Annotated in this window: 28 protein-coding genes, 1 tRNA gene and 1 pseudogene; 18 read left to right on the forward strand and 12 right to left on the reverse strand. The window is 67.7% G+C overall.

The window, feature by feature from the left end:
• The 3 genes from L2I40_RS01955 to trxA form a co-directional block, all read left to right on the forward strand.
• A partial coding sequence (locus tag L2I40_RS01955) for an NAD(P)/FAD-dependent oxidoreductase (protein ID WP_237213174.1) occupies positions 1–1,238 on the forward strand: 1,238 nt, incomplete at its 5' end.
• 31 nt (positions 1,239–1,269) lie between these two features.
• Positions 1,270–1,674: a DUF5368 domain-containing protein gene (locus L2I40_RS01960; RefSeq protein ID WP_237213175.1), complete on the forward strand. Its 405-nt coding sequence runs from the start codon at positions 1,270–1,272 to the stop codon at positions 1,672–1,674.
• A gap of 7 nt (positions 1,675–1,681) precedes the next feature.
• The gene (gene trxA, locus L2I40_RS01965) at positions 1,682–2,113 is read left to right on the forward strand and encodes a thioredoxin (protein WP_237213176.1); all 432 of its coding nucleotides are present in this window, start codon (positions 1,682–1,684) and stop codon (positions 2,111–2,113) included.
• Between the two features lie 128 nt (positions 2,114–2,241).
• Here the strand turns inward: trxA and rpoH are convergent, their stop codons facing one another.
• Together rpoH and L2I40_RS01975 are read right to left on the reverse strand one after the other, a co-directional pair.
• Positions 2,242–3,126, reverse strand: a complete 885-nt coding sequence (gene rpoH, locus L2I40_RS01970; RefSeq protein ID WP_237213177.1) for an RNA polymerase sigma factor RpoH — start codon at positions 3,124–3,126, stop codon at positions 2,242–2,244.
• Positions 3,127–3,426: 300 nt separating this feature from the next.
• A complete protein-coding gene (locus L2I40_RS01975) occupies positions 3,427–4,431 on the reverse strand; it encodes an RluA family pseudouridine synthase (RefSeq protein WP_372490981.1) in 1,005 nt (334 codons plus the stop codon).
• On the opposite strand from L2I40_RS01975, the gene L2I40_RS01980 reads away from it, so the two are divergent.
• The 3 genes from L2I40_RS01980 (at position 4,418) to L2I40_RS01990 (ending at position 5,022) form a co-directional block, all read left to right on the forward strand.
• The gene (locus L2I40_RS01980) at positions 4,418–4,696 is read left to right on the forward strand and encodes a DUF6476 family protein (RefSeq protein ID WP_237213178.1); all 279 of its coding nucleotides are present in this window, start codon (positions 4,418–4,420) and stop codon (positions 4,694–4,696) included. The two genes, L2I40_RS01975 and L2I40_RS01980, sit on opposite strands and share 14 nt — an antisense overlap.
• 3 nt (positions 4,697–4,699) lie before the next feature.
• A complete protein-coding gene (locus tag L2I40_RS01985; RefSeq protein ID WP_237213179.1) occupies positions 4,700–4,903 on the forward strand; it encodes a DUF2256 domain-containing protein in 204 nt (67 codons plus the stop codon).
• Positions 4,904–4,946: 43 nt separating this feature from the next.
• A tRNA-Glu gene (locus tag L2I40_RS01990) sits at positions 4,947–5,022 on the forward strand.
• A gap of 525 nt (positions 5,023–5,547) precedes the next feature.
• Here the strand turns inward: L2I40_RS01990 and L2I40_RS24550 are convergent.
• Positions 5,548–6,633, reverse strand: a pseudogene (locus tag L2I40_RS24550) (recombinase family protein); the annotation flags it as partial.
• Between the two features lie 666 nt (positions 6,634–7,299).
• Here L2I40_RS24550 and L2I40_RS02000 point away from each other — a divergent pair.
• Both L2I40_RS02000 and L2I40_RS02005 read left to right on the forward strand, forming a co-directional pair.
• Positions 7,300–9,597, forward strand: a complete 2,298-nt coding sequence (locus L2I40_RS02000) for an ATP-dependent nuclease (protein WP_237213181.1) — start codon at positions 7,300–7,302, stop codon at positions 9,595–9,597.
• Positions 9,590–11,524, forward strand: a complete 1,935-nt coding sequence (locus L2I40_RS02005; protein WP_237213182.1) for a UvrD-helicase domain-containing protein — start codon at positions 9,590–9,592, stop codon at positions 11,522–11,524. The genes L2I40_RS02000 and L2I40_RS02005 overlap by 8 nt, the downstream gene beginning before the upstream one ends.
• A 376-nt stretch (positions 11,525–11,900) precedes the next feature.
• Here the strand turns inward: L2I40_RS02005 and L2I40_RS02010 are convergent, their stop codons facing one another.
• Both L2I40_RS02010 and L2I40_RS02015 read right to left on the reverse strand, forming a co-directional pair.
• Positions 11,901–12,842 (reverse strand): tyrosine-type recombinase/integrase, encoded by a 942-nt coding sequence (locus L2I40_RS02010; RefSeq protein ID WP_237213183.1) that lies wholly within the window; start codon positions 12,840–12,842, stop codon positions 11,901–11,903.
• 173 nt (positions 12,843–13,015) lie between these two features.
• The gene (locus tag L2I40_RS02015) at positions 13,016–14,758 is read right to left on the reverse strand and encodes a site-specific integrase (RefSeq protein ID WP_237213184.1); all 1,743 of its coding nucleotides are present in this window, start codon (positions 14,756–14,758) and stop codon (positions 13,016–13,018) included.
• Positions 14,759–15,463: 705 nt separating this feature from the next.
• Here L2I40_RS02015 and L2I40_RS02020 point away from each other — a divergent pair.
• Positions 15,464–17,071 (forward strand): hypothetical protein, encoded by a 1,608-nt coding sequence (locus L2I40_RS02020; RefSeq protein ID WP_237213185.1) that lies wholly within the window; start codon positions 15,464–15,466, stop codon positions 17,069–17,071.
• Positions 17,072–17,190: 119 nt separating this feature from the next.
• Here the strand turns inward: L2I40_RS02020 and L2I40_RS02025 are convergent, their stop codons facing one another.
• A complete protein-coding gene (locus L2I40_RS02025; RefSeq protein ID WP_237213186.1) occupies positions 17,191–17,502 on the reverse strand; it encodes a helix-turn-helix domain-containing protein in 312 nt (103 codons plus the stop codon).
• 156 nt (positions 17,503–17,658) lie between these two features.
• Here L2I40_RS02025 and L2I40_RS02030 point away from each other — a divergent pair, with 156 nt between their 5' ends.
• Positions 17,659–18,717 carry a replication initiation factor domain-containing protein gene (locus L2I40_RS02030; protein WP_237213187.1) on the forward strand — a complete coding sequence of 353 codons (1,059 nt, stop codon included), beginning with the start codon at positions 17,659–17,661 and terminating at the stop codon, positions 18,715–18,717.
• Positions 18,718–18,786: 69 nt separating this feature from the next.
• Here the strand turns inward: L2I40_RS02030 and L2I40_RS02035 are convergent, their stop codons facing one another.
• The 3 genes from L2I40_RS02035 to L2I40_RS02045 form a co-directional block, all read right to left on the reverse strand.
• Positions 18,787–19,299, reverse strand: coding sequence for a hypothetical protein (locus L2I40_RS02035; protein ID WP_237213188.1), 513 nt, complete (start codon positions 19,297–19,299; stop codon positions 18,787–18,789).
• Between the two features lie 132 nt (positions 19,300–19,431).
• Positions 19,432–20,025: a hypothetical protein gene (locus L2I40_RS02040; protein WP_237213189.1), complete on the reverse strand. Its 594-nt coding sequence runs from the start codon at positions 20,023–20,025 to the stop codon at positions 19,432–19,434.
• Positions 20,022–20,315, reverse strand: coding sequence for a hypothetical protein (locus L2I40_RS02045; RefSeq protein ID WP_237213190.1), 294 nt, complete (start codon positions 20,313–20,315; stop codon positions 20,022–20,024). The genes L2I40_RS02040 and L2I40_RS02045 overlap by 4 nt, the downstream gene beginning before the upstream one ends.
• A gap of 939 nt (positions 20,316–21,254) precedes the next feature.
• On the opposite strand from L2I40_RS02045, the gene L2I40_RS02050 reads away from it, so the two are divergent.
• The 8 genes from L2I40_RS02050 to L2I40_RS02085 are packed head-to-tail and all read left to right on the forward strand — an operon-like array spanning position 21,255 to position 38,271.
• Entirely contained in the window at positions 21,255–22,445 is a 1,191-nt protein-coding gene (locus tag L2I40_RS02050) for a cysteine desulfurase family protein (protein ID WP_237213191.1), read from the forward strand.
• Positions 22,442–23,371: a DUF4007 family protein gene (locus tag L2I40_RS02055; RefSeq protein ID WP_237213192.1), complete on the forward strand. Its 930-nt coding sequence runs from the start codon at positions 22,442–22,444 to the stop codon at positions 23,369–23,371. Before L2I40_RS02050 ends, L2I40_RS02055 begins: the two co-directional genes overlap by 4 nt.
• Positions 23,368–26,559: a hypothetical protein gene (locus L2I40_RS02060; protein WP_237213193.1), complete on the forward strand. Its 3,192-nt coding sequence runs from the start codon at positions 23,368–23,370 to the stop codon at positions 26,557–26,559. The genes L2I40_RS02055 and L2I40_RS02060 overlap by 4 nt, the downstream gene beginning before the upstream one ends.
• Complete coding sequence (locus L2I40_RS02065) at positions 26,556–27,368, forward strand: phosphoadenosine phosphosulfate reductase domain-containing protein (protein ID WP_237213194.1); 813 nt, start codon at positions 26,556–26,558, stop codon at positions 27,366–27,368. Before L2I40_RS02060 ends, L2I40_RS02065 begins: the two co-directional genes overlap by 4 nt.
• 14 nt (positions 27,369–27,382) lie before the next feature.
• The gene (locus L2I40_RS02070; protein WP_237213195.1) at positions 27,383–29,251 is read left to right on the forward strand and encodes a hypothetical protein; all 1,869 of its coding nucleotides are present in this window, start codon (positions 27,383–27,385) and stop codon (positions 29,249–29,251) included.
• Between the two features lie 2 nt (positions 29,252–29,253).
• A complete protein-coding gene (locus L2I40_RS02075) occupies positions 29,254–30,909 on the forward strand; it encodes a hypothetical protein (protein ID WP_237213196.1) in 1,656 nt (551 codons plus the stop codon).
• Positions 30,896–36,247, forward strand: a complete 5,352-nt coding sequence (locus L2I40_RS02080) for an FtsK/SpoIIIE domain-containing protein (RefSeq protein ID WP_237213197.1) — start codon at positions 30,896–30,898, stop codon at positions 36,245–36,247. The genes L2I40_RS02075 and L2I40_RS02080 overlap by 14 nt, the downstream gene beginning before the upstream one ends.
• 2 nt (positions 36,248–36,249) lie before the next feature.
• Positions 36,250–38,271: a DNA phosphorothioation-associated putative methyltransferase gene (locus L2I40_RS02085; protein ID WP_237213198.1), complete on the forward strand. Its 2,022-nt coding sequence runs from the start codon at positions 36,250–36,252 to the stop codon at positions 38,269–38,271.
• A gap of 1,249 nt (positions 38,272–39,520) precedes the next feature.
• Here L2I40_RS02085 and L2I40_RS02090 read toward each other — a convergent pair.
• The 3 genes from L2I40_RS02090 to L2I40_RS02100 all read right to left on the reverse strand — a co-directional run.
• The gene (locus L2I40_RS02090) at positions 39,521–39,691 is read right to left on the reverse strand and encodes a hypothetical protein (RefSeq protein WP_237213199.1); all 171 of its coding nucleotides are present in this window, start codon (positions 39,689–39,691) and stop codon (positions 39,521–39,523) included.
• Between the two features lie 497 nt (positions 39,692–40,188).
• Entirely contained in the window at positions 40,189–40,440 is a 252-nt protein-coding gene (locus tag L2I40_RS02095; RefSeq protein ID WP_237213200.1) for a hypothetical protein, read from the reverse strand.
• Between the two features lie 671 nt (positions 40,441–41,111).
• Positions 41,112–41,527 (reverse strand): FG-GAP repeat domain-containing protein (locus L2I40_RS02100; protein WP_237213201.1); only part of this gene is annotated, 416 nt, incomplete at its 5' end.

The raw sequence follows: 41,527 nt of genomic DNA on the forward strand, positions 1-41,527 counted from the left end.
CGCCGAGCGGCCAGGCGCAGCCTGTCGCCACCCGCGCGCGCATCGTCATCGTGGGCGCCGGCGCGGCCGGCCTCACCGCCGCGTCGCGGCTCGCGCAGCGGCTCTCGGGCGCCGAGATCACGCTGGTGGACCGGCGGCGCGAGCATCTCTACCAGCCCGGCTTCACCCTGGTTGCGGCGGGCCTGCGGGGACCGGACTACGTCCTGTCCACCACCGCCGAATACGTCGCGCGCGGCGTCCGGCTGGTCGAGGAACGCGCGGCGGAGATCGACCCCGTCGCCAAGGTCGTCACGACCGAAGGCGGGCAGCGGCTGCCCTATGACTGGCTGATCGTCGCGACGGGGCTGCAGCTCGACTACGACGCGATCGAGGGGATGGACGTCGCCCGCATCGGCCAGGACGGGCTCGGTTCGATCTATGCCGGCCCGCAGCAGGCCGAGGCCACCTGGCGCGCGATGGCGGCCTTCGCCGAGCGCGGCGGCGTCGGCGTCTTCGGCCGCCCTGAGACCGAGATGAAATGCGCGGGCGCGCCGCTGAAATACGCCTTCCTCACCGACGACCGGCTGCGCCGCGCGGGTACGCGGGGCAGGGCTGAGCTGATCTACCACGCGCAGAACCGCGTGCTGTTCAGCGTGCCCATCGTGTCGGAGAAGGTGCGCATGCTGTTCGGCGAGCGCGACATCAAGGTGAACTACGCGCATGTGCTGAAGGGCATCGACCTCGGCCGCAAGGTGGCGGTGTTCGAGACGCCCGAGGGCCGCAAGGAGCAGCGCTACGACTTCATCAACGTCGTGCCGCCGATGCGCGCGCCGGCGATCGTGCGCAACTCTCCGCTGCGCTGGCAGACCGGGCCCTGGGCCGGCGACGGCTGGGCGGAGGTGCACCGGCACAACCTTCGCCATGTCCGCTTCCCGGAGGTGTTCTGCGTCGGCGACGTCGCGGGCGTGCCGAAGGGCAAGACGGCGGCGAGCGTGAAGTGGCAGGTGCCCGTGGCGGTCGATCACCTTGTCGCCGCGATCCAGGGGCGCGAGAGCGCGGAGCGCTACAACGGCTACACCTCATGCCCACTGATCACGCGCATCGGCCGGGCGATGCTGGTGGAGTTCGATTACAACGACAATCTCGTCCCCTCCTTCCCCGGCATCGTCGCACCGCTCGAGGAGCTGTGGATCTCCTGGATCATGAAGGAGGTCGGGCTGAAGCCGACCTATCTCGCGATGCTGCGCGGCCGCGCGTGACCGGGTCACTGGAGAGGAAGGAGAAAAGCCGATGAAGGAACTCGAGCTCTGGGTCTTCGTGGCCGTGTTCGAGGAGATGCTCGGTCTCGGGCTCTGGGTGACGGTCGGCGCGGGCGCGCTGGCGCTGCTCGCCTTCGTCTACGTGCTGTTGCGCGATCGCGGCATCCATCCGCGTCGCCTGGTCTGGTCGGAGGTGGCCGCCGTCTTCGGCGGAGCGACGGCGGTGCTGGTGATGCAGCAGGTGACCCATTCGGGGTTTCGCGACATCGGCGGGCCGATCGACTGGGTGCTCGGCCTGGCGATCTTCGCCGGCGGTGCGGCTGCGACGCTGGTGGCGGTCTATGCGCTGCTCGGGCTGATCGGGCGCCGCTTCGCGCCGTCCCTGGTGGAGCCTTCCCGCGGGCCGCGCCGTGGATGGCAGCCTGCGGCGGAGTGATGCCGGAATGAGCGACGCCACGCTGGTTGTCTGCCCGCATTGCGACGCGGCGGTGCGGGTGGCGGCAGCACGGCTTGGCGACCGGCCGCGCTGCGGCGCCTGCCACCGTCCGCTCTTCGAGGCGAAGCCGGTGGGACTCGACGAGGTGCGGGCGCGCAGGCACCTGCGCCTGTCGGGGCTGCCGGTGCTGGTCGATTTCTGGGCGTCCTGGTGCGGCCCGTGCCGCGTGATGGCGCCGGCCTTCGACGCGGCGGCGAGGGAGCTCGAGCCGCGGATGCGGCTCGTCAAGGTCTCGACCGAGGAGGCGCCGGCGCTGGCCGCGGAGCTCGGCATCTCCTCCATCCCGACGCTGGCGCTGTTCCGCGACGGGCGGGAGGTCGCGCGGCGCGCCGGTGCGATGCCGCTGCGCGAGATCGTGCAGTGGGCGCGGGCCGCCTGACGCGAAAAGGGCCGGCAGCGCGGCCGCCGGCCCCTATTCGAATATCACGTCAGCGGGAAATCAGCCGACCGCGCGCCTGCGCCGTCAGCTGACCGCGAGCCTGCGCTCAGCTGACTGCGAGCCTCCGCTCAGCTGACCGCGAGCCTGCGCTCGACGATCTGCTGCTTCATGCTCTTCTGCAGCTTCTCGAAGGCGCGGACCTCGATCTGGCGCACGCGCTCGCGGCTGATGTTGTACTGCTGCGAAAGCTCCTCGAGCGTGGTCGGCTCGTCCTTCAGGCGCCGCTCGATCAGGATGTGGCGCTCGCGGTCGTTGAGGGTCTTCAGCGCCTCGCCGAGCAGTTGCCGGCGGTTCGACATGTCCTGCCGCTCCGCCAGCTCCTCCTCCTGGCTTTCGCTCTCGTCGACCAGCCAGTCCTGCCACTCGCCCTCGCTGTCGGCGCGGACGGGCGCGTTCAGGCTGTTGTCGGGCGAGGCGAGGCGGCGGTTCATGCTGACCACGTCGGCCTCGGGCACCTGCAGCGCCTTGGCGATCTTCTCGACCTGCTCGGGCTTGAGGTCGCCTTCCTCCAGCGCGCTCATCTGGCCCTTCAGCCGGCGCAGGTTGAAGAACAGCTTCTTCTGCGCGGCGGTCGTGCCCATCTTCACGAGCGACCAGCTGTGCAGGATGTATTCCTGGATGGCGGCGCGGATCCACCACATCGCGTAGGTGGCCAGGCGGAAGCCGCGGTCCGGGTCGAACCGCTTCACCGCCTGCATCATGCCGACATTGCCTTCGGAGATCAGCTCGCCCACCGGCAGGCCGTAGCCGCGGTAGCCCATGGCGATCTTGGCGACGAGGCGCAGATGCGAGGTGACGAGCTTGTGCGCGGCCTGCTCGTCGCCGGCTTCCTTCCACCGCTTGGCGAGGTTGTACTCCTCCTCCGCGGTGAGCATCGGAAACTTCCGGATCTCCTGGAGGTAGCGAGAGAGATTGCCCTCCGGGGCGATCGGGATCGAAAGGCTGGACGCCATAGCGGGTTCTGCCTCCTGCGCTGCCCTTCACCCCCCGTGACGGCGGGGCCCTGAACAGCCTGCGGGCCTTTCGGCCCCATGATCCGCCAACGTCATCCGGGCCCTCCCGTACAACCCCTCATCCGGTCACGACGGGGAGAGGAAGTGCGGGGACACCTTGTCCGCAGGACCGTTCCGGTTCCGCGCGCGACAGGCGCAGCGGCACCCGTCTGTCGTTGACGAAACGCATATAGCTGATTCGGGGAGCGGGGTCCAGGAAAACCCGACCGTCACACTCGGTTTAGGTCCTGTAACCTTCCGTCACAGACCCGCACCGAGCAGGTCGACCAGGGCCGCCATGTCGGACGGCATCGGCGTCTGGAAGGACAGCGCCTGGCCGGTCACCGGGTGGCGGAACCCGAGGGAGGCAGCATGCAGCGCCTGGCGCGGGAAAGCCAGCAGCGCGTCGCGCAGCGACTCCGGCAGCAGGCGGGCGGCGGCCGGCGTCCGGCGGAGATAGACCGGGTCGCCCACCAGAGGATGGCCGGCATGGGCCAGGTGGACGCGGATCTGATGCGTCCGGCCCGTCGCCAGCCGGCAGCGCAGCAGCGCCGCGGCGGTGCCGAAGGCGCGCTCCAGCCGCCATCGCGTCAGCGCCGGCTTGCCGCCGCGCGTCACCACCGCCATCCGCTTCCGATCGGTAGGGTGGCGGCCGATCGGCGCCTCGATCTCGCCCGCGGCGGCGGCCGGCAGGCCCCAGACCAGCGCGAGATACTCGCGGTCCAGGTCGCGACTGGCGAAGGCGGCGGAGAGCGCGGTGTGGGCGCGCTCCGACTTCGCCACGACCATGACGCCCGAGGTGTCCTTGTCGAGGCGATGGACGATGCCGGGCCGCGCCTCCCCGCCGATGCCGGAGAGGTCCTCGCCGGCATGGGCGAGCACGGCGTTGACCAGCGTGCCCGCCTGATTGCCGGGCGCCGGATGCACGACCAGGCCGGCCGGCTTGTCGAGCACGATGAGGTCGCGGTCCTCGAACAGTATGGCGAGCGGGATCGCTTCGGGCTTCGGCGCGGCCGGCGCGGCGGGCGGCACCGTGAGGGCGTAGCGGGCACCGGCCCGCACCGTCTCGGACGGGTCGGTGATCGGGCGGCCGTCGCATCGGGCATGGCCGGCCTCGATCAGCGCCTTGACCCGGGAGCGGGAAAGGCCCTCTACCGCGCCGGCGAGGAAACGGTCGGCGCGGGTGCCGGCGGCCTCGGGCGGCGCGACGGCCTCCAGCAGGCGCGGTGCAGCAGGATCGGCGGGGGGTGGCGTGGCGGCGCTCAAGTGGCTTGTCGGTGTGATGGGGGTGCTGATCGTAGCGGGCACCGTGACGCTCGTGGTGCTGATCGTCCAGCGGGCCGGCGGCGATCGCGGTGCGGCCGTGTCCGGCGCGCAGCATCTGGGTCAGCCGGCGGGGACGCGGATCCTGTCGGTCGCGGAGACGGAAGGCCGGCTGGTCGTGCTGGTCGCGCGGCCCGATGGCGAGCGCATCCTGTTCGTGGAGCCGCGGCGGGGTCGCGTGATCGCCGAGCTCCGCGCGGCGGAGTAGGGCGTGGCTGGCCGCGGCGGCCACCGCAAGCCGCATCTGCCGGAGAAGCCGTGCCTGGCCTGCGGGCGTCCCTTCGCGTGGCGGCGCAAATGGGCGCGCGACTGGGATGCGGTGCGGTATTGCTCCGATGCATGTCGCAGCGGCCGGCGCGATCGCGCGCTGGCGGCAGGTGGACAGCCGCTTGATCCGGCCGGCAAGCGGGTCTAGACAGCCGGCCTCGCCGCGGTTCGCCGGCCGGCGAAGGCCATGGGTCCCATTCGTCTAGAGGCCTAGGACACCGCCCTCTCACGGCGGCAACAGGGGTTCGAATCCCCTATGGGACGCCATCGCCTACGAAACTGAGTACTCAGATCCTTTGGGTCGGCGTTCTCCGCAGCCTGGGCGGCGCGAGCCAGAGCGGACGTAGGCCCGCTGATCTGCACCTCCTTGTCACCGACGACGACCTTTCCGACGAAGAGCCGGAGGTACGCCCGCCTGAATTCCGGTGGGCCAGACTGCAGCGCCTGGTGGATTGTCGCCCCCAGTTTTGCGACCTTCGCCGCAGTGATCGCCGTGGGAGCGACCGCGTTTGCCGCCGCCTCGAGGCGCGCGATCTCCTCCTCCGCCGCACAACGGCGAGCCTCTGCTGAGCGGAGTTGCTCTGCGAGGTCGCGATCGTCGGCCTGCAGTACTCCTGCCGCAACAAGGCCGAGGAGGTTGCTCTTCGCCCCCGCCGCGTCGGTGAGTGCCTTGCGAGCGCGCGCCAAGCGCTCCTTTCGCGCGCCGTCCGCCTCTGCTCCGCGGGAGATGTAGGCGGCCAGCAGTGCTTCCAGGCGTTCGGGCCGAAGTACCCGCTCGGCCAGGGCGTCGGTGACGAGGCCATCAAGCTGCTGCATCGGAACCGACCTGCCGGCGCAGACCGACTTGCCTCGGTGCGCCTGCCCGGCGCAGGTGTAGTAGCGGTACCTGCCGCCCTTGCCCGTTCGCAGCGTCATGCCGGCCCCGCAGGTTTCGCAGACTGCAAGACTGGTGAGTAGGACCGGGCTCGACACGGCCCTGGGTGGCGTCCTGCTGGGGGCACGGGCCGCAAGACTTTCCTGCACCCGTTCGAAGTCTTCGGCCGAGACGATCGCGGGTACGGCGACCTCGATCCACTCGTCGCGCGGCTTCGCCTTACCGGACCGAGCCTCCACGCGGTTGAAGACGTGCCGGCCCGCGTAGGTCGTAGCGGTGAGGATCCGGTGGACGTTGGAGATGCTGAAGGGCTTTCCGCGAAGCGTGACGCCCGCATCGTTGAGGCGGGCAGCGATGGCCTTCACGCCCGTCGGTGCGCCTTCGGCCCCCAGGTGCAAGGCGAAAACTCGACGGACGACCTCGGCCTCGTCCTCGTTGACGGCGAGCACCTTCTTCACCCGCGCGCCGCGCTGTCCCGCTTCGACCGCCTTGTAGCCGTAGGGCGGACGGCTGCCGTTCCAGTAACCCTGGCGAGCGTTCTCGCGCATCGCCCGGAGCGTGTGTTTCGCGTTCTCCTGCGAGTGGTGTTCGTCGATTGCGGCGATGATCCGACGCATCAACATGCCGTTCGCATCGTCACTCATCTCCTGCGTCATGGAGACGAGCCTGACGCCGACTTTGTCAAGCCGCCTCGTGGCGAGTTCGACTGCCACGAGATCGCGTGCGAACCGACTCAGCGAATGGACGAGCACGACATCGAACGGTCGGGCGCTGCCTGTCGCCTCTTCTATGAGGCGTTGGAAAGCGGGGCGCTGGTCATCAGTGCCGGAGGCACCGGGCTCGATGAACTCCGCGGCCACGGTCCACCCGTGGCGCTCACAGTAGGCGCGGGCCGAGGCGAGCTGGTCGGGGATCGAGAGATCGGCCTCAGCCTGCTTGGCCGTCGAGACGCGGGCATACACGGCCACACGTTGTGAATGCGGAGCAGGGGGGGCTGCGGTCATGTGTCGGTTTCGAGGATGCGGGCGAGTTCGGTGCCAAGATAGCGCATGAGGAGGCTGACCTCACCCGCCTCCGGATGCGTGGGAGTCTGAACGCTGGTGAGGATAGCAACCTGCGGCGTGCCAGCGCGAATACGCCGCGGCGCGCTCGGAGGCGCGTGCTCGGTTTCGGTCGGGTTCGGCAGAGGCCGCGCGTTGTCCACGGCCGAACCAGCTACATCGTCAGACCGGGACGCGCGCCACCTATTTCTTGCCCTGGTCTAGAACTGAGTCCGGCTGCGCGCGCCGCGACACCTCGACTACGCGGTCAACGGCGAGCGCGCCGTCACAGGGGAGGCAGACCAGTGTACGTTCGGCGCGCGACCACAGGGGCCCCTGCCGTGCACTCGAGTGCACGGTGTGCAGCTCCGGCTGATGTGCTGCTGTGCGCGAGCATCTTGGGACCTCGCACTCGGTCAGCGACTGGGGGCTTGCGCGTTAACGGTCAGCTCTCGACCCTTCTCAGACATTCAGCCGCGGCGGTTCGGGTCCTGACAGCGAACGCCACGAGCCGTATCGGGAACCGAAAACACTCGGGAAGAGACCGCCTCCTCAGATTCAGCCGCCAAAATGGGTTCGAGGTTCCCTCGCGCGTCGTTAGGCAGTAGCATCAATCCTGGGGGCGACACGATGCATCTGCATTCTTATCGACTGCGGAATTTTCGGCGGCTTCGAGACGTGCATGTCGAACTTGCATCCGACATCTCTATTTTTGTTGGCGCGAATAACAGCGGAAAAACATCTGCTACGCAGGCGATGCAGATGTTCCTCAACGGCGGCAAAAATGCCTTTAGCCTGTATGATTTCAGCTCCCATGTATGGCCGTTGTTGGATGAGATCGGCGAAAGAAACGGCGAGATCGCCGAGGCGGAGTTTCCAACCGTCGCGCTCGACCTTTGGTTCGAGGTAGGAGCGGAAGACCTCTATCTCGTTATCCCCATCCTGCCATCGACCGCTTGGGCCGGAACGCTAGTGGGCATCCGCGTAGAACTTGCGCCGAAGAACATCTCCGACCTAATTCAGCGATACCGCGCCGCTCGTGACGAGGGCCGGGCCAAGGCGGAAGCGCTGGTCGGTGGCGCAGGCGATTACGTGCCTTGGCCGAAGTCGCTGTCGGCTTACCTGCTCGAGGAGCTGAGACGCGAGTACGAGCTGCGGTACTTCGTCCTGGATCACACGCAGTTTGACTCGAAGTTTCGCGCGGTCGAAGGATATCTGCCGCTGCCGCTGGGCAACGACCCAGGTGGCGACGCCGTGCTGAAATCGCTCGTCAAGGTCGATTTCCTGAATGCCCAGCGGCACCTCGCTGATCCATCAGCGACGTCCGTCGGTGGTGGCCGGTCGGAGGATCTGTCGAAGCGCTTGAGCCGCTTCTATCAGCGCAATCTCGATCAGCGTCAGGACGACCATCAGGCGCTCAAGGCGCTGTTCGAGTCTGAGGTGGGCCTCGACAAGCATCTTGCGGAAGTTTTTAAAGATACTTTGGAGCGATTGGGGCGATTGGGCTACCCAGGCCTCAACAATCCAAGGCTCGAAATCAAGTCAGCCCTGAACCCGGCGTCTATCATGAGCCAGGATGCGCGCGTCCACTACATCGTGGGCGAAGGCACACAGGCGATAATGCTGCCTGACACTTACAACGGGCTTGGCTTCAAAAACCTGATATATATGGTAGTGGAAGTGCTCGATCTACAGGAGCGCTGGAAGGCTGAACAGGAGGAGCGCGCGCCCCTCCATCTCATTTTCATCGAGGAGCCCGAGGCGCACCTTCACGCGCAACTTCAGCAGGTGTTCATTCGCAACATTCTTGACTTGCTGGTCATCCCGGGTGACGCAGGCGGGTCGTTCGCCAGCCAGGTGGTGATTACGACCCACTCGCCACACATTCTATACGAGCGCGGCTTTCAACCAATCCGCTATTTCCGGCGCGATCTGGTCGGAAGCGACCAGGTAACCGAAGTGCTCAACCTGTCCTCATTCTACGCGCAGGAGGCCGAGCATCGCGATTTTCTGCAACGGTATCTGAAACTCGCCCACTGCGATTTGTTTTTCTCGGATGCCGCCGTGCTCGTGGAGGGCAACGTCGAACGATTGCTGCTCCCGATCATGATATCGAAAGCGGCGACATCACTGCGATCATCCTGCATATGTATTCTGGAGGTTGGCGGCGCCTTCGGTCACCAGTTTAAGTCGCTGATCGAGTTCCTCGGGATCGTCACGTTAGTTATCACCGACTTGGACAGTGTTACGCTCTTGCCCGCCGACCATGACGGCGAAGATGACGACGATGTAGAGCTTGAGATCGAAGCCGAGGTCGCAGAAGCGGAAGGCGTTGATAACACCGAGTCGTTGGTGGGCAGCGACGGTCCATCGGTATCGGCTTGCGGGGCCGCCGACCGTGCGCCTGCCCGTCGCTACGGTAAGAAGTGCCTGCCGGGCGTAGCCGGCGCGGTCACTTCCAATCAGACTCTCGTCAAGTGGCTTCCGGGAAAGCTTTCGATCCACGATCTCTTCGCCGCGACGGAGCAGGAAAAGGAAACCCCAGCCGACGGCACGACACGCGTCCGGGTGGCCTATCAAACGCCCGCGCCGGTTGTGTGGAATGGCCATAGCGCCGAGTTGGCCGGGCGGACCTTGGAAGAAGCTTTCGGACTCGAGAACGCTGAGTGGTGCCAGAGCGCACAACAGCGGAGATTGGGTCTGCGCTTACGCGGTGCATTGGCTGATCCTGCCGCCCTGGCAGCGGGCCTGCACAAGCGGGTCAGTGGCGACAAGTTCGACAAGACTAAGTTCGCCCTTGGGGTGCTTACAGCCCGACCGGAAGAGTGGCAAGTTCCGAGGTACATTCACGACGGTCTCATTTGGCTTAAGGCCCAGGTCGATCTCGAAGTAGAAGCCGAAGTCGGCGGGGCCGGGGTAGGTGAGTAGCCGCGCGCAACAGCCCGATACGCAGGCCGACGTAGATCTTCGTCACTGTCTGGAAGCGCGGCCGCCGACCAGCTTTAACATGGTTGCTGGGGCGGGTTCTGGCAAAACCACGTCGCTGATTAAGGGGCTCGCCTCGACGCTCGCCATGCACGGCGAGCGTTTGCGGTTGCGCAGGCAGCGCGTGGCTTGCATCACCTACACCGAGATCGCCGCAAAGGAGATTTGGGCGGACGTAGGGAACAATCCGCTCGTTCATGTCTCTACGATTCATAGTTTCCTTTGGTTGATTGGGCGCGCCTTTCAGCAAGACATCGCCGCTTGGGTGGCGAACAGGATCAACGAGCGGATTGTAGAACTGCAGAGTGATGCGTCCAAGTTTAGCCCTCGCGTTCAGCAGAAAACGCGGGACAAGAACGCTCGTGATATCGTGCGCTACGAGCAGCAGCGTGAGGCTATCGCTAAGGTTCGAACCTTCGCTTATGGAACCGGGAGTGACTACGCCACGGGTATTCTAGGACACGATGACATCATCAAGATGGCTACGCGGTTGATGATGGATCGCCCGCTTTTCCGATCTCTGGTAGCGCAGCAATTTCCGTTCATTTTTGTGGACGAAAGCCAAGACACCTTTCCTGTCGTTGTCGAAGCGTTGATGGCGATTCAGCAGCAGGAGCAGGCCCGCTTTTGCCTCGGGTTCTTCGGAGACCCGATGCAGCGCATTTATCCTACCGGGATCGGCACGGTTCCCCAACTCGACGGTTGGCGGGCGATCTCCAAACCGCAGAACTTCCGTTCGTCAACCACGGTATTGAACCTCGCGAACGCCATACGGCGTGACGGCGATGGTCTGGTTCAGGTCGGTGGCCGGAAGAAGGAGGAGGGCAACGCGAAGGTTCCGGTCGTAGGTACAGCGCGTTTGTTTGTCCTGCCAACCGATGCCCGTCGCGACGAACGCGTGGCCGAAGTTAGAGCATGGATCGCCAAAGCAAACAGTGACGAGACGTGGCTCCCCGCCGGCGAGAACGATCCGGTAAAAATGCTAGTGATCGTGCATCGCATGGCGGCAAAGCGATTGGGGTTTGGAGACCTCTACGCAGCGCTCAACGACAAGGCACCGGACGCTTTCAAGAATGGATTTCTGGATGCGACGGCTTGGCCACTGCGACCGTTCGTTTCGTTTCTACTCCCCCTTGCGGATGCTGTTCGCGACGGACGAAACTTCGATAGGATGCGACTGCTTCGCCTTCATTCACCGTTGCTCGAGAAGGCCAATCTGAAAGGCGTAAATGTCGCCGAGCGCCTCAACCAACTTCAGGCTTTGAGCAATCAGATCAGTGAACTGATGGCGCCGGCATCGCATGCGTCCATTCGTGACGTGTTGATGCTTGCCAAGGAAAGTCGCTTGGTCGCGCTTGACCCTCGGTTGTCTGCTTACCTTGAAGATTTCGCGGCCAATGAACCCAAAGCTAACGAGAGCGAACATGACGGAGCGGAGGGCGACGAAAATCAGTCAAATGAGATCAATTCGATGGCGGCGTTCCTAAATTGTGCAGCACATCAGCTCCGGCCTTATCAAAAATACGTACACGAGGAGTCGCCTTTCTCTACGCAGCAAGGCGTGAAGGGGGCTGAATATGATCGCGTGCTTGTTGTGCTCGACGACGATGAGGGCACACATTTTCAATTTTCGTACGAAAAATACTTCGGTCTTAAAGAGCTTTCAACTCGGGACAAAAAGACACTGGTGGAAGGCGGTGAAACCGCCGTCGAGCGAACGAGGCGGCTCTTCTACGTTTGCTGCACACGCGCTCGGCAAGACCTAGCGGTGGTTCTTTTCGTTGCCGATCCGGCACAGGCGATAGCGCATATTCGCGGGCTCGGGCTCTTCCCGGAAGCGGATATTCTCTCGCGGGAAGCGCTCGCTTAGCTGCCGTCGCGGCGCTATCGGCCGCTTTCCGATTCCGACCGTCCGAAAGCAGCCTTTCCGCTGTCGGCCAGACCACGCCATGACATACAGACACACGCGTGCTGCATTGATGTCCGTTCACCGAGGCGGAGCCGGCGAGCCCGCGAAACAAGCGAACGTCTGCAATGCGCCCATTCCAGTCCTTTCACACCTGGCTCGTATCCGAGGAGGTCGCTCCAGACCGGCTCCGGCTCGTGACGAACCACGGAGCCTTCGTCGCTGGCTGAGCATGAGGCTGTGCCGATTCCGTCATTGAGCTCTCGGCCCCCCGCCGTTCCCTTCGGGGTGGACCGGCCCGCTTGTGCACTTGAGTGCACGGCTACGGCTCGGCCGATTCTTAGCGTGGCAAGTCGTCCGGATGCGGATCCGCCTCCTCTTGATCGCGCTGGCGACGGAAGCGCTCGAGAAAAGCCTGCATCTGCCGGATCGAGAGCTGACGCGATGAGCGGACGTAGTGCCGCTCGGTCGTCCGGAAGCCTGCGTGCCCGAGCAGCGCCGCCGCTTCGCGCGGCCGCTCCGGGTGGTCCACCACGAAAGCAGTCGCAGCCGAGTGCCGAAAGCTGTGCGGCGAGATTGCTCGGCCGAGTTGGCGCTCGGTCACTTCCTTGATCCGCTGCCTGACGCCCTGGTGCTCGAGCGGCTGACCGACAGCCCCGACCCAGAGGCGCGCATGGCCGGCCGGCCGACGGGCGCGGGTGAGCATTACGGGGCGCCCCTCTTCGAGGAAGTACTCGAGATCGCCTCGAAGGCCTTCTGGTACCGGCCAGATGTCCCGCCGGCGCGTCTTGGTCCGCTCCGCGTCCAGTCGGATGTGCCAGCCACCCTCGCTAAGTCGCAGGTCGCGGCCGAGTTCGAGCGAGGCGAAGTTCCCGATCCGCACCGGTGCCGCCGCAAGCAGGGCCACCATCAGGCCTGCCTGGTAGCGGTTCGCATCGGCGATGCGACCGTCAGGACCGAGGGCCGCGTCCATCTCGGCGAAGCCTGCCAGGTAGAGATCCTCCGGCCGAGCGATCTCGCGCGGGCTCCGGCGCTCGCGCGTGGCGCGCCCCTCGAGCCCCTCGACGACGGTCCAGAGCGCGCGGAGATGCTCCGGCGGTGGCTCCGGCCCGATTGCGCGCGCGACACCGATCGCATTCCCGATGGCTGTGGCGATGGAGCTTGCCTTCAGTCCCCGTGCGAGCTCGTGATTGGCAAAGTCGGCCAGTGTCTTGGGCGTCGTCGCGGCGATGAGCGACGGGTTCCCGACGGCGGCCGGTTCGTGTGCGGCGAGCCAGGCCACGTAGCGACCTGCATCGTAGGTCGCCTGGCGCTGCCGCCTGGGCGACCAGTTCGCCGCGCCGCCCCGTTCGTCGAGAAAGCCCGGCGGCTGGCAGGCCCGTTCCCAGCCGCGCCGCCACGGCTCCGGCCATTCGGACAGCGGCAGGCCCAGCCGCTTCGGATTAGGCTTGCCCATCACCGCCCACCCCGCACGAAGGCGTCGAGCGTGCACTGGTGCCGCTGGCGTGCGCGGGCCGGCAGCCGGCGCGCGTAGTGGGCTTCGGTTGTGGCGATGCTCTTGTGGCCGAGGACGTCGCGCCCGAGGGCGAGCGCCCCCGGGTGCATCCTCTCCAAGATCTCGAGGATGAGCGACCTTACGAGGTGAGGGTTGACGGCGACCCCCAGGACCTTTCCCGTGACGTCCTGCAGCGTCGTGTTCGCCGCCATGGTCGTCCAGTTGCTTCCGTCCTCGCGCGGGAAGAGCCAGGACGTTACGGCCTTGCCGGCGTGCACGCAGCGATACCGGTCGACGTAGACCTGGAGCATGCGGACCGTCTCGGGCCGGAGATCGGCGACGACCTCCTGCCCGTTCTTGAGCTCGGCGCCGCTGATCATGACCGTGAGCCCGCCCGCCGTGGTCCGGACGACATGCCGCTCAAGGTCCAGGCCGACGACGTTGCCGGACCGCAGGCCGGTGTCGAGGAGGATCTGCAGGTACAGCGCACAGCGGACGAGGCGGGCCGAGCGGATGTCGACCTCCCCCCTGCGCTCCGCCTCCCGCATGAGGCGGGCGGGCAGGTTGATCAGAGCCCTGAGGGTGTGGTCATCGCTCATGGCGGTGAGCCGCTGATGCGTGCGCTCGCCCATCTGGCGCTTCGCACGGACCTGCTTTTCGAGATGGGCGAGCCGCCGGAGGTCCTCGTCCGCGAGCTTGGCCGCACGCCCGGCACAGAGAAGCACGACGGCCATCTGGCCGATGCTCGATCCCTGCCGCTGGTTCAGGCGCTTGCCGACGCGCTCGAGCACCTCCCTGACGCGATCGGGGCGGCAGAGGTCGGCGAGACCCTTCAGCTGATCTGCGGGAACGCCCGCCGCGACGAATTCGCCGGCGGCCCGGCGCAATGTCCCGAGGTAGTTGGCGCGCGTCTTGGGGCTGAGCTCTTCCACTGGCCTCACGTCGTCGTCGTCGAGGGAGAGCCAGCTGTCCGTGCCGGTGCCGCGCTCGACGAAGGCCTGCGCCTCTGCCTCGAGCGAGGCAGGGTAGGCTGACCAAGCGGGCGAACTCACGGCGCGGCCTGGCGCCGGCATCGTGAGGGTCTGGCTCGGCCAGCCCGGGATCTTCGCCTGGGCCGACAGCCATCCAGCGACGAGCTTGCGCCGCGCCTTGTCCGCATGCTGCTTCAGCGACGTGTCCCGGACGAGCTGCAGGAAGCGCTCGACGTGCCCGTCCGTGACGTCGGTGGGCGCGTGTCCGTGCTCGGATGCCCAATGCGCGAAGCGGCTGACAGCGGGCCAGAGCGCACTCGGACCGGCCCGCTCGCGAAGCTCGGCCCAGGCCGGCGAGAGCGGCTTGCGCGACTTCCCCGGCATCACCTCGATGCCGGCCGTTCGCAGCGCACGGCGAAAGTTGCTCATCATCGAGGACAGGCTCTTCGGGGAGCTGAAGCCGAGCGTGGCCGGGGTCACTTTCCGGAACCGCTTCTCGATGCGCGCGATGTCGACCGCCCCGGCGAGGCCGGCCGCTCCCATCTGCCGCGCGACCAGGTCGACAGCGCGGAGGATGTTGACCCGCGTGCCGCGCGGGAGATCGGGCGCGGCGGCGACGGCGTCCTTGAGGTCAGCGAAGGTCACCGGCTTCGTGCGCGATGATCCCTCACTTCCGATCTGCGCCGGATTCGGCTTCTCGGGCTTGCTGCTCTTGTACGACGTCATGGTCATTCACGTCCTTTCCTGGAAAGGGCCGGACAAAGGCGTCCGGCAACGAATGGGGTGGGTTGGTTTTGACTTGTTGAAGGGAGGTGATGGGTTCGTGGCGGGGTGGACATGGACGGACAGACCACGCCAGGTGCTGCCAACGAGAGGTGCAAGTGCAGATCCGTTCTGCGACGAAGTGCTCGGCGACGCTGTGCACTCGAGTGCACAGAAACATGATGGGACGCGCCCGACCCTCCGCGGGAGCGCAGAGGGGATTTCGCCTTGGGACGGGGGCGGGCCGGCGTCTGGTGCTTGAGGAAGAGCATTTCGATTGTGGCGTAGCAGGCGCCTTAGCCAACCGACCGGAGCAGCACGAAGCTGGGCACGCGCTCGCGCCAGGATTCGCCTGCTGCACAGCCGGACAGCGCTGGAGGACCCAGCCCCTTGAGTTCGGTTCGGTGCAGTACCAAATCGCTGGAGCCCGTGAGGGTGGGGCCTTGGGCCTAGAGCCCTCCGAAGAGCGAACACGCCCCTGAGTCAGAAGTGCGTCGTGCCGCCGCACCCCCGTTGGTGCGGTGAACGGCGCCCCTTGTCTCACCGCGTTCGCGAGGCTCGAATGGTCAGCAACGAATTCCGCCATCACCGGCGGCATCCCCGCGGCCCGCATGCTGTACGGGTGCGTGGTTCTCTCCTCCCCGGCGCAGCTGCTGCGATCCACGGGAGGTCAGCATGATGGACATGGATGGAGGCCTTGGCGGGCCCGCTCCCGACGCCTTCACTACGGGCTCTAAGGATGGCGGCCCTGGATCGGGGGAGTGCAGTCCTCCGCCGAAGATCGTCGTCAACGACGACGACCCGAGCGAGACGCTCAGCGACATCTCGGCCGCACTCCGCTGGGGTCGCGAGGTCTTCGAGCGCATGGGTATCGTCAGGGTCGGCTGCACCTCGTCAGGCCAGCTGAAGGTCGGCCGCCTTGATGCGCATGGGATCATGACCGCTGTCTACGACCTGACGCAGGTCGTGCGTCGTAAGACGGTCCCGGGCGGCGAGGTGACCTACCAGCCCTGCAGCCTGCCGCTGCACATGGCGCGACTTTACCTGAGCGCCACCGATCGCGGGCTGCCGGAGCTCGCCGCCATCTCCCGCTCACCGCTGCTCTCAGCGGGCGGCGGTGTCCTTGCTGTGCATGGCTACGACGAAGCGAGCCGCGTACTTGTGGCCCCGATGCCCGCGCTCGATCTAAAGCTGGAGCCAAGCAAGGCCGACGCGCGGAATGCCCTGATGTGCCTCCGCGCCGTGATCGAGACCTTTCCCTTCGCAGACGCGAAGACGGTGAAGGACACGACGACGGGCCTGCCCCTCGTGGATCCCGCAGCGCCGATCGGCCTCGACGAGAGCTGCGCGCTGGCGGCCCTGCTCACGGCTATCTGTCGTTCGTCGCTGGACCTCGCTCCGGGGCTGCTCGTCCGTGCGCCCGCAATCTCGGGAGCCGGGACCGGGAAAGGCCGCCTTGTCCGCCTCATCACGACGGTCGCCTTCGGCGAGCCAGTGCCGGCCATGACGGCAGGCGACACCCGCGCTGAGCTCGACAAGCGCCTCGAGGCCGCGCTCCTGGGTGGGGCGGCAGGTGCCCTGCTCGACAACGTCAACGGGCGCACCCTCAAGTCAGACCGCCTCGCAAGCATGCTGACCGAGCCGGTGCTTCAGATTCGGCCGCTCCGGGCTAGCGAGGTCCATCAGGTCACCAATCGCATGTTCCTCGCCATCACCGGCAATGGCCTCGCTATCTCTGAGGATCTGGCCCGCCGGTTCCTCTGCGTGAACCTCGACGCGGGCGTAGCGGATGCCGAAGCGCGGCCCTTCCCGGAGGGGTTCGACGAGCTCATCCGCACGCAGCGGGGGGCGTTGCTGAGCGCAGCGCTGACCATTTGGCGGTGGGGCCAGATCGAGAAGGATCTGCCTCGTGGCCGTCCGCTCGGGAGCTTCGAGCGGTGGGCACGCTGGGTGCGCGATCCGCTGCTCGCATTAGGATGCCGGGATGTGGTCGAGGTCGTCGAGAAGGCGAAGGCATCGGACGCCGAGCGGCAATGGATCGGCGATCTCTTCAACCTCTGGCATGACGTCCATGGGCTTGAGCCGGTGAAGGCAAACAGCCTGCATCCCACCGTCCTCAAGCGTCTCATGCCCGTCGGCGGCAGCCGGCAGAATGTCGTCGCGCGGCTGATGGCGCTGGATGGAGCTCGTGTCGGCGGTTTCGTGCTGACGAAGCAGGAGGCCGTCGGAAAGTGGGGCGCGGCGCTCTATCGGCTTCAGCTCGACGAGTCAGCTAAGCCGTAGGCCACCGCTCCAGACGCGATCTTCACCAATGACCACAGGGGGCATAGGGGGCTACTGAGTCCCCCTATGCCCCCTATGCCTCGCGGCGCTGAGAACGGATCTGGGGGTCTGTCGCGGGCTTAGACGCTCAGCTTCGGAGCGGTGCCAAGTTGCGGGTTGACGCGGCCGCGCTCGATCAGCGCGGCGATGTCCTCGGGCTTCACCATCAGCTGCCCTCCGAGGCGATGTGCCGGAAGCGTGCCTGCCTCGATCCAGCGGCGAAGGGTCCGGGGCGACCGTCCGAGCATCAGCGCTGCCTCGGACAGTGCCAGCAGACGACGCTGCACGCCCGGGCGAGTTGGGCGCGGGCGAGAGACGCCGACGACCGGCTGCATGGCTGCTCGCTTGTCCATCAGGTGCTTCTCCTCGCGTCGTATCGGCCGATCGATCATCGCATCGGAGCGAGGGGCGAAGCCGTGCGGCGGAACGCGTGGCGCATTCGCTGTACCGGCACGAAGAATCAAAGTTGCGCGGCCTTCCCCTATCACGCAGGTGAGTTGGCAGGCGCTGACCGCGATTGGCCTCGATTGGCACGAGCAGCGCCGGCCATGACCGCTTTCGGTCACGGCGCATCTCAACGCGCCTATTGGGAACCCCCAGCGATGCTCGATGAGTCTTACAGCCCCGGCCACATTCATCCGCTCTTCGAGAGCAAGACCTCGAAGGAGGTGAAGGCCAACCTGAAGGTCGATCGCCTGACTCTGCTCCTGCCTCTTCATCCCAACGATCACGAGATCGCCCTGAACCATCTCATCAGCCTCAAGCTTCATGCCGGGGCTGAGGGCATCCTTCCGGCGGGCTGGTCTGCGAAGAAGGGGAGCATGGTCGCGTTCAGCGTGATGATCCCGACGAGCACCTCTCCGCTCATCTGGTCGAAGACGCCGGGCGCCCTGGTGCAGCTGAAGCCCGCGCCCGGTGGAAAGCGCTTGCTGCGGATCGAGATCTTCCCGCTTGGCCTGACGCCTGAGGGGTTCACGTACCTTTACGACGAGCTGCTGTGCGGGCATCTGTCCATGCATCCCGGCGAGATCGCGAAGGCGCGTGTTTCGCGCCTTGATCTTGCTCTCGATCTGCATGGCGTCCGGCTCCAGGACTGGGCGTGGGCGATGCCGTCGCGGAGTGTTGTCCGGCATTATGTCAGCAAGGGCGTTGTGCGCACGCTGTATCTGGGGTCACCCAAGCACGGCGCGCCCTGCATTTACGACAAGGCTTCGCAGCAGAAGATGAGTGGCGGCGAGGCCTGGACCCGCGTCGAGCTGCGTCCGAAGCCGAACGTGCCTCTTGCGGCCTTGCCCCTGCTCAAGAATCCCTTCGCAGCGATGCGCGTCTACGACGTCCGCTCTGCCTTCGGAGTGGTGAACCCCGGGCAGGTCTGTCGCGAGCTGGCGCTGTCCCATGCGCAGCTCAAGGGCATCACGAACCTCCTGGGTCATGTGCCCGATACGAAGGGGCACAGCATGGCGAAGTCGGCACGGCAGCGCCTTCGCGAGGCGCTGGACGGGTCCGCACCGTCTTGGTGGACCCCGCAGACCTTTTGGCAGGGCTGGCCGGATGCTCTTGCGATGGCCATGCCGCCCCTCTTCGAGAAGACGCCTCTGATTGGCTGAGCAGTGCACTCGAGTGCACAACCCGAATGGCTAGCTCGGGAGTGTCCCGGTGCCCGAATAACGTTCGGGTTAAGGGGCACTCCCACGGCCGGTCACGGCGGCTTTGCAGATCGCGACCAGCGCCGCCGTTCGCGCGCGTGGCCCAGCACCGGCCGGCGCTCCGAACCGAGCCAGGGCGGCCCGGACAGTGGCCGCCTGCCGCTGGTCGAGTGCGAAGCTTAGGACCTCCGGTTTACCTGCATCGCCGTCTGCGCTGACGGCGCGGGAGGGCGCGCTCACGGCTCTGGACACCTCCGACGCGCTGACGCGCCGTCCCCGCTTCAGGGCATCGCGCGCGAGCGCCCGTGCGCGGACAACGCCAAGAGCTGCCACATTCGCTTCGGTCATGAGCCCGGCCTGGACCGCCTCGGCGATCGTGACCAGGTAATAGGCTTGGCGGCGGGACAGCCCGGCCTCGGTCGCCGCAGCGTCACGGTCGGCCCCGGAGAGTTTCGCCAACAGTCGACCCATGAGCACAGGCCTGGTCCGGCCCGCGCGGATCTGTTCTAGCAGATCGTCCAGGACGGCCTCGTAGAGCTTCACTCGACGCGGAGACTGCCGTGTCATGTTCCTCACTCGGCCAGATCGCACCAGAAGGAGGGTAGCGACCGACCGGACCAGGGGCCACCGGTCGCGTGCACTCGAGTGCACGAGACCGGGCCCTAGAAGGCAATGCTAAGGATCTGCGTGCGCAGGCGGTTCGGCCGCAGGTGGGGAGAGTGATCCTACGCGCTTGAGCACGTCGCGCGCCTCTGCGACCGCCGCGCGGAGCTCGACTGCCGACGCGTCGGGCTCCAGTACCCGCGCCGCCACGTGCCGCAGCCGCTCGATCGCGGTCCACAGCTCGCCCGCGCGCTTCAGCAGCTCCGGCTCGAGGTGGTCGATGGCGGCAACGACCGCCTCAGCCTCGTCCTGCAGCGCAGCCTCGGCCTCCGAGCGCGGCGCCCGCCGGGGCCACACGTCGCCTTCAGCCCGCCGTGCCTCCATCGCCCGCTCAAGCCGCTCCGTCGTGGCACTCCGCCGCCCCGAGCCCGTGAGCCGGACCTCCCAGCTCCACAGACGCTCGGGATGCGGCGGCCAGGTCACGCCAGGGAACAGCAGGTCCTGGCGGTCCATGTGCCAGATCGCATCCGTCAGGCCCGTGACGATGTGGGCGTCGGGGACGACGACCCGCTGGTCGATGTCGAGCACGACCTCGAGCCGGAGCCGCCGGCCACAGGCAGACGGGCGACGCAGGCCATGGCGGGCCTTGATGGCGTCCTCGCTCATGCCGGCCTCCGTGCCGCTCCGGGGCGGTGCGAGCGCGGCGGATGCCGGTGCATCAGGGGCACGTAGCTCTCCATGGCGAGCCGTACCGTGCCGGCCGGCGCACCGGGCATCAGCCACATGCGGAAGCCCGGGCCGACACGGAACGCGATCTCGGGCTGCAGGGTGACGGTGCGGCCGTCGGGGGTGGTGAGGTCGGCGGAGCCGTCAGCGTGGATCTTGGCGACGAGCCAGATGTCGGTGCCGTCGACGCGTACCCCTTCGCCTTCAGGAATGACCCAGAAGATGGCCATGTGTTGGTCCCTCGTTGTGAATACGAGAGATCTACCCAGGGCGGCAGCAGGGTCCATAAGTAAATTGCAATGCAATGCAGATAATGAACTGGGCCGCGAAATAAGGGGAAATTACTATACTGGCACTCAAGCGAAAGGCAGTTGAGTGGGCGGCGCGGGAGTAGCCTTCGCGCGCTAGGCTGCCGCAGCCACACGCCGACCGAGTTAGCCCGGCGTTCGCGCCGGGGTCCGCACGATCGCGACGGGATCGGCACCGCGCGGTCTCGATGTGGGCGCCGCCCGCGTCGGCGCAGTCGCTCGGTGATGAGGGTCGGCGAGGTACTCTGCTCCGTCAGTGTCTGGGGCCGTCGCGGACGGCTGGCAGCGGACGCCGAGCGCGCTGGTGGAACCGCTATCCGGCCAGGCGGCCGAGGCGTGGAGCGGCATGTTGACGGCGCGAAAAGGTGAGCTGCGCGCAGCGGGCAGCCGGCAGCGGGGCGGGCCGGTGGAGGGACCCTACCGTTTCACACTCCGACTGAGGTAGCGCTGTTGGCGGTCCTGTCGCGAGGGGGGGTGGTCAGCGATGCCTCTCATCGAAGAATGGCGCATCCGTAACACTTCCAATTCGAAGCACCCCGCACTTCCGATCGCGGAACCGTGAGCGCGGCCGGTGTACCGTCGTGCCTGCTGCGAGTTCATAATGAAACGGTGGTGGTTGCGCGTCGGTTGATATTGCTGCACTGTAGATTACAGGTCGGTAAGCATGCCGGGGACGGACGAAGTAATCAAAGCGAGCGTCCGATCGCACGAAGCGGTATCGCGCGCGCGTCGGCGGATTTGGCTGGCGGTTCGCACGCCTCGCAAGCGTATGGTCGGTAGAGATCGAGGCTGCCGCGACAGGCAGGTCGATGGCCCACCTGCTCGGGTCATCTCGAGAAGTTCCGTGTGCGGGATGGATCTGTGACGCTGGTTGCGCGCGTATCCGGCAGCCCGATCCCGGTGCCGATCTACCTCGACCACAACGCGACCACCCGTCCGCTGCCCGAGGTGGTGGACCTGGTCGCCCGGACCATGGCGGAGACCTGGGCCAATGCCTCGAGCGCCCACTGGCTCGGGGGCGAGGCGCGGGCTGTCCTTGAGGCTGCGCGCGACCGCATCTGCGAGCTGGTGCGGGGTGCCTACCCGGAGGCCGTCAGGTTCACCTCCGGCGGGACCGAGGCGAACAACACGGTGCTGCTCGGAGGGGACTCCGCCTCGGCATGGCGGTGCGTCATCACCTCCGCCGTGGAGCACGCGTCGGTGCTGCGCCCGGCCGAGGCGCTCGCGCGCCGGGGTGGTCGCCTCCGCGTTCTCCCCGTCGGCTCCGACGGCCTGATCGACCCAGACGCGCTTCGCCAAGCGGCGGCCGACGCGCCTCCGGGCCCGCTCCTCGTGAGCGTGCAGTGGGCGAACAGCGAGACTGGCGTCATCCAGCCGATCGCGGACCTCGTAGCTGCCCTCCGGTCCGTCCGGCCCGACGCCTTTGTGCACGGCGACGCGGCACAGGCGGTCGGGCGCCTGCCCGTGGACTTGGTCGCGAGCGGCGTCGATTCGGTCGCCTTCTCCGGCCACAAGGTCCACGGCCCGCATGGCACCGGGGCGCTCGTCCTGGGTGACCCCGATGAAGGGCGCGTCTCCCCGCTGCTCTTCGGGGGGGGACAGGAACATGGGCTCCGCTCGGGCACGCACAATCTGCCTGCCATCGCCGGACTCGGGCTGGCCGCCGCCATGCGCGCGCGGTCGCTCGACGCAGCGGCCGCGCACATGCGGTCTGTCCGGGACGCCTTCGAGGCGGAACTCGCCGCCCTGGTGCCGGAGGCGGTGGTCAACGGCGCCAGCGCGCCTCGGCTGCCGAACACGTCGAACGTCCGGTTCCCCGGCCGCGACGGTATGGAGATCGTGGCGCGCCTCGACGCCCTTGGCGTCGCTTGCTCGCAGGGGTCGGCCTGCTCGAGCGGGAAGCCGGAGCCGTCGCACGTCCTTCGCGCGATGGGGCTGTCCGAGGCGGACGCGTATTCGAGCGTGAGGTTCTCCTTCTCGACGCTCAACAACACCGACGAGGCGCTGCGCGCGGCGCGCGCCGTCGTTCGTGCATTGGGGAAGCAAGCATGACGGCGTCGGCCGCCACCAGGGAGCGCCTGAAGTTCGAGTTCGGGCGGCACGAGACCTTCGCTGTGCGGCATGGCTGGCTCGGCAAGGGCATCGGCCACATGTCGGGCGTGGACGAGGGCTTCCACGACGAGGAGAGCGCCGTCGTGAAGCTCGGCCTGGGCACCCGGATGGTGAAGTCCCTCCGCTACTGGATGGAGGCGACGGGCCTCGCAGAGACGGAGGAGGAAGACGAGACCGCGCGTCGATCGCGCGACCTTCGCCTGACAAAGCTGGCACGGGTGATCCAGGACCGCGACCCGCACCTCGAATACCCGGCGACATGGTGGTTCGTGCATCTGCACCTTGCCCGCCGCACGAACAGCGTCTGGGGCTGGTTCTTCTCAGACTTCCGGGAGCGGAACTTCGACCGCGCGGTCTGCGTGGAGGCGTACGTCCGGCATCTCAGGCTCAATGCCGCCAAGGAGCCGTCACAGCAGGTCGCGCAGCGCGACGTCGCGTGCGCGCTGCTTGCCTACGCCAAGCCCGCCGCCGCCGAACCGCAGGACCCGGAGGACGGAACCTCGTCGCCGCTCCGCGACCTCGGTCTGGTGGTGAAGCACGCCGACACGGGCCGCTTCGAGAAGACGCGCCCGCTCGATGGAGTGCCGCTCGAGGCGTTCACCGCGTGCGTCGCGCTAGCGGCCGCCGACGTCGGCCAGGAGGCCATGTCGGTTGGAGAGATGCTCGGGCGGCGGGGCGGCCCCGGCACGGTCTTCAATCTCGACGCGGAGACCATCGAGGACATGGCGATGCGGTCCGCAGCGGAGTTCAAGGAGCGCGGGGTCGCTCTCGACCTGCTCGGCGCGGAGCGTCGTCTCCGGGTGCCGACCACGGACGCGGCCGACTGGCTCGACCGGCACTTCCAGCGGATCGGAGCCGCGGCGTGAGCGGCGTGGTCCGGTTCCGTTCGGTCAACCTCCGCGAGGACCTGCTCGACCCGCGCAGGCTGGGCCACTACCAGCCGACCCGGCGCTCGGCGCCGGTCGTCCGTGCCGTTCTCGAGAGCGGCGCGCGCATGGTCATCGCCGCCTACGGCAGCGGGAAGTCGCTCGCCGCCGGGGTGGGATGCCTCCTCGTCTCGAACGGCGACACGGCGGTCCTGAGGGACGTCATCGCGAAGATGGGGCCGGTCGACCCCGACCTCGCCATCTTGGCCGAGCGCCGCATGAGGCAGCGCGAACGTGGCCGGGTCATCGTGCTCAGCGGTCACGTCCGCGACCTGCCGGGCGCGCTGTGCGAAGCGGTCGGCGCCAAGAAGGGCCGCGGCATCGAGGCCGCGCTGGACGCCTTGGAGGCCGCTGAGGGCGCCGACCGGATCGCCATCGTGTGGGATGAGTTCGGCCGTCACCTCGAGGGCATCGTCAACGAGGGTCGGTCCCGCGAGCTCGATGCGGTGCAGCGGCTGGCGGAGTGGGCCGTCCGCGCGCGCGAGCCGTCGGCGAGCCTAACCCTCCTGCTGCACCAGAACCTGCTCGCCTACGCGACGGTCCTGAACCAGACCTCGCGGAACGAGTGGCGGAAGATCGAGGGCCGCTTCGAGCAACTGCGCTTCGTGGAGGACAGCCAGGAGCTGTACGGGCTGGCCGCGACCGTGATCTCGGAGCGCCGCCCCAACGGGGTCCGACCTCCGAAGGAGGCGGTCCTGCGCCGCATCGCTCGCGGCGCAATCGCCGCGGGCTGGTTCGACGGCATGTCCGACGAGGGCCATGTGGCCGCCCTGCTCGGGCGCGCCTACCCCGTGTCGGCGGCAGCGCTGCACGTGCTGCCGCGTCTGGTGGCCCGCATCGGCCAGAACGAGCGCAGCCTCTTCGGCTTCATCGACAGCGCCGACCTGTCTCGGCCGATCGGGATGGAGGAGGTGTACCAGGGCTTCTCGGACGCCATGCGGTCGGACGTCGGCATCGGCGGCTCCCACCGTCGCTGGGTCGAGACCGAAACCGCTCGGAGCCGGGCGGCCGACGAGGCGGAGCGCGAGGCCCTCGCGGCAGCATGCCTCCTTCAGCTGGGCGTGGACGGGGAACGCCGCAGGCTGCCACGCGCCGCCCTGGAGACCGCCGTGTCCAGCCGCGACGGCGTCTCGGCCGACCGCGCCACCCAGGCCGTAGAGGCGCTCGTCTCGCGGAAGCTCCTTCTCCATCGGAAGCTAAACGACGACGTCTCCATCTGGCACGGCGCCGACGTGGACCTCGCGAGCCGCGTCCGGGACGAGCGCGCCAGGCGGATGGAGGGCTTCGACCTCCTGTCCTTCTTGGATGCGCAGCATCCCGCGCCTTTCGTGCGGCCCACGGGTCACAACCTGAAGTTTGGCACGGCGCGCTACCTGACGGGACGATACGTGCGCGCTAGCGACGTGGGAGCGGGTTCCACGCCGCCCGCGGCCGACCGGGACAGGTCGGAATGGGGACAGGTCTACTACGTGCTGGCGGACTCGGCCGAGGAGCTCGACCGTGCCCGCAGGCGCGTCCAGTCGGGATGGCCGGACTCCGACCGTGCGCTCGTCGTCCTGCCCTCCGAGCCGATTTCCGTGTTTGAGGCGGCACTTGAGATCGACGCCCTCGTCGCGCTCCAGGCCGACAGCTCGCTCGAAGCGGAGGACCCGCTGGTCCGCCAGGAGCTCACCGAACTCCTCGCCGTCGCCCGTCGCCAGCTCGCGGTGCTGCTGCACCGGCTGACCACAGACCGGCCGACCACGGCCGAATGGTGGCGCGCGGGAGAGCGACTGAGGGTTAACCGCGACCACCCGGCGGGCGTGGCCGCCAGCGCGCTCCTGGACGGGCTGTATCCGCAGACCCCGCGCATCGTGAACGATCAGCTGATGCGGAACCGGCTGTCCCGCCAGATGGAGACGGCCCGCATCCGCGTGCTGACCCGCGTCCTCGAGCGCGGAGGTGATCCGCGGCTAGGCTACCGCGAGGAGGAGCTGACTTCGGCCGAAGGCTCGGTGCTGCGGACCGTGCTGGAGGAAAGCGGCCTCTACTCGTCGGAGGGTGACGCGGGCCGCTTCGCGGCTCCGGAAGACCTGCCCGATCCGGGCCTTCGCGCCGCCTGGGCTATAATCGCGGACTTCTTCCGCACGCCGGGCCGGAAGTCGCTCGCCAATATCGTGTCCACGCTCTCGGCTCCGCCGATCGGGCTCCCGGCGGGCGTCCTGCCGCTGCTCGTCGTTTCGGGCTTCAAGGCGTTCGGCCGCGCCGTCAGCCTGCGCGTCGACGGCGCCTACCCGAGCGACGTGCTGGGTTTCGACGCGAGCCGCATGTTCCTCGAGCCGCAGCGTGTCGAGGTCGAGGTCCATCCATCCGACGAGGAGACTCGCCGCTACCTGTCGGAGCTGGCCTACATATTCAGCCACCGGACGCCCGGTCCCATGGACGAGGCCGTCCGCTTCGCGGCGGACGCCCTGTCCGCCTGGCGGCGCTCCCTGTCGGATGGCGTCCGGCGGTCCAGGCGGCACACGGACGACGGCCGGAAGCTTCTAAGCCTGCTGGCCGACATCGACGACCCGCCAAGGCTGATCCTGTCGGCGCTCCCGGAGGCGTTCGGCAACCTTCATAAGGACGGACGCCTCGCCTCGACGCTCAGGGTGGCCGAAAAGGCCCGCGCGGACGTGGACCGCCTCGTCGAGGGCTACACGCGCGAGGCCGTGGAGGTCGTCGCCGACGTACTGAGCCTGCGGCGCAGCGACGACCCCGTCGCCGGGGTCCAGACCTGGGTCCGGTGCTTCGACGTGCCGTCTCTCCTTCGCCGCGACGACCTGACGATGGTGGACAAGGCGGTGCTACGGACGGCCCTCGACACCACGGGCGGCCGCTACACGGCGGAGAGCCTGGCGCGTGCGGTGAGCTCTGTTCTCCTGCAGCGGGGCATCGACCGCTGGGAGGACGGCACGGCGTCTCAGATGCGGAAGGCGCTGCGGGAGTGCCGGGCACGCATCGAGGACGCGGCGCTGGCCGACCCCGAGCCGGGCGGCGACCTCGAGGAGGTCATAAACGCGCGGATCGAGGCTCTGCAGGCGCAGCTCAGGAAGATCAGGGAGAACGCGGCGCCAGTCCGGCTGGCCGCAGGGGGGGCGAGATGACCACGGTTGCGAAGACGGAGGATGCCGTCCGCGACGCCACTGCGCGCCACATCGTGCCGCTGTCGGGCGGCAAGGACAGCACGGCGCTGTCCATCTATCTCGCGCAGAATTACCCGCACGTACCGTTCGAGTACGTCTTCTCCGACACGGGCGCCGAACTGCCTGAGACCTACGACTACTTCGAGCGGCTCGAGCACGTCCTCGGGAAGAAAGTCACCCGGATCACCGCGCTCGAGATGCTCGGGGTCGGGGAGAAGCCGGGCCGGAGCCCGTTCGACGTGGTGCTCTACGACCACTTCTCGGGGTTCCTGCCCAGCCCGCGCTCCCGCTGGTGCACGCGGATGCTGAAGATTCACCCGTTCGAGCGTCACATCGGCTCGGACAAGGCTTACTCGTACATCGCGATCCGCGCCGACGAGAACCGCTCGGGCTACCTCGGCAACGGCAAGCCGGTGCTGCTCTCCGAAGAGCCGAACATCACGCCAGTCTACCCGTTCAAGGACGGGGGCATCACCCTCGCCGACGTGCAGCGCATCCTCGAGGAGAGCGGCCTCGGGGCGCCGGGCTACTACGAGTGGCGCTCGCGGTCCGGCTGCTACTTCTGCTTCTACCAGCAGATCGGGGAGTGGCAGGGCCTGCGCGAGCGGCACCCTGAGCTATTTGAGAAGGCGAAGACGTACGAGGGCGGCCGGAACGGGCGCCGCTACACCTGGGTGGACGGGCGCTCCTTGTCCGACGTGGAACGCATGCCGAGGCGCGAGATGAAGCCGAAGTCGGACGACGACGGCTGCGCGATCTGCCACCTGTGAGCGGGGCTGCGGTGATGAAGGACAACCCCCTCGTCGCGTTCCTGGCGAGCTACGGCCCCTCCGCCGCGTCGGACTCGCTTGCCGACGAGCACGTCCAGACGGCTGTCGCGCGCCACGGCGTGCGGGCCATCGAGGCCCCCGCGCCCAAGCTCGACGCCATGAAGGAGGCGCTGCTCGGGGACGATCCATGCAGCGTCATCCTCACCGGCACGGCGGGCGACGGAAAGACCTATCACATCCGCCGCTTCTTCATCGACGCAGCGTCCGGCGACCCGAAGCAGTGGCCGGGCAAGGAGGGCGTCCTCCTAACCTCGCTCCGCGGGCGGCCGCTCCGGATCATCCGTGACCTCAGCCAGCTGACTGACACCGCTAAAGCCGAGGAGATCGAGGGTGTCACCCGGAGTCTGCTCGGCGAGGACCGCGAGACGCTCTATCTTGTGGCCGCGAACGACGGCCAGCTGCTCAAGTTCTGGCGCGACGCCTGCGAGAGGGAGGAACAGGGTGCGCCTCGGAGGGCGCGCTACGAGGCGGTGCTCCGGACGCTCACCGACATGCTGCACCGGGACCACGAGGCGCCCGAGGACGGCAAACTGCGCGTCCGTCTGCTGAACCTCAGCCGGACCGTCACGGGACAGACCCTCGATGCAGTGCTCGACAGCATCCTCAAGCACGAGGCGTGGGAAAGCGGCTGCACGCAGTGTCCCCAGGCGCAGTCGACCACCAATCCATGCCCGATCCGCCTGAACCGCGGGCTTCTGATGGGTTCCGGGCCGGATGGGTCGGACGCGTTCCGGCGCCGCCTCACGCAGGCGATCCGCATCGCAGCGTTGAACGATCAGCACGTGCCGATCCGCCAGATCCTGATCCTCGCCGTGAATATCCTGCTCGGGGATTCGAAAAAGCGCGACCGCCCTATGCTGACCTGCGGAGAGGCGCGGAAGCGGGCGAAGGACGCGGAGTACGCGCGCACGAACCCGTTCGGTAACGCCGTCGGCCTCAACGTCAGGCCCGAGAGAAGGCGCGCGCTGACGGTGTTCTCCGCCCTGGAGACGTTCGGCGTCGGGAGCGAGACCAACACGGCACTCGACAATCTGCTGATGGATGGGATGCCTGCCGAGACGGCGGCGAAGCTGGAAGCGAGAGACCCGGTCTACGGGGACGCCCTGTTCCGTCAGCGGCTCCGGCAGTACCGCGACGGCACCGAGGCCGCCACGGGCGTCAACGGGTTCGCGGCGGCGCTCGAGGCGCAGAGGCGCAGGCTCTTCTTCCTCATGGACGAGCCGGAAGGTGCGGGGCAACTCTCGCCCTGGCGGCTCACCATCTACCACCACGCAGGGGAATACTTGGCGTTCGCGCAGGCGCTGGCGGCAAGCCCTCCGGCGGACCCGGCGCTCGTGGACACGATCACGGGCAAGCTCGTGAAGGGCATCAATCGCACCCTCACGGGCATGATGGTCGAGGAGACGCAGCGCGTCTGGCTCGCCCGGTCGATCGGCAGGTCCGACGGTGCGAGCGGAAGGTTCACCTCGCTCGAGGCGATCCCTCGGAAATCCGCCACCCCGCAGCGGCTGACCGCAGCCCTCGACCCGGCGACTGGCCGTCCACGCCTGCAGGTCGTGCTGCGGACGCCAGGGCGCCCGGACCTGGCGTCGGCGCCGCTGGAACTGCGGCCGCTCCTGTTCGAGTACCTCATGCGGGTCGCCGACGGGAGCCTTCCGTCGAGCTTCTCCCGCCAGTGCCAGCAGGAGGTCCGGCATTTCGCGCTGGCGGCTTCCTCGTTCATCGAGAACCAGTTCACGCGGGACGAGACGGAGTACCTGCCGATCCTGATCCTGTCGGTCGGCCGGGACGGCCAGATCCAGAGCCGCGACATCGGAGTCTGACCATGCCGTCCAGCAACGCCAACTCCGAGCTGTGGCTGTCCAAGGGGGCGATGGCGGTCCCTGACCACCAGAAGATCCATGCGCTGACCGTCTGGTGCGACCCCGCCATCTGGGGCCTCGCCCTCTACGACGACCAAGCGCCCTGGTTCACCCTCATCGAGTGCCTCCAGTTGCTCACCTTCAGGCACCGGGAGGGGAAGGCGTTGTTCCCCGGGCTCGACGGCAAGCCCGACGCGCCCTCGCACGAGCGCCAGTCCTACCGCATCAAGCTCAACACCAACCTGCGCCACCTGCTCTTCCGGGACCAGGAGGTCGGCCGCGTCGCCGCCCGCGGCGGGGCGAACGACGAGGTGCGCTGGCACCAGTGGCTCAAGCGAACCGCCGAGGATTTCCCGGGCCTCGACCTCTCGTATCTGAAGGCGGCGTTCTCGGACGATTTCACCAACTTCGCCGAGGCGCTCGAACTCATGCGGTCGGCCGAGGTCGAGCAGTTCGGCCAGAAGCGCTGGACGTCGCGGCACCTCCAGCCGGTCGGCGAGGCGATGCTGTTCCCCGACGTGAAGATGAAGGACGACGGCTTCGCCCTGGACCGCCGCTTCTTTCAGCGTACGGGCGAGATCCTCTACCTGATGCTGAACCGCTCCGCGGAACGCGACCGCCTTGGGGAGCTCGTCGCCCGCCGGATCCTCAAGTCCGACGGACCATGGAACCGCATCGCCAGGAGGCTCCAGGGTCCGGAGGCGGACGCGACGACCGACCAGCCCAAGTGGGTCGAGGCCCCCACGATCGGCTACCTGCCGCTCGCCCGCCTCGCCCGGTACGACGAGCTGGCCCGCGACTGGGTCGCGATCCTGTCGCAATCTGCGATCCCCCTCGAGGACGCCCTGGAGTTCCTTGCACGTCTCAGCGGCCTGCATCAGGTGATCTACATCGCTGAGCGAGCGGTGGACGTCGCGGGACGTCCGAGCCTGACGCCCTTCGTCCTCGAGATGACCGGATCGGCCCGGAACAACCCGGTCCAGGTCCTCTCGGCCGAACGCTACAAGGCGCACAAGATGCTGCCGTCGCAGGCCGTCGAGGCATTCGTCCAGTCCTACGCCGACACGTCGGAGTGGCGCGAGATCGGGACGGGTCCGATGGACTGCTCGCACGCCAAGACGCTCCTGGCGAAGCGGTTCGCGTGGGCTCCGAAGAAGACCGCCAGCGCCGCCGGGCTGCCGCCTCCCGCGGAGCAGCTCCAGGCCATGCTCGACGCGGCGAAGACCCGAAATCACGACAGCGGCTCGACGTTCACGGCGCATGCCAAGAAGGTGGGCCTGGTCACGGCGCGACGGGGCACCGGGACATGGTACTCGCCGTCGGATGGCCTCCTGGAGGCACTCGTGCTGGCCAACGTCGACTGCGCCATGGAGCTGGGCCAGTTCCTCTCCGTCCTGCGCCGCCGCTATCACGTCGTGATCGGATCCGAGGAGGCGCGGACGCGCAGCGGCGAGCTTCCGGTGCCACTGGAAGATCTGCGCGAGAACGAGCGCAGGCTCGAGGAGCGCCTTCGGGTCCTGGGCTTCATCAACAGGAAGTCGGACGACTGCGCCTTCGTCGTGAACCCGTTCTCCAGTGGACGCGCCGTGGCAGGGAGGCCCGCCCATGCAGCCGCATGATCTCATCGGCAAGGTCGCGGCCCATAGGCTGCACGGCCTGCTCATGGCCGAGCCCGCAGGGCGCCTGCTGTACGGCATCCTGGGGCTGCCGCCCGACGTCACCTGTTCCATCGCTCGGGAGGTCGCCGCGCTCCCGGTCACCGGAGGGCGGATCGACGCCTGCGTGCATCCCGAGCTAGCCGCGGGGGGTAACATCGGCGGGGCGCGGGTGTCCGACGAGACCGCGACGCATCACCGGAATCACGCAGACCCGGACGTCCTGCTGACCCTGTTCTCGGTTCCCGCTCGCGACGTGAAGTCCGTCGAGCAGAGCCTGTCCCACGTCGAGCACCTCGACGACCAGTGGCTGCTGGAGGACACCCAGACCTGGGCCACCAAGGCGCTGCCGCCGGACGCCGACGAAGACACGCGTAGGCAACTCGCCGCGATCCTGTCCGGCCTGGTGCGCTCGGGGGTAGGCTTCGACGCCCGACGCGTTGCGGACTTCGCGGTCAGGCTCGTGCGCCACCACGTCGTTGACGGACTGAAGTTGGCCAACGCAGCCCGTCGCGCGCTCCCCGCCATCCGGCTGTCCGCGGACGCCGGGGACACGCGGGCGAAGCTCGCCGATGCGGCAGAGGCTGAACAGTTCTTCAGGCGCCTCCAGGACGAGGTGAAGCCCGCGCTCCACCTCCAGGCGCGCGATGGCGAGCCGCTTTCCCGTTCGGAGCTACGCAAGCGGCTGGCCGACCTGAGAGCGGCGGGAGAGGTTTCGGACTCGGCCGCGGAGGCCCTCGAAGCCTTGCTGGTCGACGCGAACGTCGGCGACGGGGGCTGGACCAAGGCGCAGGCCGATGCCGCAGAGGTGCCTTGGGGCGAGACGGAGAAGCTGTTCGCGGACGACCGCAAGAAGACGAAGGAGACCTTTGGGGACGAGACGCGGAAGTTCTTCGAGCGGAAATTCCCCTCGGCCCTGACGCAGGTCGATAACGACCTGCTCGAAGACCTCAGGTCCGACACGTCGCGGCCGAAGGAGGCGTACGACCGCTTCTTCGGCGAGCATCGCGAGCGCCTCCGCGCCGATCCGAAGCTGTACAGGCGCTGGGAGAAGCTGGTTTTCCGCAAGCCCATCGAGACTGACGACCTGGCGGCGGGCTTGCTCATGCTCGCGGAACGCGCTCGCCCCGACCCGGACGAGGAGGGCGACGACGTCGTCCTCTACATCAGGCTCGATGGCGCCGAGTCACTAGACTTCTGGACCGAGGACAAGAACACCAAGCTCTGCCGCGTGCTCCGCGACCGCTGGCGCGGCCTGGACCGCCTGCTGCAGCCCAATGTGATCCTCGACTTCGGCCGGTGCTGGAAGGACCCGTGGGAGGCCCAGATCCCCACCGATCCGGGCGAGGTGTCGTCCACCGGGAAGGACGCCATCACCTTCAACCTGAAGGCTTGGGCGCTGAAGAAGGCGGACCTGAAGGCGGGCGTGCCGTCCGGCGAGGCTCTGCGGAAGGCTCCCCGCGCCCAGATGGTCTGGACGCCCAAAGCCGACACCATGATCACCGCGTTCCCGCTGGATCTCGAGGTCCTGGCGCACGACGCCAAGCGCACGCCGTTGCTCACCGCGCGCGTCGCGGCCAACCGCTACGACCGACACGGAGCGGTCCAGGCGGTCAACCTCGCGAGCGCGGCCACGATCACCGACGTAGGTGGCAACAGCGACGGCAGACTCGCGGACCCTAGGAAGCCTGCCCACCGCGTGGACGAGAACTGGCGCTCAAGCCTTACGCGGTCGGTCCAGGATGGCATCGTGACCGCCGACGACGCGGCCACGCTCTCGGCCGCGCTCGAAGCCTTCCAGGCCGAGTACACCAAGGCGATCAAGGCGATGCGCTCCGGCTCTGGCCTCGCCGACGACGCCCTCATCCGGCAGGCCGAGCTTTACGGCGACCTGCTGCGCGCTCTGGCGGCCAGGGCGCGCGCGGAGGTCTGCGTCCGGGAGCTCTGGGCGCCATTGCTCGGGATCGGTGCCGCGGTGGTCGAGGGCACCCGGGAAGCCCTCATCGTGACTCCGTGGCATCCCCTCAGGCTGGCCGAGATTGGCGCCAAGGCGCGGCAACTCGCGGAGGGTATGCGGCGGATCGTGCTTAGTCCCGCCCGACTGGCGGCAGAGGTCGGCGAGTACGTGGAAGACCTCTCCCGGGCGCTCTCGCGCACCTACTACGCGGACGTCGGGGCGCTGCCCGGCACCCCGTACACCCTCCTCGCCGAGACCCGGCACCTCGCCGACGTCAGCCTTCTCGAAAGCCCGGTCGCGGCGCCGGACGCGGTCCTGGCCGACGAACCCGCCGAGGGCACCGTCGAGGCGTACGAGCGCGTGGCGAAGGAGTACCTGGACCTGCGTCCGCACGAGAAGGCCAGCTTCTCCACGGTGCTGCTCGACGCCGAGTCCGAGGACCTGCCGGTGCAGATGGCGGAGAGCATGGCGAGGCGGATCGACGGCGATTCCGGCCTCCGCTGCGACCTCGTCCTGACGCACGAGAACGTCGGGAGCCTGCGGCGCATCTACGAGCGGCAGAACCGCCGCATCGGTCACGAAGTCGATGCCTCGCTCACCAGCGAGGCGGCCCGGAACTTCCTGTCCCGTCTGCGCGTCGCGATCGTGGACCGCCAGTTCCTGGACCTCGGCGGAGCGAAGGCGCACGACGTCGTGCTCCTGCAGGACGTCATCGCGCGGCGCGCCGAGGTGAAGTGGACGCGCGCGGCCGGGCTAGGCGCCCCGCAGCTCGCAAGAGCCGTCCCCACGGCGCAGTCGCGACGGAAGCCGTTCCGGAAGGGGGATACCACGTCGGGCAGCTATCTGACGGCGCCCGGAGGCCCGGAGGCGGTCCAGGCGTACGTGGACGCGTTGCACGACGTCGTCCAGGGACGCGCCTCCGAGAGCGGCGATCCATGGCTGCCGATGCAGGAGGTGGAGTTCCAGTCCGGACGGGTGCGTGAGGTGCTCGACAAGGCCCACCATCTGGCCAACTGGGTCATGACCTACGACCGCCTCGCGGACCGGCGACTGGTCGGCTCGTCGGATCGAAGGATCATCCGCTACTTCAGTGATCCCCGGTCCGACCATAACGTCATCGTGTCGGCCGAGATCGGCGAGGAGGTCATCGGGGAGCGGCTGATCGACGACTTGCGTGCCGCCCTCCCTTCCGAGGGCGGCGACCGGCTCGCACGCATCCAGCGGGCGATTCACCGTGCGTCGGCCTCGCTGTCCGGCGCCATCGTCATGCGCGCCGCGCAGAACCTGAACTACGCGCAGGAGCTCCTCGGGCTCGTGCTGACGCAGCACGAGCTGAACCTCCTGCTCGGCTCGGAGGCGCAGGAGTTCCGGGCCGCATGGTTCTTCCTCGATGACGTCGCGCCGTGGCTGTCGCTCGACGGCTCGCGCGCTGACCTTCTGGGTGTCTGCTTCGCCATGACGGAGGCTGGCCCGGTGATACGCCTCGTAGTCGCGGAGGCGAAGTTCGTGGGGCAGGCGGGCCTCTCCGAACAGCGGCACCGCTCGCTTGAACAGCTCGTCGCGACCTTCGGCACCCTTCACCAGCGGCTTGTCGCTCGCGACGGCACGGTGGATCCGTCGACCTGGCGGAACCGGCTCGCCGACCTCGTCCTCGAACACATTGATCCCTTCGACCAGATCGGTGGACGGCCCTCGGCGCAGTGGCTCGCCGATCTCCGTTCGCCGGAGACGCCACTGGAGATGTCGGGTCACTCGCTCGTTTTCGTTCACGACACGAGCGCTGTCCCGGGCGACATGCCTCTCCTTCCCGACGCGGAGGAGCCGAAGCCGCGCCGTCGTCGCCTCGCGCAATGGGTCCTGGGCCGCGGCGCCATCGCCAATTCGCTGAAGGGCCTGATCGACACCGGATCCAAGCCGCAGGTCTGGACTCCCCCCGAGTGGCCGGATGCGACGGAGGCTGCGGAGTCTGTCGCCGGGAACGGCGTGGATGAGCGGGACGGCACCACAGACCCCGCCACGGGGACCCCTCCCGGAGAAAGCGCCGACACGACGGAGGAGCAGAACGAGCACGTGCCCCCCGAGCCGGTCGCTGGAACGGTGAGCGGAACCGAAGACCCGGGCGTGATCGTCACGGGATGGCTGCCGGAGGTTCAGGCGGCGCTGGTTGGCATGGGTCGGGCCGCCGCGAGTGGCGAAGGCGATGCCTGGCTTCAGGAGCAGGTGAAGCGCCTGCAGTCGGCCCTGCAGAAGGAGGGCATGGACGCGCCTGTCCTCGCGTCGCGCCTTACGCCGAATTCCGGCCTTGTGGACCTCGACGGTCGTTCGGTGACCGTGGCGTGGCTGGAGCGGAAGCAGACCGAGCTGCTGACGAAGTACAGCCTCGACATCATACGCATCAGCCCGAAGGCAGGGCGCGTGGTCGTCGGCCTCAGGCGTCCGAAGCGGGTCGTGCTGCACCTGGCTGAAGCTTGGCGGAGGCGCCGTCTCGAGGAAGCGGCACCCCGGTCGAACATGGCTTTCGTGCTCGGCGAGAAGGAGGACGACGGCGAGCTGTTCTACCTTCCCCTAGGCGGTGCGTTCGGGGACCAGGAGAGGGCAGCACCCCACTCGATCGTGTCGGGCACCACCGGCAGCGGGAAGGGCATCCTGGCTACCAGTCTCATGCTGGACGCATGCGCCTTCAACGACCCGGCGCTGGTCGAGGTCCGCCTCATCGACCCCAAGAAGGGTGTCGACTACGCATGGGCTCGCAAGTTGCCGCACCTGAAGGACGACATCGTCGACGAGAAGCCCGACGCCGTCGAACTCTTCAAGAAGCTCGTCCTGGAGATGGAGGACCGCTACGCGATCCTGCGACAGGCGGGTGTCGCCAACATCGACCAGTTCAACCGCCGTGTCGGGCCGTCCGGAGCGGGCCTGATGCCCCGCATCCTCGTGTTCTTCGACGAGGTCGCGAACTGGATGCAGGACGAGGACTTCAAGGAGGCGGTCGAGCCGCTCATCAACGAGGTCGCCACCAAGTCGCGCGCGGCGGGCATCCACCTGTTCATGATCTACCAACGCGCCGACAACCAGGTGATGACCATGCAGCTCCGGACGAACCTGGGGAACAAGCTCGTCCTCCGGCTCGGTGACGAGGGCTCCTCTCGCATCGCTCTCGGCGAGAAGGGTGCCGAGCGACTGCTGGGCAAGGGCCATCTCATCGCTAAGCTCGATAGCGACGAGAAGGTCTACTGCCAGGTGCCATTCATCGGCGAGGAGGAGGTCTTCCGGCTGGCGGAGGCCATCGCGGCCGGGTGGGGCAACGTCGCTGCCGCGGCGCACGCCGCGTCCAAGGCGGCCTGAGGATGCCGACGCCACGCCCTGCCCGCCCGGTCGGCGGGAAGCGCGTGGGCGGCGCCGTGTACCTGCATGCGAGCGCGCTCGACGACGAGACGCGCCATGTCGTGGAGCGAGCCGTCGCGCTGGCCGACGGCTTCGAGTGGAACGTGGTGAAGGTCGCGCCGAATTCGGTGTCCCTGCTGCTGTACGAGGACTTCGACGCTGCCGCATTCCCGGTCTTGTTGGCATCGCTGAAGGTGGACCTGGAGGCAGGCAAGTCGGCAGCGACGGACTACCGGAAGCGTGAGAACCCTCCGATCCTACACCGGAAGGAGACCCTGCTCCCCGCGGATGACCCGCGGCGGCCCAGGTTCGCCGCCCTGACCCGGGCCGCCGAGGAGCACGGCCTGTTCGCGGAGCCGACGAAGATTGGCACGCGACGCCAGTGGACCGACCTGCTCGCGTCGAAGGGCCTGCGCGTCAAGGGACACTCCATCGTCCCGGTCGGCGCCGAGGCCATCGAAGTGGCCCGTCACAAGACGGCCATCCCCCGGCGCGACCTGTCGCAGCCGATGCAGCTCGCCGTCGCCCACGGCGTGCTGCCGCCGGGGACCACCGTCTTCGACTACGGGTGCGGCCTGGGTGACGACGTGGCGGCGCTGACGGCTGCGGGCTTCGAGGCGTTCGGTTGGGATCCCCACCACGCGCCGGACGGCCCCCGCCGCGCGGCAGACCTCGTGAACCTTGGCTTCGTGCTGAACGTGGTCGAGGACCGGCACGAGCGCGCGGAGACGCTGCGCGTGGCCTGGTCCTTCGCCCGGCGCGCCATGGTCGTGGCCGCCATGGTTATGGGAAAGGCCGACCTCACGGCGCTTCGCCCGTACCGGGACGGGCACCTGACCTCGCGCGGCACCTTCCAGAAGTACTTCGGGCAGCAGGAGTTGCGGGACTTTATTGAGGAGGCGCTGGGCGAGGCGCCGCTCGCCATCGGCCAGGGCGTCTTCGCCGTGTTCAGGGACAAGGACCTGGAGCAGGAGGTCCTGTTCCGGCGCCAGGCCCGGGCCATCGTCCGTCCGGTCGGGATGCGCCCGCCGGAGCGGGACCGGTCCAGGGCGGCTGCCCCTCGGCCGGGCCTTGCCGAACGCATCAGGCCGGAGCTGGAGACCCTTTGGGTGGCGATGGTCCAGCGGGGACGCGCCCTCGACGCGGACGAGTTCCCGGCCGACCTCATCGAGCGCCTCCAGGCGGCCAGGGTGTCCCCCGCGCGCGCCACTTCCCTCTGCCTGTCGGACCTGTTCGACCAGCAGGAACTGGCCGCCGCGGCGGCCGGGCGGCGCGAGGACCTGCTGATCCGCTTCGCCATGCTTATGTTCCCCGGTGCGCCGCGCTACGCGACGCTCGCCCGGTCACTGCAGCGGGACGTCCGGACGTTCTTCGGCAGTCACGCCGCCGCCCTCGAGGAGGCCCGCCGGCTAATGTTCTCGGCCGGGAAGCCCGACGCGATCGCCGAGGGCGTCGAGGCCGCCGTCGCGGCTGGCCTAGGCGCGATGCGCGACGAGAATACCTTCCGGTTCGCGGTGCCGACCCTTGACCGGCTGCCGCCCGCGGTTCGGCTACGAGCCCTGTGCGGTGGCCTGCTCCGGGGCGGCGTCGAGGGCGCGGACTTTATCGACCTAAAGGTCGGTGTTCCGCGGCTGACCTTCATCCAGTGTCTCGACGCCTCGGCCCGTCTGCCGGTGGTCGTCGAGAAGACGCGCGTTGATCTAGGGCGTGCCAGGGTGACGGTGGACCGGCCCGACGGCATGGTGCTGTACTTGAAAGGTCGCTTCCTCCCTGCCGACAGTCCGGCGCGGGAAGACCAACTGGAATTCGACCGACGGCTCCTTGCCTCGAGCATTGTAACGCCAGACGGAAAGGGGCCGCGCCTGACCGAGCTCCAAGAACTCATGCGGAAGCGGCGCGCCGGGATGCCTGGCACCTCGGCACAGACAGAGGCTGCTGCTGACCGACCGGTAGCCAGGACATCCGACACGAAGGCTGCGTCATGAAAAAACGCAAAGCTGATAATGATGACAGGATCAGAGGCCGTTGCACTGATCAAGTTGAGTAGCAGGGCGGCATGGCATGGAGCCCGTTCACTTGCCTGATCCGCGGTTAACGAGCGCGCCTAGCATAACGGCGCGTCCATGGCCTGTGAATTTGGCTTTGTGGCTGTTTTCTGCTCTCGCCTGCGGCCTGCTAGAACCGTCCAGATTTCGATAGGTTAAGCGACCATCCGGTCGACCGCCTTCGGGTTCGGTGCCCGGACGCACCAGTTCTCATTTTCGTCGCAGACGGGACGCCAGCGCACACTGATTTTCTTGGGGAAAATGGTCCGAGCGGCCTCCGCCCCCACAAAGAACCCCACTTGCGCCCCGTGCTAGGGGGGGCTGAGCGGCGCACCGTTCGTAACGCGCTTGAGTGTGGTCTGTATTTGTTCTCAATGCGGCGCTAACCTGTGGCGAATGGCCCGCCGCCGCATCCTCGACAGAAGCACCAGCGACGCGCGATGGCTGCCGCGGCAGAGAGGCGGCGCGCCGCGGTTGCTGTCTGCACTCGCGCGCCAATTGGCTCGCCGGCCTACGTCGCCGCCTCCGCGGTGCTCGACGCTCTGGACGGAATGGTAGAGGCGCTAACGGGGCGCCGCGACGAACTGCGCCGGCCAATGCACACGGCCGGCGGCTGATCCCGCACCGGGCGTCACGCGTGCCGACTGGCGCGCAATGCGGGGAGGATCTGCGGCGATTAGCCATTCGGACGGGCAATTTGCCCGACTGCTACTAGGCAAGGTCGGCGAGAGGCATCCCCTTAATGCAGCCCGCTTGGCCGAGGCTCCGGCGGCAGCCGGTCGCCCGCCAAGTGCACGACTGTTGTTCCGGGATCGAGCGGGCGCCCGTGCACGCCGGAAGGCGGCTTGCTAAGTAGATGGATTTTCCGCGGCCGCTCCCCACAGCCTGTGCAGCGTAGCTTCGCCACCACTTCCCGAAGCGTGCGGTCCGGCTTCAGTTCGGCGGCCACGAGCCGGCAGGGCAGCATGAGGGAGCGCCCGCAGTCACATCGCATCGCCAACCACCAGTCGCGCACGTCGGCGAGGGGGGAGGCGGAGGAAGGGCGGTCCATCGCCGCAACTAGACGGCGAGGTCGGGCGGCAATGCAACCGCCACCGCGCCCGACAGTGAGGCTCGCCCGCTTGCAGATCACGCCGAGACGACGCCCGCCGCCGCCCAGAGGGAACGACAAGCGGGCTTCGCCTTGCGCTCAGTTCGCCTTGCGCAACGCGGCGTCGAGTAGTTCGGAGGTGCGCCGCAGCAACGCCGAGGCGTAGGTCTGGCCGTTGGCGGCTGCCTGCTCGGCCAGCCGCGCGATCTGGTCCGCATAGGACAGCTGCGGCTCGGCCGGATTGATGGAGGCGCTGGAGTGTTCGGACACGTCTCTTGCTCCTGAAGGCGACCGTAGCGCCTAACTCCCCAGCTCGGCACCAAATCAACCTAGGGTTTCTTTGCCAGATTCGTTTCAAAAGAAGTGTTAACGCGGTCGCTTTTCACGTCCGCTTCACGCCCACGCCGTAACGTTGCGGCAGGGTGTCAGTCGGTGGTGCGGGACAGCGCGCAGGCCCGCCGGTGCGGGTGCCCGAACGGCCGCCAAATGGCATGACAGCGCGCGAGCAGTTCGACCACCGCCCCATTGACCGTCGAGTGTGCGAGCTGAAGTTGCCAAAACTCTGCGTCGGCCATGGCCGGGTCGGGATGCCCTCCGCGTCGGCCGGCAAATCAACCGCAAGCCCGGGCAGTCCGGATTAATGCGGCGCGGGGGCGGGGGGTCGCGGCTCGGCAAATAGCGAACGGCAAGGCCGCGACCAGCGCGGGCAGGACACCGACTACCGACGAACGCGCGTGAGAACGCCACGGCTGCCGCCCTGATGCGGACTAGCGCCGATCGGCCGGCGAACAGAATTCTTCCAGGGCGGCATGGAGGTCGGCGGCGAGCGTCGCGCGCACGTTCATCTCTTCGACGGGATCCAACGTGCCTAGCGGCGTCTCTTGCAGGACGGCGACCAACTCGGCTTCCAGCGCCTTTAGCGCATGGGCCGGGTTGGGCTCTCCGTCCACCGTCTCCTGCGTGGCCTGTAGAACGGCACGCCGGAAATAGCGCCGCACTGCGTCATCGATCTCTGCCATGCCTGCCCCCTTGCCCTGCCGAAGCGGCGGGGAACCTACGCTGAGTTCTCCCCGGCCTGTCCGCAAATTCGCTCCAGACGATGCCCTGACATGCGACCAGAGCAACCCAAGGTTGCATGCCGGGATCGGGTGCCGCAAGCGAAATGGCGGTGGCGGCAGCCTCTCAGGTCGATGCCGCGCAGGAGGGGCCGTCCACCCCATCAACTCCAACTCCACACTATGCGATGGGACGCGACCTAACGTCCGGGTAAGGCGTTCTTTTAACGTACAACTTGATTTACCATTGCCATTGGGGTCACGCACGAAAAAGACACGGGGCCAGGAACCGATGAAGGTGTATCGTCGCTGCAAAGAGGAACTCATGCTCGTTGGGAGGGCAGACATATCTTCAGACTGCGGATCTGCCATAGAGGTGCGGCTCTTTGGATCAGCGTCATCGATTGTCGAGCGTTATGCAGTAGGCCCAGTCACGCTTCAGTCGGCTGAGGATGGACTACCCATGGTCGAGCGGGCTGTCTTGCTAGAACCGGGACAGGTCGCTGAACTCCTGCCCGGATGGAAACCGCTCATGTCGTGAGCGTCACCGCCATCCTGGCGAAGCCTTGATCATGCGGCGGCCCTCAATCTTTAGCGCTGAGCGCAACTTCGCGAAACCTGCATCCCGCGCAGTTCTATATGAAGTCCGTTGTGGAAAGCGCCGGAAGAAGGCTGTCGTTGAGCGCGACGAGCAAGCCTGCGTTGCCGAAGCCAACGACATCGGCCCGGCTGTCGCCGTTCACGTCCGCCATCATCCGCGGATGGCGGTCCTGCGCCTCCCAGCCGCCAGCGCCGGGAAGAAAGCCAAACTCGTAACTCGCGTAATTCGCCGGGCCGAAGCCGCCCGCGCCGTTGTTGAGCGCCACCAGCACCCCGGCATTGCCGAAGCCGACGATGTCGTCGCGCCCGTCGCCGTTCACATCCGCCATCATGCGCGGGAAGACGGTGTTGCTCGACCAGCCGCCGGCCGAGGCGCCGAAGCCGAACTCGCGCGAGGCGAAGTAGGCCGACCCGAAGCCGCCCGCGCCGGTGTTGAGCGCGACGAGGACGC

Source organism: Falsiroseomonas oryziterrae (assembly GCF_021864505.1).
Taxonomy (GTDB): domain Bacteria; phylum Pseudomonadota; class Alphaproteobacteria; order Acetobacterales; family Acetobacteraceae; genus Falsiroseomonas; species Falsiroseomonas oryziterrae.

What these genes read in the sequence shown, in the direction of transcription:
- L2I40_RS01960 (WP_237213175.1), top strand. Translation starts at nt 1,270, where the DNA reads ATGAAGGAACTCGAGCTCTGGGTCTTCGTGGCCGTGTTCGAGGAGATG.
- trxA (WP_237213176.1), top strand. Translation starts at nt 1,682, where the DNA reads ATGAGCGACGCCACGCTGGTTGTCTGCCCGCATTGCGACGCGGCGGTG.
- rpoH (WP_237213177.1), bottom strand. Translation starts at nt 3,126, where the DNA reads ATGGCGTCCAGCCTTTCGATCCCGATCGCCCCGGAGGGCAATCTCTCT.
- L2I40_RS02000 (WP_237213181.1), top strand. Translation starts at nt 7,300, where the DNA reads ATGCATCTGCATTCTTATCGACTGCGGAATTTTCGGCGGCTTCGAGAC.
- L2I40_RS02015 (WP_237213184.1), bottom strand. Translation starts at nt 14,758, where the DNA reads ATGACCATGACGTCGTACAAGAGCAGCAAGCCCGAGAAGCCGAATCCG.
- L2I40_RS02020 (WP_237213185.1), top strand. Translation starts at nt 15,464, where the DNA reads ATGATGGACATGGATGGAGGCCTTGGCGGGCCCGCTCCCGACGCCTTC.
- L2I40_RS02025 (WP_237213186.1), bottom strand. Translation starts at nt 17,502, where the DNA reads ATGATCGATCGGCCGATACGACGCGAGGAGAAGCACCTGATGGACAAG.
- L2I40_RS02030 (WP_237213187.1), top strand. Translation starts at nt 17,659, where the DNA reads ATGACCGCTTTCGGTCACGGCGCATCTCAACGCGCCTATTGGGAACCC.
- L2I40_RS02040 (WP_237213189.1), bottom strand. Translation starts at nt 20,025, where the DNA reads ATGAGCGAGGACGCCATCAAGGCCCGCCATGGCCTGCGTCGCCCGTCT.
- L2I40_RS02045 (WP_237213190.1), bottom strand. Translation starts at nt 20,315, where the DNA reads ATGGCCATCTTCTGGGTCATTCCTGAAGGCGAAGGGGTACGCGTCGAC.
- L2I40_RS02055 (WP_237213192.1), top strand. Translation starts at nt 22,442, where the DNA reads ATGACGGCGTCGGCCGCCACCAGGGAGCGCCTGAAGTTCGAGTTCGGG.
- L2I40_RS02065 (WP_237213194.1), top strand. Translation starts at nt 26,556, where the DNA reads ATGACCACGGTTGCGAAGACGGAGGATGCCGTCCGCGACGCCACTGCG.
- L2I40_RS02070 (WP_237213195.1), top strand. Translation starts at nt 27,383, where the DNA reads ATGAAGGACAACCCCCTCGTCGCGTTCCTGGCGAGCTACGGCCCCTCC.
- L2I40_RS02075 (WP_237213196.1), top strand. Translation starts at nt 29,254, where the DNA reads ATGCCGTCCAGCAACGCCAACTCCGAGCTGTGGCTGTCCAAGGGGGCG.
- L2I40_RS02080 (WP_237213197.1), top strand. Translation starts at nt 30,896, where the DNA reads ATGCAGCCGCATGATCTCATCGGCAAGGTCGCGGCCCATAGGCTGCAC.
- L2I40_RS02085 (WP_237213198.1), top strand. Translation starts at nt 36,250, where the DNA reads ATGCCGACGCCACGCCCTGCCCGCCCGGTCGGCGGGAAGCGCGTGGGC.
- L2I40_RS02095 (WP_237213200.1), bottom strand. Translation starts at nt 40,440, where the DNA reads ATGGCAGAGATCGATGACGCAGTGCGGCGCTATTTCCGGCGTGCCGTT.